Here is a 55,719-nt window from a genome sequence, read left to right on the forward strand (position 1 = left end):
ACGAGCAAGGGACCGAGCAGCAGGCAGCCACCCAGACCGGCGGTGAACTGGACGCAGAGCATCGAGCCTTCACCGGACAGGCGCCGGGTGACGACCAGATAGAGCGCGAACAGGAAGGCGGTGCCGAGCGGCAACAGGGCGGTGACGCCGAAGGTGGCAAAGCCGGGGCGGATGATGATCATCGCTCCCACCAGCCCGACCAGCACGGCGGCCCAGCGGCGAATGCCCACCGTCTCGCGCAGGAACAGCGCCGACAGGATGGTCAGGATCATCGGCTCGACGAAGAAAATGGCGATGGCATCGGCCACCGGCATGGTCTTCAGCGCGGAGAAGAACAGGGCGGAGGCGCCGGCCAGGAAGAAGCCGCGCAGCAGGTGCGGCCACAGCCGGGGCGCGCGCAGACTGGCGAGCCCGGGGCCGACCGCCGCCGTCAGCAGCGCAAACAGCATCTGGAAGGCAAAGCGACCGAAGGCGATCTGCAGGGGCGGCAGGGACGAGGAGAGATACTTGGCGCAGATGTCCATCATCGGCACCAGGAGCATTGCGCCCGACATCAGCATGATGCCGCGCATGGCCGAGGCGTCGGGCGCTCCCGCGTTTGCCGTCGAGGTCATGCCGGTCCGGCCCCATTGAGTGCAAGATCGAGCGGCCCGAGCGGCTGCAAGGAGGCCAGCACGGCACGCGCCTCGGCGCTGTCCCGGTCCATCTGCTCCACCAGAAGTTCGGCACTGTCGAAGGCAAGTTCGGGGCGCAGGTAGGCGGCAAAGCTCACCCGCAGGGTCTGGCCGTAGAGATCGCCGCTGAAGTCGAACAGATGCACTTCCAGCAGCGGCGCGCCATTGTCGAAGGTGGGGCGGCGGCCGAAACTGGCAACGCCGTCGATCCAGCGGTCGCCGACCAGCGCGCGTACTGCATAGATGCCGTGGGCCAGACGGGTTTCGGGGGGCAGGGCGATGTTCGCGGTCGGATAGCCGAGGTCGCGGCCGCGCTGGTCACCCTGGCGCACCTCGCCATCCACCTGCCAGCGATAGCCGAGCAGGGCATTGGCATGAACCACATCGCCTTCTTCGAGCGCGGCGCGGATGCGGCTGGAGGACACCGCCTCGCGCCCCTCGTCGGTTTCCGCCTCGACGATGGTCACGCCGAACCCGTCGGCGGCTCCTGCCTGACGGAGGAATTCCGGCGTGCCCCGGCGGGCACGGCCGAAATGAAAGTCATAGCCGGTCACCGCATGGACGATCCGCAACCGCTCCTGCAGGACATCGGCGACGAAGGCCTCCGGCTCGATGCCGGCAAACTCCCGGGTGAAGGGAACGGTCACGGCGCCGGCAAGTCCGGCGGCCGCCAGAATGCGCATCTTCATGGCCGGCGGCGTCAGGCGGAACACCGGCTTGCTGGGATTGAAGACGCTGCGCGGATGCGGCTCGAACGTCATCGCATAGGCGGGAACCCCGGCCTCTTCGGCGATGGTCATTGCCGTTTTCAACACGACCCGGTGACCGCGATGGACACCGTCGAAATTGCCGATGGCAACGACGCCGCCGCGCAGGCGCGCCGGCAGGGCGTCCAGATCCTCGACAATGTCGAACGGGGAGGCAACAGGCAAAGACGATTGATCGGGCATCGGCAAGGACCACTGGCCGGTCGAAGACGACCGGGGGAGGGAAAAGAAACGCGGGCGGACCCTGCCCATTCACCGGGAAAAGGTCAAGCATTGCCGTTCGGCCCAGTGGGGCCGGACGGGAGAATGCAAGGCCGGCAAAGGCCTCAGCTTCGGGGGTCGACGGGATCGGCCTCGGCGCGGGTGGGCACCTTGACCACGGCCTCGCCCTCCAGCACCACCGTGTCGCCGACGGAGCAGACACAGGCAAGGCGCGCTCGATTGCCCTTTTCCATCAGTTCCGCGACGGTGACGGTGACGGTGACCTCGTCGCCGATCCGCACCGGTGCGCGGAAATTCAGGGTCTGGGACAGATAGATCGCGCCCGGCCCCGGCAGCCGCGTCCCCAGGACGGCGGAAATCAGGCTGGCGGTATATAGACCATGGGCGATGCGGGTGCGGAACGGGGTGCGGGCGGCGAAATGCTCGGACAGGTGGATCGGATTGCGGTCGCCGGACACTTCGGCGAAGCCGATGACGTCGGAGGAATCCACGGTCTTGGTCAGCGTCTCGCTCAAACCCGGCTTGAGGTCTTCGAAATAGAGTGTCTGCAAGACGAGCATCGACGGTCCTTTCAGGTGTCGGGATGAATCTGGAGCCGGCGGAGGCTAGTGCTTTTTCGTGGAAAGGGGAAACCGGTTTCTGCCGGACTTCGACGGATTGCCAATGCATCGGCCGGCTTTCCGGCCACCGACAGGTTGCGCAGGTGGTGGGGACGGGCGTCAGGCGTGCAAAAGGCGCCGGGGGAAGAAACCCGGCTGTGCATTAACGGAGTTTTCAGGGGCTCGCCGCTAGGGTCTGCCGAAGTGGGGGGGCGGCGACACGGGGCCCGTGTCTTCCTCCTGAGATCACACAGCATCAAACGACCGGTCAGACGGGTCGGGCAAATTGACAGTATGGAGTAGACAATGGCCCTTGATGTTCAGATGCCGATCCTCGTGGTGGATGACTACAAGACGATGATCCGCATCATTCGGAACCTGCTCAAGCAGCTCGGTTTCGAGGATATCGACGATGCCGCCGATGGCACCGAAGCGCTGGAAAAGATGAAGCAGCGCCGCTATGGGCTGGTCATCTCCGACTGGAACATGGAGCCGATGACCGGCTACGAACTGTTGAAGCAGGTGCGTGCCGATGCGGGTCTCTGCAAGACGCCGTTCATCATGGTCACCGCCGAATCCAAGACGGAAAACGTGATCGCCGCCAAGAAGGCGGGCGTCAACAACTACATCGTCAAGCCGTTCAATGCGCAGACGCTGAAGGGCAAGATCGAGGCCGTGTTCGCCGACTAGGCGCGGGTACGCGTCCTGGTCGATGCGACGGCATGAAAGACGACCGGCGGTGGTCCCGCCGGCGAACGGGTCCGGTCTGTCCGAAGGGACAGGCCCTGGCGAGGACCTTGATGCGCGGGCTGAAAAGGAGAGTGACATGGGCGCTCTGAGAAAAGAAGACGTTGCCGGCCTGATTACTTTCCTTGAGAACAATCGTGAGCGCGACGGCAGTGTGACGCTGAACGACGTGATCCAGCTTGCCGAGGAAATGACCGGCTCGATGCGCGCGTTCCTGACCGCTGTCCAGCCGACGGTGACCAAGGAACTGACCGCGATCGCCGACGAGATCACCCGGCTGAAGGGGGAGATCCTGCAGCTTCGGCCGAACGACATGAAGGACAACCAGATCCCCGAAGCCGGGCGCGAACTGGATGCCATCGTCGATTCCACCGAGCGTGCGACCGAGACGATCATGGAAGCGGCCGAAACGATCATGGAGACCGGCGAGCAGGACCCCGATGCCTATCGGAACCTGGTCAACGACAAGATGATCGAGATCTTCGAGGCCTGCGCGTTCCAGGACATCACCGGCCAGCGCATTTCCAAGGTGGTGGCAACGCTGAACGCCATCGACGCGCGGGTTTCCGCCTTCGTCGAGCGGCTGCGGATCGCCGAGGGCGATGACGCGCCGGCGGAGGAAACCGATGCCGAACGACGCAAGCGCGAGTTGATCCTGCACGGCCCGCAGCACACGGGCGAGGGCGTCTCCCAGGACGATGTCGACAGCATGATGTCGTCCGGCGCCCAGGACGAAATCGACAAGCTGTTCGGCTGAGGGCGGCCGAACAGGGACTTTGGCGCCTGTCACCGGGCGCCTGACGAGCTGGCCAGCGTCCCCGCGAGAGTTGGCTGGTAACTGAAGGGCCGGGCACGTGATGTGCCCGGCCTTTTCTCATCTCATGCCCCCTGATCGGGGCCTTTGTCCGCTTCGCCTACCACCTCAGATAGGGGGTCGCCGCACGCGCGGTTAGACCTTCCTCGGCGAGACGGCGGCGGACCAGTGCTTCCTCCGGCGCATCGACCGGACCGAAGTCGGAGCTGTGAATGCCGCCGGTGATGAACAGCACGTCGAGCTCCTGCGCCACGGCGCCGCGAATGTCGGTCGGCAGGCCGTCGCCGATCGCCAGCACCTTGCCGCGCGGCACCGGCGAGCCGGCCATCTCGTCGAGCAGGGACAGGGCGGCCTCGTAGATCGGCGTGTGCGGTTTGCCGACGATGGTCAATTCGCCGCCGAGATCCTCATAGAGCCGGGCCAGCGCGCCGGCGCACCAGATCAGCCGGTTGCCGCGTTCCACCACGATGTCCGGATTGGCACAGAGGAACGGCAGTTTGCGCGCCACCAGCCGTTCCAGCATCGGCCGGTAGTCGTCCGGCGTTTCGGCTTCGTCCTCGATCAGCCCGGTGCAGACGATCAACTCCGCGTCTTTCTCGCTGGCGAGGCGGATATCGAGCCCGTCAAACAGCGGGCGGTCGCGCTCTGGGCCAATATGCAGGATCGCCTTGCCGCTGTTGGCCTCAAGCCGGGCGCGGGTGACATCACCGGAAGTGACCAGCCCGTCATAGGCGGCGCGCGGAACGCCCAGGCGTTCAAGCTGGGCATGGATCGGCGCGGAGGGGCGCGGCGCGTTGGTGATCAGCACGACCGTGCCGCCCGCCTCTTCGCGAAAGCGCTGCAAGGCGGCGCCGGCATCGGCGAAGGCATCGACCCCATTGTGCAGCACCCCCCAGACATCGCACAGCACCCCCTTGTAGGAGGGCGCGAGGTCGGCAAGGCCGGGGACGAGAAGCGGAGCGGAGGCGTTCATGCGGGAACTCTTGCTGGATGGGGCGGTCGATGATGTGGCCGGATGTCCGGCGCCGGCGGACCATAGACGATCCGCCGGGAAAAGGAAAAGCCGGGGGAGCAGACCTGACGCGAGCTTCCTGCATGGGCTATGGAAGGGCAGGGTGGCACGCAAGCAGGCACGATTCGGGATAGCATCACATCATGACGATCCGGCAACTCAGCGACAGGGCGATCAACCAGATCGCTGCGGGCGAGGTGATCGAGCGGCCGGCCAGCGTCGTCAAGGAGCTGGTCGAGAATGCGCTCGATGCGGGCGCGACGCGGATCGAGGTGGCCACCGCCGCCGGCGGCAAGACGCTGCTGCGCGTCAGCGACGACGGCTCCGGCATGACCCGCGCGGATCTGGCTCTGGCGGTCGAGCGCCATTGCACCTCCAAGCTTAGCGAAGACGATCTGTTCGATATCCGCAGCCTCGGCTTTCGCGGCGAAGCGCTGCCGTCGATCGGTGCGGTCTCGCGGCTGACCCTGACCTCGCGCCATGCAGATGAGCCGCATGCCTGGCAGATCGCGGTCGAGGGCGGGGCGAAAGAGGAGCCGCGCCCCGCCAGCCGCACCGCCGGTACCCAGGTTGAGGTGCGCGATCTCTTCTTCGCAACGCCTGCCCGGCTGAAGTTCCTGAAATCCGACCGGGCCGAGGCCGGGGCCATCGCCGATGTGGTCAAGCGGCTGGCGCTGGCCCATCCGCATGTGCGCTTCGAGCTTGGCGGTACCGACCGCCAGACCGTGACCTATGCGGCGGCAACCGGAGAGACGGCGCACAAGGCGCGGGTCGCTCAGGTGATCGGCGCGGAGTTCGTCGAAAACGCGCTGACCATCGACGCACTGCGCGAAGGGGTGCGCATGACTGGCCTCGCCAGCCTGCCGACCTTTCACCGGGCCAACACCCTGTCCCAGTATTTCTTCGTCAATGGCCGGCCGGTGCGCGACAAGCTGCTGATGTCGGCGCTGCGCGGTGCCTATGCGGATGTGCTCGCCCGCGATCGTCATCCGGTGGTGGTGCTGTTCATCGACCTCGATCCGCGCCTGGTCGATGTCAACGTCCACCCGGCCAAGGCCGATGTGCGCTTCCGCGATGCGCAGCTCGTGCGCGGTCTGGTGGTCGGCGGGCTGAAGCAGGCCTTCACCGCCGCCGGCTATCGGGCGTCGTCACACAATGCCTCCGCCGCCCTGTCGGTGCTGGGGCGGAGCGTTGCCGGTGGGCCGCAGCAGGAAGGCGCGGCTGCCCGGCCCTATCCGGCGGCAAGCGCGCCGGTGCAGCACGATTGGCGCGCTTCCGCCTTCCGTCCGCTGGACGCAGGGGCAATGCCGCCCGGCGCGCCGAGCGGACCGGAGGCCGGAGCGGCGGTTGTGGCACCCGCGGCTACCGGGCTTGCCGAGGAACAGGCGGTGATGGACCGGCTCGACGCCCCGTCCGCCGATGCCCGCGCCCATGAGGAGACGGTTCCCGATGACCGGGAGCGCCGCCCGCTCGGCGCCGCCCGGGCGCAGATCCACGAGACCTACATCATCGCCCAGACCGAGACCGGCCTTGTGATCGTCGACCAGCACGCCGCCCATGAACGGCTGGTCTATGAGCGGCTCAAGGAGGCGCTGGGCCGCCGCGAGGTGCCCCGGCAGGGATTGTTGATCCCCGAAGTGGTGGAACTGCCGGAAGAGGATGTGGCCCGGCTGACCGAGCGGGCCGAGGAACTGGAGGCGGTCGGTCTGGTGCTCGAAGCCTTCGGGCCCGGCGCGGTGGCCGTGCGCGAGACGCCGGCCCTGCTCGGACAGATCGACATCAAGGGGCTGGTGCGCGATCTCGCCGACGATCTCGCCGAATGGGACAAGGCGACCCGGGTGCGCGAGCGGCTCGATCATGTCGCCGCGACCATGGCTTGCCATGGCTCGGTGCGCGCCGGCCGGCGAATGCGCCCGGCGGAGATGGACGCCTTGCTCCGCGACATGGAGGCAACGCCCCTGTCCGGCCAGTGCAACCATGGCCGGCCGACCTGGATCGAGCTGAAACTGTCGGATATCGAGCGTCTGTTCGGGCGGAAGTAGCCAGCACTGCCATCACTGCCCGGGTGTGGGCGGCGCGTCAGTCCCCGGTCGTCAGAAACAGGATCTGGCTGTCGCCCACGGTGCGTTGGTCAAGGGTGGTCACGCCTTCGGGCAGCTCCACCTCCGCCCTGGCGTCTTCCTCCAGCACGGCGATGGCGCCGAGCGCCAGCCAGCCGCCGGCAATCGCGGAAGCCAGCGCGCGTTCTCCCAGACCCATGCGATAGGGCGGATCGAGGAACACCAGATCGAACGGCGTCATCGTTCCGCAAGGCCCGAGCCGGGTGGCATCGCGGCGGAAGATCTTGGTCGCGCCGGTCAGACCGAGCGTTTCCACATTGCGCCGGATGACGGCCCGGGCCCCGCTGGCCTCCTCGATGAAGACGGCCGCGCGGGCGCCCCGGCTCAGTGCTTCAAGGCCGAGCGCGCCGGTGCCGGCGAAAAGATCCAGCACCCGGGTATCGGTGAGCACCCGGTCATGGCCATGGGCGAGCACGTTGAAGATCGTCTCGCGCAACCGGTCGCTGGTCGGCCGGGTGGAGGCCCCCGCCGGTGCGGCGAGCGCCTTTCCCTTGAAGCGGCCGGCAACGATCCTCACCGTTTGCCACCCCGTGCGGGACCGCCGGGCTTGCCGCCACCCGGGCGACCACCACCGGGGCGACCACCACCGGGCTTGCCCCCGGAAGGCCGGCCACCGCCGCGCGGACCACCGCGTGCGGGACCTCCCGGCCTGCCGCCACCGGGCTTATCCCCGCGCGGGCCACTGGGCCTGTCGCCACGAGGAGCGCGGTCGGGTCTGTCGCCACGAGGAGCGCGATCGGGTCTGTCGCCACGCGGTGCGCGTTCGGGTCTGTCGCCACGGGGAGCGCGGTCAGGTCTGTCGCCACGCGGCGACCAAGCGGGCTTGTCGCCGCGCCCGCCACCCTTGCGGTCGTCCCGGTCGGTGTTTTCGTTTTGCCGCTTGTCGACGACCAGGCTGCCTTCCTCGTCCCAGATCCGGCGCGTACGGCCACTGCCCTGGGCGCCGCGTGCCGGTTGCGGCTTGGGTTTCAGGTCATCGGTAAAGCGGAACCGGGAGCGCGGCGAAATCTTGACCGGCTTCTCAGCGGGCGCAGCCTCTTCGCGCCGCTTCGCGCCGCGGGAGCGACCCTTGTCGGCCTTGTTGTCCCGTGCCGACACCCGCGCCCGGCCTTCGCTGGCGCTCAGATAACGGCCTTCCGTGCGTTTGCCGCCAGCCGGAGCGCTGGCGCGCTTGGCCGCCGGAGCGGGCGCCTTGTCCGCTTCCGGGGTCAGCAGCGGGGAATCGAAATCCACGCCGGCCTCGTCCGCCAGCCGCGATCCGAGCTGATCGCGCAGCACCCGGCCCCGGATTTCGCGCACCTCGCCCTCGGCGAGGTCGGCAAGCTGGAACGGCCCGAAGGAGATGCGGATCAGCCGGTTGACCGAGAGCCCGAGATGCTCGAGCACCTTCTTGATCTCGCGGTTCTTGCCTTCGCGCAGGGCGAAGGTCATCCAGACATTGTCGCCCTGTTCCTTGTCGATCTGCGCTTCGATGGCGCCATAAAGCACGCCGTCGATGGCGATGCCCTCGGCCAAGGTGTCGAGCTGCGCCTGGGTGATGCGGCCATAGGCGCGCACCCGGTAGCGGCGCAGCCAGCCGGTGGCCGGCAATTCCAGAACCCGCGCGAGACCGCCATCGTTGGTCAGGAGCAGCAGGCCCTCGGTGTTGATGTCGAGGCGGCCGATCGTCAGGACGCGCGGCAGATCCTTCGGCAGACGCTCGAACACCGTCGGCCGACCTTCCGGGTCGGAGTTTGTGGTCACGAGACCGCGCGACTTGTGGTAGAGCCACAGTCGGGTGCGTTCGCGCTCGGGCAGCGGCGCATCGTCGACCAGAATGGTGTCGGCAGGCGTCACGGTGACCGCCGGCGTCTTCAGGACGGTGCCGTTGACGGAAACCCGGCCGGCGATGATCCAGCTTTCCGCCATGCGGCGCGAGCACAGGCCCGCCCGGGCGATGACCTTGGCCACACGTTCGCCGGCATTCGCCTCCGGGGCGATGCGCGCCGGGGGCGGGGTCTTGTCGCGTTTGCCGCCGGCGGGGTCGGGACGGCGCTTGTGGCCGTCGCGCGGCCCGGGCTTGGCGCGGTCGCGGGAGAACGGTCGGGAGGGGCGTTTGTCTTTTGTCATGACGCGCGTCATACCAGAGCGCCGCGCGGCGCGGAAGGCAGGTTTTCGCCGATCCTGCCCGTTGTTTGCAGGATAAACACGGGGGGAACCTGCATTTCGTCTTTCCGGTATGGATTTCCTTTTCGTTCGCGCCGGTCTAGCTTGCCCGGCGATGACGCAAACCGGCTCTTTTCCCCGCGCCGAAAACGGCGGTTTCATGGATGCGGCCCTGGCTGAGGCCCGCGCCGCCGCCGCGCGCGGCGAGGTGCCCATCGGCGCGGTGGTGGTGTGCGATGGCGCGATCATCGCCGCCGACGGCAACCGCACGCTGGAATTGTCCGACCCCACCGCCCATGCGGAAATGCTGGCACTGCGTCAGGCCTGCGCCCATCTCGCCAGCCAGCGCCTGCCGGAGTGCGACCTTTACGTGACCCTCGAACCCTGCCCGATGTGCGCGGCGGCGATTTCCTTCGCACGGGTGCGGCGGCTTTATTTCGGCGCCGCCGATCCCAAGGGCGGGGCGGTGGAAAGCGGCGTGCGCCTGTTCCGCCAGCCGACCTGCCACCACGCGCCGGAGGTCTATTCCGGCCTTGCCGAACAGGACGCGGCGGAACTCTTGCGCGGCTTCTTCCTGGAGCGGCGCTAGGGGCACGCCTCAACCGGCTGGCGGCAGCACCCGGACGGTTGCCCGGGCCGGCAGCGTGCTCCGGCTGACGATCATCCCCGGCGTTTGTGACAGCTCCACCGGATAGCCCTCTTGCGCTGCGCGGGCGGTGAAGCCGTCGAGCGAGCCGAAGGTATAGGCATGCATCGGGATAATGATGCGAGGGGAGACCGCCGTCAGCACCGCCATCAGGCTGTCGAGCCGGAGCGTCGAGGCATTGTCGACCGGGGCGAAGACAATGTCGATCTGCCCCAATCGGGCAAGATCCTCGTCGGTGAGGCGATGGTGCAGGTGCCCCAGATGGGCGATGCACAGATCCGCTACCTCGAACACGAAGATCGAATTGCCGAGCTTGCGGGTCTCGCCGTCCCAGCCGCGCGTGTTGGTCTGGAGATTGCGGATGCGCACGTCTTCCACCATCAGGTCGTGGTTCATGGGGCCGCCCTGCGGGTTCCAGCCCAGCAAGACGTGCTCGATCTCCGGATCGGGGGAAAAGGTGAAATGGGTGGAATGGGCCCCGTTCATGGTGACGACGCGCGGCAGCCGCGCCGGCCGGTGGATGTTGTTGTAATCGGTGGCGATCCTGACCCCGCGCGGTGTCTCGATCTCGAAGGTGGAATGACCGATGTAGCGGATGGCGACCTCATCAGGGGCCAGCGCGGCGCGCAGGACGGGCAGGGACGTGGGGGCGCTGCCTCCGGCCAGAAGCTGGCAGGCGGCAAGCGCGGTGCCGGGCAGGAGGAACAAGGCGAGGAGCAGGGCCGCAAGGCGGGAGGCCAAATGGTGGGAGACCTCCCGGGGCGCCTGCGTTCGGGTGGGCGGCCGGACGGTGACCGGCGGCGATAGGCGGCAAGATGGCGGCATGGCGCTTCCTCCCGGACAAAGGCCCTGCGTGACCTTGACCCAAGGATAGCGCCGCCCGGCGCCGCTTCAAGGTCAGCCGGCGCGGCGGGCCTCGAAGGTCTCGATGGCGGCGGCGATCTCCCGCTTGACCATGTCGCGCATCGGCTCGGCGGCGGCGAGGATCTTGTCGGTCTTGAGGAAGTCGAGCACCCGATACCCGGCGATATCCGGCTTGACCAGAATGTCGGGTCGCCGGTTCTTGAGCTTTTCCAGATTGATCGATTGCATCAGGATCTGGGTGGCGCCGAAGGCCGCGTCGCTGGCACCGGGCACATTTCGCCCCTTTCGCGGGATCGGTGCGCCGATCACGTCCGAGGCGACGACGATATCGAGATCGTCCGGCAACGCATCGAAGGGCAGGGGGTTGACCAAGCCGCCATCGACCATCACCCGCCCGTCCAGCATCACCGGCTTGAACAGCGCCGGAATGGCCATCGACGCGGCGATTGCCGGATGCAGCGGGCCGCTGGTGAGCTTGGCTTCGCAGCAGCTGAAATAATCGGTGGCGATGATCGTCAGCGGGATCTTGAGATCGGCGAAGTCGGCCGGGAAATGCGGCCCGACGAAATGCTCCAGCACCTTCGCCGCGTCGAACTGCAAGGGACCGGGGCTGCCGAACAGATCGCCGATCCGCCGGGGGCGCAGCTTCCACAGGCGGGCAAGCACCGCGTTGCGGTCGCGGAAGGTCTCCTCCGAGACGGCGCGCAAATCCTCGCCGGACAGGCCGCCGGCATAGCCGGCGCCGAAGATCGCGCCGATGGAGGTGCCGGCAACCGCATGCGGGACCAGGCCGAGATCGTCAAAGGCCTCGATGACCGGCACATGCGCCAGGCCGCGCGCGCCGCCCCCGCCAAGCGCCAGTCCGATGCGTGGTGTCGACATATGTCCTCGCTGGTGATCCTGGATCCGAAAAGCTCTGCTTCGCCGTCTGGCGATGCGAGGGAACGTAGGCGCCTTGCCGCCCCCCTTCAAGCTTCGCCCAGAACGTGTGCCGCGATTGCCTTGTCTTGCGTTTCCCCGCCGGATGGGTCAGGAAGCAGGCGGTGCGTCTTGGCGCGGATCGGTTTTTCGGTAAGGTGCTGAAAAGCGGGCTGCATCCCAGATGCCCGCGCTTGCGCCGCGCGGTCCTTCAAACCGCCGTGCTGCCGCGCCAGAAGGAGAGATCGCATGAGTTCACTGACGCCGTTTCATCTCGCCTTTCCCGTCGACGATCTGGAAGCGGCCCGCGCCTTCTACAAGGACGTCCTGGGCTGCCGGCAGGGGCGGGAAGCTGCCTCCTGGATCGATTTCGACCTTTACGGCCACCAGATCGTCGCCCATTGCGATGGCGAGAGGAAGGCGAAGGGGCCGATCACCAATCCGGTCGATGGCGATGCGGTGCCGGTTCCCCATTTCGGCGTGGTGCTGACCATGGACGCCTGGAACGCCCTGGCCGAGCGCCTTTCCGCGCGCGACGACATCCGCTGGGTGATCAAGCCCAAGGTTCGGTTCAAGGGCGAGCCGGGCGAACAAGCGACACTGTTCATTCTCGATCCGGCCGGCAATGCGCTGGAATTCAAGGCGTTCGCCGACATGGAACAGTTGTTCGCGACCTGACGCCGGATCGTGCGAGCGACCTGTCGACCTTGACGGCGGGGGCGCATGGTGCCCCTCCGCCATTCACGATAAGGTCACCTGGTCAAGGACCTGCCGGGTGAAGACATGCCCGACAACGTGTGAGATGTAATGGCCAGCGAACTTGCCCCGCCGTTTTTTGTCGAATCGATCCTGTTCCTGTCCGCCACGGTGGTGGCCGTGCCGCTGGCCAAGCGCATCGGCCTTGGGTCGGTGGTCGGCTATCTGGCCGCCGGCATGGCCATCGGCCCGTTCGGGCTGGACTTCATCCAGTCGGCGGAGGAGATCCTCGGTGTCGCCGAACTGGGGGTGGTGCTGCTTCTGTTCGTGATCGGGCTGGAGCTGGAACCGGCCCGGCTCTGGCGCATGAAGGGCGATATCTTCGGTCTGGGTACCAGCCAGGTGCTGGCCTGCGGCGCCGCGCTCGTCGGTCTGTTCCTGCTGGCCGGGCAGCCGGTGGAAATCGCGGTGATCGCCGGTCTTGGCCTGGCCCTGTCCTCAACGGCCTTCGCCTTGCAGATCCTGCAGGAACGCGGCCAGTTGTCGACTTCCTACGGGCAGCGCGCCTTCGGCATCCTGCTCCTGCAGGACATGGCCATCGTGCCGCTGCTCGCCCTGATCCCGATCCTGTCGCCCGCCTCCGGCCCGTCGAGCGGCTCCGACATCCTGATCGAGGTGGCGACGACGGTGGCCGCCGTCGGCGGGGTGATCGTCACCGGCCGCTTTTTGCTGACGCCGTTCTTCGGCCTCTTGGCGGCGGTGCGCGCCCGCGAGGTGATGCTGGCGGCGGCACTGCTCGTTGCGCTGGGCAGTGGCGGCATCATGCACGCCGCCGGCCTGTCCATGGCGCTGGGCGCGTTTCTCGCTGGGGTGATGCTGGCCGAATCCAGCTTCCGGCACACGCTGGAGGCGGATATCGACCCCTTCCGCTCGCTGCTGATGGGGCTGTTCTTCATCTCCGTCGGCATGGCGCTGGATCTGGGGCTTGTGGCGGCCAACTGGCAGCTCATCGCCATCGGCGTCGCGGCGGTGATGTCGATCAAGGGCGGGCTCATCTGGGGGCTGTCGCGGCTGTTCGGCTCGACCAACTCCGATGCATTGAAGATCGCGGTGACCCTGCCGCAGGGCGGGGAGTTCGCCTTCGTGCTGTTCACCGCGGCGGCCTCGGCGAGCATTCTGCCTTACGACCAGCTCACCCTTTTGATCGCCATCGTCGTCCTGACCATGCTGATGACCCCGCTGGCCTGTCTCGCCCATGATGTCCTCGCCGGGCGCTTGCGCAACCGGGGTGTGGAAAGCCATGCCATCGAGGGGTTCGCCGCGGCGAAACCGACGGTGTTGGTGATCGGTTTCGGACGGTTCGGCATGATGGTGGCGCAGATGCTGACCTCCGAGGAGATCGAGATCACCGCGCTCGACATCCAGCCTGAACGCATGGCCTATGCCCGCAAGCTCGGCTACAAGGTCTATTATGGCGATGCCACCCGCCCGGATGTGTTGAAGGCGGCGGGCGCCGATGAGGCGGTGCTGATCGCCCTGTGCATCGAAAACGATCAGGTGATGGCGCGGGCGATCGACCTGATCCGCTCCCACTTTCCCCAGGCCAAGCTTTATTGCCGGGCGACGGACCGGGCCCATGCGCTCGACCTGACCCGGCGCGGTGTCGAATTCCAGATCCGCGAGACTTTCGAATCCAGCATCACCTTCGGGCGCGCGGCGCTGGAAGCGCTCGGCATCGCCGGCGAGCGGGTCAGCCAGATCGAGGACGACGTGCGGCGCCGCGATCATGAGCGGATGGAAATGCAACTGACCGATGGCCCGTTCGCCGGTGCGGACCGGTTGCACCAAGTGACCCCGCGCGAGGGGGACGGCAAGCCCACCGATGCCGGGCCGGCAGAGGACTAAGGGATGAGCGGCGACCTTCCGGCGACAGATCTTGGGGCGAGACGGGCACGGGGCTGGTCAAGCAGCCCTGCGGTGGCTATCTAGTGAACAATTCCCGGCGCCGCAGAACGAGACGAGGCAAGGCCATCATGAACCGATACGAATCCCCGCGCACGCCGGGTGAAGCCCGCATCCGCTATCTCGATGCGGATTTCCAGATCCTCGCGCCCGGCACCTTCGTGCGCTGCGCGGTGACCGGCGAGGCGATCCCGCTCGACGAGCTGAAATACTGGAGCGTGTCGCGGCAGGAAGCCTATGTGGATGCCGAAGCGTCGATGAAGCGCTACCGGGAATCGGGCAACCAGCCGTAACGCGTCAGGCCGGCCATTCGGCGCCCCGCGGCGGGCGCCGTCAGCTGGCGGCGTTCGCGCCCGCGTCGCGAAGGCTGGGCCGGAGGAAGCGCATCAGCGCCTGCGGCTCCTCCAGTCGCATATCCACCTCGAACACCCGGGCCTGGGTCGCCAACTCCCGAAGCGCCGGACTGGCGGCGCCCGACAGGCGGGCCATGTCCTTGGCCGTGGTCATCAGCGTGAGCCCCTGGCGCTCGGCCGCCTCCAGCAGTTGGCGGGCGTCCGCCTCCGTATAGGCGTGATGATCGCCGAAGGCGCGCTGCTCGACGATATCCGCCCCAAGCGCACGCAGGCTGTCGAAGGCCTTTTCCGGCCGGCCGATGCCGGCGAAGGCCAGGACCCGTCGGCCGGCCAACTCCGGCTGCGGGCAGGGTGTGAGCCGGGCCCGGAACACCGGGCGGGCAAGGCTGCGAGCCACCGCCTGAACCGGGTCGCTGGCGGTGCCCGCGCCGATCACCACCAGCGCATCGGCGTGCTGCAACTGCAGGCCAAGCGGCGCGCGCAAGGGCCCTGCCGGCAGGCACAGGCCGTTGCCGACCCCCGTTGTTCCATCCACCAGCACCAGACTGACGCTCTTGTGGAGGACGGGGTTCTGGAAACCGTCATCCATGACGATGACGTCGCCGAGGGTTTGCGCGAGCTGGGCGCCGGCGACCCGGTCGGCGGCAATGACCGTGGGGCCATGGGCCGCCAGCAGCAGCGCCTCGTCGCCCACCGCAAGGCTGTCATGCCGCGCCGGATCGACCCGGACCGGACCGGAAAGACGCCCGCCATAGCCGCGCAGCAGGAACACCGGGTGGCGCCCTTCCCTCGCAAGCAGTGCGGCCAGCGCCAGGCAAAACGGCGTCTTGCCGGCGCCGCCGGTCACGAAATTGCCGATACAGATCACCGGCACATCGGCCCGGCCACGCGGCCGCGTCTGCATCCGGTATCCGGCGATCTGTCCGTAGAGCCAGCCGGCCGGCGCCAGCAACCATGCGACCGCCGAGCGTGTGCGGCGCCACCAGAAGCCCGGGGCGGTCAGCCCGCCGCTCATCGTGCCGGTCCTTCGGGATGGGGGCCAAGATCGGGGTCGAGATAGGGGGCAAGGGCGGAAAGGGTCGCCGCCAGCGCGCCGCTCTGGGCGTCGACGAAGCGCGCCGCCCGCCGGGCCCGGTCCTGCCGCGCCTCCGGGCTGTTCAAAAGCGTTTCGACCGCATCCGCCAGCGCCATGTCATCGGCGATGATTTCCATGCCGCCGGCTTCGATCAGTGGGTGGTAGATATCTTCGAGGACCCCGAAATTGGGTCCCGCCAGCAGGGCCGTGTCGAGCCGTGCCGCTTCCAGCGGATTCTGGCCACCGCCGCCGGGGATGAGGGTCTTGCCGATGAAGGCAACCGGCGCGAGCCGGTAGTAGAGGCCCATCTCGCCGATGGTATCGCCGATGTAGATGTCCTGCGCCTCGGTGAGGGCGTCGCCGGCCGAGCGCAGCGCGACGCTCAGCCCCTTGGCGCGCAGCATCTCGGCGATGGCCGGACCGCGCTCCGGGTGGCGCGGCACGAGGATTGAGAGTAGGCCGGGCAGCCGATGGCGGAGGGCAATATGCACCGCACCGATGATCGCCTCTTCGCCGTCATGGGTGCTTGCCGCCAGCCACGTGGGCCGGGTACCGATCGCCAGGCGCATCGATGCCAGCGCCTGCGGATCGGCGGCAAGGGTGGCGCTGTCGATCTTCAGGTTGCCGGTGACCTCCACCTGGGCGACGCCAAGCGCCCGCAGCCGGTCGGCGTCCTCCGGCGTTTGCGCCAGGGACAAGGCGATGCGGGGGAAGAGCTGGGCCGCCAGCGGGCGCAGTCTTCGCCAGCCGCGCGCCGAGCGCGGCGACATGGTGGCGCTGGCGGAGATGAGCGGAATGCCGCGCGCGTCGAGCGCGGTGATGGTGGCGGGCCAGATCTCCGATTCCATGACGATGGCAAGGTCCGGCCGCCAGTGGTTCAGGAACCGGTCGAGATTGGGCGGCGTGTCATAGGGCACATATTGATGGAACGCGCCGGCGGGCAGGTTGGCGGCGGCGATCCGCGCCGAGGTGACGGTGCCGGTGGTCACCAGCACCGGGCCATGGGTCGTGGCGATGGCGTCGATCAGGGCGCGTGCGGCATTGAGTTCGCCGACGCTGGCCGCATGAAGCCAGACAAGGCGTCCTTCCGGTCGGGGCAGGGAGGGGTGGCCGAAGCGCTCGCCGCGCCGCGCCGGATCCTCCTTGCCGTGCTCCACCCGCCGGGCATGAATCCGCCGCAGCCCCGGGCCGGCGAGGGTGCCGAACAGCCGGTAGCCGGCCAGGAGGGTCTTGCCGATGAGTTGCGACAGCCAGCCGGCCTTGGCCGGCGGCAACGCCGGCGCGTTCGCCGTGCCGGGGGCTGCCGGCTCGGTCGCTGGAGGGTCTGGTGTCGGTGCGGTCATTTTTGTCGGGCCAACTGCCACGCCCGCTCGGTCGCGGCGTTCATATTGTCTTCGAGCTGTCGCCGCAGATCTTCGCACAGCGCGTCGTCCGCGTCTTTTGGAACCGTCACCGGCTCGCCGGCGGCAATGATCATGCGGCTGAACGGCAGATTGATCGTCGCCCGGTCCCAGGTGCCAAGGGTGATGTGCCGGCTGGTGGCGATGGCGATCGGAAAGATCGGCCGGCCCGAATGGCGCGCCAGGGTGATGATGCCGGCCCCGGCGATCCGCGAGACCTTCGGCACATCGGCGGACATGGCAACGAATCCGCCAGCCTTCAGCAGATTGAGGGCTTCGATGAAACCGCGCAGCCCGCCACGCTTGGAGATCTGATGTGCCTTGTGCGCACCGGACGCGCGAATCGTGCCAAGGCCGAGCTTGCGCGCGGCGATGGCGTTGATCTCGCCATCGGCGGAGCGCGAGATCATCACCCTGACGTCCCAGCCCTCGGGCCGGGCGAAGGGCATCAGGAAGTGTTGTCCGTGCCAGCTGGTGACGATCGCGGGGCGATTGTCGCCCATGATCTCATGAAAGTTCGGTGGATCGAAGCGCAGCTTGCTGGTCCGGCGCACCAGGCGCAGGTAGCCAGCCAGGAGAGCGCCGCCGGCATTGACGACAAGCGGATGCCGGCCGATGCGTTTCAGCATGGCCGGCCTCTCTGCCGTACTGCGGTCTGTGCCGGGGAAAACATGCCGTTCGGCTTATTCGCCGACCGTCTCGGGGTCGAGCAGCCGATGCATGTGAACGATGAAATACCGCATATGCGCATTGTCGACGGACATCTGCGCCTTCTCTTTCCAGACTTTGTGGGCGCTGGCGTAGTTGGGGTAGATTCCGACGATATCGAGGTCCTGGAGGTCGCGGAACGTCAGGCCGTCGACGGATTCCAGCTCGCCGCCAAAGACGAGGTGCAGGAGCTGCTTCGGGGTTTCTTCGCGGGTCATTCTTCAGTCTCCGAGGGACATCTGCAGTGGAGCGCCGCGCACTAAGTCAGGTCGGCCAGGATCGGGCGCAGCGGGGTTACGAGCGCCTCCGGGCCGGCCAGCAAGGCCGGATGGCGGACATTGGCACGGTTGTACAGAACCGGACCGCCGCGCATGTTCTCAAGACGCCCGCCCGCTTCCTGCACCAAAAGATCGGCCGCCGCAAGGTCCCAGTCGCAGGCGCGCTCCCGCGCCGCAGCAAGGTCGATCCGCCCGGCGGCAACCAGGGCGATGCGCAGCGCCAGCGAGGGCACGTAGCCGCCGTAGACGACACCGGCGCGGCGCACCGCCTCTTGCGTAACCATCGGCTTGGGGCCGGCAAGACGCGCCCCCTCCAAGGACGGCATCGTGGAAACGCGCAAGGGCTCGCCATTCAGCGCCGCGCCGCCACCCACCGTCGCGGTGTACATCTCGTCGCTGGCCGGCCGGTAGACGGCGGCGGCGACCGGCCGCCCGGCCTCCACCACGGCAACGGCAACCGTCCAGTCCGGCGAGCCTGCGAGGAAGGCGCGGGTGCCGTCGATCGGATCGACGATAAAGGTGCGGGCCATGCCGAGACGGGCGGGGTCGTCCGCCGTTTCCTCCGACAGCCAGCCATAGCCGGTGCGCGCGCCGCGCAAAAGCTCGGCCAGATACCGGTCGACGGCGATATCGGCCTCCGAGACCGGGGAATCATTGTCCTTGGTCCAGCGCTTCGGATCGTTCCGGAAATAGCCGAGCGCCATCTGCCCGCCCCGGCGGGCCGCATCCACCAGAAGGGTCAGATCGTCGAGATTGGCGGCGGTGGCCGCCTTGGCGGTGTCGTCACTGGCCGGCAATGGTCATGTCCTTCACCAGAATGCTGGGGGTGGCAAAGGCCGAGCGGGTATCGAGGTCGCTGGCCGGGACGAGGCCGGCGAACATCTCCTTGAGATTGCCGGCCAGGGTGATCTCGCTCACCGGATAGGCGATGGCCCCGTCTTCGATCCAGAAGCCGGAGGCGCCGCGCGAATAGTCGCCAGTGATGCCGTTGACACCGTGCCCGATCAGGTCGGTGACCAAAAGGCCGGTGCCGATCTCAGCCAGCATCTCTTCCTGAGACAGGGCGCCGGGGGCAAGGGTCAGATTGGTGGCGCCGGGCGCGGGGCCGGCGCCGCCGCGCGTTGCCCGTCCGTTCGGCGCAAGGCCCAGTTCGCGGGCACTGGCGGTGTCCAGCAGCCAGTCGAGCAGTCGTCCGTCTTCCACCAGCGTCATGGCGAGGGCGGGGCAGCCTTCGCCGTCGAACGGCCGGCTGGCGGCGCCCCGGGGCAGGGTCGGATCGTCGGTGATGCGGATGCCTTTGCCAAACACCTTTTCGCCGCGACAGGATTTCAGGAAGCTGGTGCCACGGGCAATCGCCGCGCCGTTGATCGCCGAGGTGAAGTGACCGAGCAGGGAGCGTGCGGCGCGCGGCTCGTAGACCACCGGCGCGGTGCGGGTGGACAATTGCCGGGGATTGAGCCGGGCGACGGCGCGCTCTCCGGCACGCCGGCCGATCTCCTCGCTGGCATCCAGCTCGCCGAGATAGGTGCGGCTGTCGAAGTCGTAGTCCCGCTCCATGTTCGTGCCTTCGCCGGCGATGGCGGTCACCGAGACCCCGTGCCGGGAGACCAGATAGCCGCCGCGAAACCCGTGGCTGGTGACAAGGACGAGCCCGCCGAGCCGCCAGGAGGCGCTGGCGCCGCCGGATTTGGTAACGCCCGAGACCGCAAGAGCGGCGGCCTCGGCGGCGCGGGCGCGCTCGCTCAGCGCCGCGGCGTCCGCAGTGGTCTCGTCAAGAAGATCAAGCGCGGGGATCTCGGACGCCAGCGCGTCGGCATCGGCAAGACCGGCGTAGGGGTCTTCCGGCGCGACCCGGGCCATCGCCACCGCCCGCTCGGCGAGCGCATCCGGATCGTTGAAGGAATTGGCGGAGACGCTGGCCACCCGGCGGCCGCTGAACACCCGCAAGGTGACATCATCGCCTTCCGAGCGGTCGCTTTCCTCGGTCCGGCCATCGCGCACGTCGAGGGACAGGGACACACCCGTCACGGCGACGACATCGGCGGCATCGGCCCCGGCGCGTTTGGCGGCGGCAACGAGGCGTTCCGCATCGGCCATCAGTTTCGACTGGTCAATCTGCTGAGGCATGGTTCGGTCCTTGCGGGAGGAAAGAGACTGTCCGGCGCGCCGGCGACCCTATTGCCCGGTGGCGGCGCCCGCAAGGCGGTGCGAGCGGTTCGGTGAGGATTTGTTGATCCTGTTCGGTGACCTTTCCCTAACCCTCTTGGAAGAGGGAAAAAGTTAACCGTGCTTGTTAAGCCGATCGCGAGCCGTGGTTGCTAGCTTACCTCCATCAGAGACCTGGAAAATAATAGGTCCGATGGAGAGCGAATTGAGCCGTCAAACAGCCACTCAGGAAGTCACTGCCAAAGGATCGGGCCGCCCCTCGCGGCTCGATCCGGCGCAGATGCCGCACCGCTTCGCCGCACGCGGCGAACCGCTTCGCACCGGCGCGGAGGCGCCCTCGGTCGACGTCTATATCGATCGTGACATGGTCATCGTCAAACGCCGGCTTGCCGGCCTGCCGCTGACCCTCGTTCAGCCGGTCTCGATGTTCCTCGGGGTCTTCGCCGAGGTACTGCCCGGTGCCCTGCCGGGCGGGCTGAAGGTCCGTATCGGCCTGAAGCACCGCGATCCGGCGCTGTCGATCGAACTGGCCACCAGCGACAGCATCGAAGGGGTCGCCGACGACTGGTGTGCCTGGGGGCGGGCGCTGTCGCTGCCGCTCCTGATGGTCGAGCCGGATGGAAGCTGTCAGGACCTTGGCGCCGCCACCGGCGATCTGGCCGGCCGCGCGCCCTTGCCCCGCCGCCGGGTGGCGGCCCTCACCGGGCATCGTCCGCGCTTCCTGGTGCGGCGCAAGCCCGGCTCCGGCGCCAACCTTCTGCGGGTTCACCGGGGCGAGCGCGAGATCATCGCCCGCACCTGAGGGCACGCGAACAGCGCCCATGCGGGCAGGGGCTCAGAGCAGCCCCTGCACCAGGGCATCAGCGACAAGGCCGAGAAACAGGACCCAGCCATAGCGGCCGTTGGAGCGGAACAGCTTCAGGCACTGGTCCGGATCGTCGATATCCAGCGTCACGATCTGCCACAGAAGGTGCAGGAGCCCGAGTGCCAGCCCGGCGAAGGCGGCCGGGCCTGCATCGGCGAGCGAAAACGCCAACGCGAACAGCACGGTGGCGCCGCCATAAAGCAGCGCCAGCGCCGGCTTGGTCCAGTCGCCGAACAGGCGGGCCGTCGAGTGCACCCCCACCAGCGCGTCGTCTTCCTTGTCCTGATGGGCGTAGATCGTGTCATAGCCGATGGTCCAGAGGATGCCGCCGGCATAAAGCAGGATCGGCGACCAGGCGAGCGAGCCGAATTCCGCCGCCCAGCCCATCAGCGCACCCCAGGAAAAGGCGAAGCCGAGGAACAGCTGCGGCCAGCTGGTCACCCGCTTCATGAACGGATAGACCGCCACCACGGCGAGGGAAGCAAAGCCCAGCATGATGGTGAAGCTGTTGAATTGCACCAGCACCAGAAGCCCGGTCAGCGCCTGGGCGATCATGAACAGCTTGGCTTGCAGCGGCGAGACCTGGCCGGAGGGCAGCGGCCGGGAGCGGGTGCGCGCGACCTTGGCGTCGATGTCCTGGTCGACGAGGTCGTTGTAGGTGCAGCCGGCACCGCGCATCGCCACCGCGCCGATCAGAAACAAGAGCAGATGCCAGGGGTTGGGCCAGGGGGCGCCGGCGGCAATCGCCGCAAGGGCCGAGGACCACAGGCAGGGCCACAGCAGCAGCCACCAGCCGATCGGCCGCTCCCATCTGGCAAGGCGGGCATAGGGGCGCAGCCATGCCGGGGCGCGCCTGTCGACCCAGTGTCCCTTGACCGCATCGGCGACCTGCCCGCCGTTCATGTCCTGCTGCATCTTCGGTTCCCGTCAGCCTGTCGCGCGCGTCCGCGCCGCCGCCCGAACGTCGCGCGTTCGAGGGGCATGGAAGGGGCGAGCCTGCCTGCGGCACTGGCCTTGCGCAAGATCGATCCCGTTGCCCGGGTGATACGGCGTTTGCGCGGCAAGGGGAAGGGCTGGGTCGGGCGCGCCGCCCCCCTGCCGCTCCCGCCGGAGCGTTCTGAAGGCGAAAACCCGGCGCGAATAGGCGTGCGGGGGCTTGTGAAGCGGCGGCGCTGGGATTAGGCAGACCGGGAACGGCGGGCCGGCGGGAAGCCGGCCCGATGCCTTGCGATGATGACAGCCACACGATCAAACGCCATTTGATCGGCAACTGCCGGGGACAGGATGAACATACTCTTGATCGGGTCGGGCGGCCGCGAACACGCCCTTGCCTGGGCCATCGCCCGCTCGCCCCTGACCTCCACCCTTTATGCCGCGCCGGGCAATGCCGGGATCGCCGAACACGCGACCTGCGTGGCGCTTGACCCGGCCGATCATGGCGCCGTGCTGGCCTTCTGCCGCGACATGCAGGTGTCGCTGGTGGTGGTCGGGCCGGAAGCGCCGCTCGTCGCCGGGCTGGTGGACGATCTGGCCGCCGCCGGCATCGCCGCCTTCGGTCCGAGCCGGGCGGCCGCCGCGCTGGAAGGGTCAAAGGGCTTCACCAAGGACCTGTGCGCCCGCGCCGGGATCCCCACGGCCGCCTATGGCCGCTTCTCCGAGGCCGCCGCCGCCCGCGACTACGTGACCCGGCAAGGCGCGCCGATTGTCGTTAAGGCCGATGGCCTGGCCGCCGGCAAGGGTGTCGTCGTCGCCGAAACCGTGGAAGCGGCGCTGGCGGCGGTCGATGCCTGTTTTGACGGGGCCTTCGGCGAGGCCGGCGTCGAGGTGGTGGTGGAGGAATGCCTGGTCGGCGAGGAGGCGAGCTTCTTCGTTCTGTCCGACGGCACCAACGTGCTGCCGCTGGCCACCGCCCAGGATCACAAGCGGGTCGCCGACGGCGACACCGGTCCCAACACCGGCGGCATGGGCGCCTATTCCCCGGCCCCGGTGATGACGCCGGAGGTGGTCGAGCGCACCATGCGCGAGATCATCGAGCCGACCATTCGCACCATGGCGGCGGAGGGCACCCCGTTCCAGGGCGTCTTGTTCGCCGGGCTGATGATCACCGCCGAGGGGCCGAAGCTGATCGAGTACAACACCCGGTTCGGCGATCCGGAATGTCAGGTGCTGATGATGCGGCTCGTCGATGACATCGTGCCGCTGATGATGGCCTCCATCGAGGGCGGGCTCGACAAGGCCACCGCGCGCTGGCGCGAGGAAGCCGCGCTCTGCGTGGTGATGGCGGCCAACGGCTATCCGGGCAGCTATGAAAAGGGCACGCCGATCAACGGGCTCGATGCGCTGGGCGAGATGGTGGACGTGAAGGTGTTCCACGCCGGCACCCGCCGTGACGGCGAGCAGCTTCTGGCCAATGGTGGCCGGGTACTCAACGTCACCGCTCTGGGGGCAAGCGTCGGTGCCGCCCGCGACCGCGCCTATGAGGCGGTCGGCCGGATCGACTGGCCCGGCGGCTTCTGCCGCTCCGACATCGGCTGGCGCGCGGTGGCCCGGGAGACGGAACCCGGCGCGGCGGAAAGCTGACGCGACAAAAAAAGAGGCGGGCTCCCGGCCCGCCTCGAACAAAAAAATCTCGCCCCAAAAGACGTTGATCTGGCGGAGCCGCTCAGGTGGCGGTGCCGCCAATCGTCATCTTGTTGATGCGCAATGTCGGCTGGCCGACGCCGACCGGCACGCCCTGGCCCTGCTTGCCGCAGGTGCCGATACCCGGATCGAGCGCCATGTCGTTGCCGATCGCCTCGATGCGGGTCAGCGCGTCCGGCCCGTTGCCGATCAGCATGGCGCCCTTGATCGGTGCGCCAATCTTGCCGTTTTCCACCCGGTACGCTTCGGTGCAGGAAAAGACGAACTTGCCGGAGGTGATGTCCACCTGACCGCCGCCAAAGGACACGGCGTAAATGCCGTCCTTGACCCCTTCGAGGATCTCCGCCGGATCGCGGTCGCCGGCCAGCATCACCGTGTTGGTCATGCGCGGCATGGGAATATGGGCGAAGGACTGGCGCCGGCCGTTGCCGGTGGAGCCGGTGCCCATCAACCGGCCGTTCTGCCGGTCCTGCATGTAGCCGGTGAGAATGCCGTCCTCGATCAGCACGGTGCGGTTCGTTGGCGTTCCCTCGTCATCGACCGTGAGGGAGCCGCGCCGCGCGTGCAAGGTGCCGTCATCGACGATGGTCACGCCCTTGGACGCGACCCGTTGCCCCATCAGCCCGGCGAAGGCGGAGGTCTTCTTGCGGTTGAAGTCGCCTTCCAGCCCGTGGCCGACGGCCTCATGCAGCAGGATGCCGGGCCAGCCATTGCCCAGAACCACGTCGAAGCTGCCGGCCGGGGCGGGAATTGCCTCCAGATTGACCAGCGCTTGCCGCAGGGCTTCATCGACGCCCGCCTTCCAGCGCTCCGGCGTGAGGAACCCTTCCAGCGCCGATCGGCCGCCGAAGCCATGAGAGCCGGCTTCCTGACGGTCGCCCGAGCCGGCGACCACGGAGACGTTGAAGCGCACCAGCGGGCGAATGTCGCGCACCCGATAGCCGTCGGCGCGCAGGATATCGACCACCTGCCAGGAGGCCGCGAGCGAGACGGTGACCTGCCGCACCTTCGGGTCCCGGGCGCGGGCGTAGGCGTCGACCTCCTGCAACAGGGCGACCTTTTCGGCAAAGCTCATCGTCCCGAGCGGATTGTCGTCGGTGTAAAGGTGGCGGTTGGTGCGCACCGGCGGTTCGGCATAGACACCCGAATGGCCACGGGCGATGGCTCCGGCCGCCTCGGCAGCGCGGGTTAGGGCGGCGGCGGAAATTTCGCCGGAATGGGCATAGCCGGCAGCCTCACCGGCAACGGCCCTCAGGCCGAAGCCCTGAGTGGTGTCGTAGTTGGCCGCGCGCAGTCGCCCGTTGTCGAAGACAAGGCTTTCCGACTGGCGGTATTCCAGGAACAGCTCACCATCGTCGGCGTGTCCCAGAGCGGTGTCCATGATGGTGCGGGCGTTCGCTTCGCCAAGCCCGCCCAGTTCCAGAAGATCGGTGACGGGTTCACGCATGCGCGGACCTCTCTGTGTGGACCTCGGGCAAGGGAGCCCAGGGTCGGTTGTCGGCGCGGCAGGCGCCATGCGCCCTGTGCCAGCGCGGGGCCGTCGATGATATCCGACCGCCCCGGCGAATGGCGAGAAGCTGAAAGGCTCAGGGGAGGGCGGCAAAGCCGTCGGAAAAGCCCTTCAGGGAGATCGGGATGCCAATGCCTTCTTCCGGTGTCTGGAAGATGACGAAGGTGGCGGCCTGTCCCTTGCGCATCTTGTCGATGAGATCGTCTTCCATGACCACCTCGACGATGCAGCCATTCGGCAGGCAGCGGACGAAGCCGACCCGGCCGACATCGGCATCATCGACGCGCATGCCAAGCCCCATCGGCAGAAGTACCCCGAGCGGTGCGAGCACGCGCAGCAGCCGGGATTTCTTGTCGGCGGTCTTCAGCACGATCACCGACAGGCCGACATTTTCCCGGTCATCGGCGGTGACATTCTGAATCAGCGCGCATTGCTCGCTCTGGGCTCCGGCCGGCGTGTCGCATCGCATCTGCCAGTCGCCATGCACGGAGCGGACCGCGCCTTGCGCGAAGGCGGAGCTGGTGCCGGACACCGCATGGGCGAGAACAAGGACAGCGACCAGGGCGGGGCGCATCATCGACAAAAGGCGGCTGGGCACTGGCAGGGCTCCGTTCTTTCCCGTGACGAGACTTTACAAGGCGTGGCGATCGCAGTTTGATTCGCGGGCGCTCGCCTCCTGTCTGGTTTTCAACCCTTGAAAGGTCGATTTCAAGGCGAAAGGCCGCCCCAAGGCTTTTCTGTGGGGGGTGATTGGCGATCCGGCTGGCTTCTGCGCGCATTTGACACCTTCACAGAGCGATTTGGCGCAGATTCCGGACATTCCGGATGGGAGGCCTTGCGCGGGCGGGCCGCTTGTGGTTTTTCATCCCGGCTTTGATTTCGGTCAATCGAGGGTGCGGCGTTTTGACGCTCCTCCGGTGGGCCGCTCGCACGGTGCGTGGGAATATGCGTAAATTGCCGGATCAGGGTGCGACATCGTGACCGGGGGCTGAACGGCCCACCGTCAGGAGGCCCCGGCCATCGGCCGGGTGACACGGTGACACCGGCAGGATTTTTTATTTGGACCCGGGGAGCAGGAGTGCGCGGGTCAGACAGGGGGAGCACGGACGTGACACAGTTGGTCAGGCGTCTGAGGACGTTTGCGGCATCGGGCGCCGCGGCGATGACGGGTCTTGCGGCGGCCGCCGGAGAGGCATGGGCAGCCCAGCCGGAGCCGTGGCAGATGGGGCTGCAGCCCGCCGCGTCCGGTGTCATGAGCGATATCCGCTGGTTCAACGATTTCACGCTTGTCATCATCACGGTGATCACGCTGTTCGTGCTGGCGCTGCTGCTGTGGTGCGTGTTCCGCTTCAACGCGAAGGCAAACCCCACCCCGTCGCGTACCTCGCACAACACCATGATCGAGGTGGTCTGGACGCTGGTGCCGATCCTGGTGCTGGTGATGATCTCGATCCCGTCCTTCCGGCTGCTGTACAAGCAGGTCGACGTCCCCGAATACGACATGACCATCAAGGCCACCGGTTATCAGTGGTACTGGGGCTACGAGTATTCCGACGAGGGCATGGAGGAGCTGGCCTTCGATTCGTACATGCTGCGCGGTGAGGACCGTCTGGCGCGGGCCGCCGAACTCAAGCGTCCGGTCGAGGAATATCCGCGTCTTCTGGCCGTCGACAACGAGTTGATCGTACCGGTCGGCAAGGTGGTGCGCATGCAGGTCACCGCCGCCGATGTGCTGCATTCCTTCGCCCTGCCGGCGTTCGGCGTGAAGATCGACGCGGTGCCGGGACGTCTCAACGAGACCTGGTTCAAGGCGGAGCAGACCGGCATCTACTACGGCCAGTGCTCGGAGCTGTGCGGCAAGGACCATGCCTTCATGCCGATCGCGATCCGCGTGGTTGAGGAGGAGCAATTCGCGGCCTGGGCGGAGGCGGCCAAGTCGGACGTGGACGCGGCGACCAAGGCGCTGATGGCCTCCCTGGCGGACGCCAAGACCACGGCGGACGCAGGTGCATCCGATGCGGTTGAAGTGGCGGCCCGCTAAGGTCCGGATTGAGGAATAGCCAGGGCGCGGGGCCTCGCGGTCTCCGCCGCCGATGGAAACAGACGTATCAAAGGGAGCTGGATGATGGCCTATGCAGCGCAGGCGCAGGGCGACCACGACCATCCGACAGGGTGGACGCGCTGGGTCTATTCGACCAACCACAAGGATATCGGTATCCTTTATCTGATCTTCGCGATCATTGCCGGCATCATCGGCGGCGCGCTCAGCGTCGGCATCCGCATGGAGCTGCACGAGCCGGGCATGCAGATCTTCTCCGATCCGCATATGTTCAACGTGTTCACCACCTCCCACGGCCTGATCATGATCTTCTTCATGGTCATGCCGGCCCTGATCGGCGGCTTTGCGAATTTCTTCGTGCCGATCATGATCGGTGCGCCGGACATGGCGTTCCCGCGCATGAACAACATCTCCTTCTGGCTGTTGCCGCCGGCCTTCCTCTTGCTCCTGCTGTCGCTCTTCGTCGATGGCCCGGCAGGTGGCACCGGCGTTGGCGGTGGCTGGACGCTTTACCCGCCGCTGTCGACCTCCGGCCAGCCCGGACCGGCAGTGGACATGGCGATTCTGGCGCTGCATGTCGCCGGCGCCTCGTCGATCCTCGGCGCCATCAACTTCATCACCACCATCTTCAACATGCGCGCCCCGGGCATGACGCTGCACAAGATGCCGCTGTTCGCCTGGTCCGTGCTGGTCACCGCCTTCCTGCTGGTCCTGTCCCTGCCGGTGCTGGCCGGCGGCATCACCATGCTGCTGACCGACCGCAACTTCGGCACGACCTTCTTCGATCCGGCCGGCGGTGGTGACCCGATCCTGTTCCAGCATCTGTTCTGGTTCTTCGGTCACCCGGAAGTGTACATTCTGATCCTGCCGGCCTTCGGCATCGTCAGCCACATCATCTCCACCTTCGCCCGCAAGCCGATCTTCGGCTATCTCGGCATGGCCTACGCCATGGTGGCGATCGGCGTGGTCGGCTTCATCGTCTGGGCCCACCACATGTACACGGTCGGTCTCGACGTCGACACCCAGGCCTATTTCGTCGCGGCGACCATGGTGATCGCGGTGCCGACCGGCGTGAAGATCTTCTCCTGGATCGCCACCATGTGGCAGGGGTCGATCACCTTCAAGACGCCGATGCTGTGGGCGACCGGCTTCATCTTCCTGTTCACCGTCGGCGGCGTCACCGGCGTCCAGCTCGCCAATGCGGGCCTCGACCGGGCGATGCATGACACCTACTACGTGGTGGCGCACTTCCACTACGTGCTGTCGCTGGGTGCGGTGTTCGGCATCTTCGGTGCCTGGTACTACTGGTTCCCGAAGATGTTCGGCTACATGTACAATGAGACCATCGGCAAGGTGCACTTCTGGATCACCTTCATCGGTGTGAACCTGGTGTTCTTCCCGCAGCACTTCCTCGGTCTCGCCGGCATGCCGCGTCGCTATGTCGACTATCCGGATGCGCTGGCCGGCTGGAATGCGGTCTCTTCCTGGGGCTCCTACATCTCCGCCTTCGCCGTTCTTGTGTTCCTGGCGGGTGTTGCCGAGGCCTTCTCCAAGAAGCGGGTCGCTGCGGACAATCCCTGGGGCGAGGGGGCAACGACGCTGGAGTGGACCCTGTCCTCGCCGCCGCCGTACCACCAGTTCGAGACGCTGCCGCGCATTCGCTAGGCGGCTCGGCGGGCGGCCTTCCACCACGGAGAGATCGCCCGCTTCCGAACCAGGCAGCGCCGGATATCTGGCGCGGCCGCAGGCAGGTGAGCATCCTGCCGCCAGGATCGAAACACCGGCACCGCCGGGAAACCGAGAGCAGCCCTCATGTCGCTGGCCGAAATTCGCGAGACATCATTTGAGGAAACCGCCGGTTTCGGCGGCCAGGGCGCCGTCGGCGACTATATCGCGCTGCTGAAGCCGCGGGTGATGTCGCTGGTGATCTTCACCGCGCTGGTTGGTGTGCTGATCGCCCCGGGCAGCCTGCATCCGGTGCTGGCCGCGGTCGCTGTCCTGTGCATCGCGGTGGGTGCCGGCGCCTCCGGTGCGCTCAACATGTGGTACGATGCGGATATCGACCGGGTGATGTCGCGCACCCGCTCCCGCCCCATTCCCGCTGGCCGGATCGAGCCGGGCGAGGCCCTTGCCTTCGGCCTGACGCTCTCCGCCTTTTCCGTCGCCGTGCTGGGCCTTGCGGTCAACTGGCTGGCGGCGGGCCTGCTGGCCTTCACCATCTTCTTCTATGCGGTGGTCTACACCATGTGGCTGAAGCGGGCGACGCCGCACAACATCGTTATTGGCGGTGCGGCCGGTGCCTTTCCGCCGATGATCGGCTGGGCGGCGGTGACCGGTACGGTCACCCTTGAGAGTGTTATTCTGTTCCTGATCATCTTCATGTGGACGCCGCCGCATTTCTGGGCGCTGTCGCTGTTCAAGCGCGGCGACTACGAGGCGGCGCGCATTCCGATGCTGCCGGTGGTCGCCGGCGAGGATGTGACCCGCACCCAGATCCTGGCCTATTCGGTGGCGCTGGCCCCCATCGGCGTGTTGCCGGCGGTGCTTGGCTTCGCCTCGCTGGTCTACGGGATCGCCGCCACGGTGCTGGGCATCGCGTTTGTCTTCTACGCACTGCGGGTCTATCGCCGCCGCGAGGGCGAGGCCGCACGCAAGGCGGCCGTGAGCCTCTTCTCCTTCTCGCTGCTCTATCTGTTCCTGATCTTCTCCTTGCTGTTGGGCGACACGCTGGTGCCCGCCGTCATCGGAGCGATCTGGTCATGACCGGGCAGAACCTTCACGAGGACGGCATTCGCCTGACCGAGGAACAGAAGCGGCGCCAGCGCAGTCGCTCCGTTGCCATTGGTCTGGCGCTCGCCGGGCTCGTCGTGCTGTTTTTCGTCATCACGCTGGTGAAGATGGGGCCCGGTGTTTTCAACCGGCCCTTGTAAGGGGCAGTGATGGTCATGGGTGACAGAAAGCCTTCCGAAGAGCCGGTGGATACCTCCACCCGCATGGCGCGCGCCAATCGGCGGATCGCCATGGCGGTCTGCGGCGGCGTGATGCTGATGGTCGGCGCGGCCTATGCGGCGGTGCCCCTTTACGAGGTCTTCTGCAAGGTGACCGGCTATGGCGGGACCACCCAGCGCGCCGACACGGCAACGGGAGAGATCATCGACCGCAAGATCACCGTGCGGTTCGACGGCAACGTCAACGCGGCGCTGCCCTGGGGCTTCAAGCCGAAGGTGCATGCGGTGACGCTCAGGATGGGCGAGACCGCGCAGATGGCCTATCTGGCCACCAACAAGGGGCCGGCCGCCACCGTGGGCACCTCGGTGTTCAACGTGACGCCCTTTGCCGCCGGGGCCTATTTCAACAAGATCGAATGCTTCTGTTTCACCGAGCAGCCGCTGAAGGCGGGCGAGACGGTGGAGATGCCGGTGCTGTTCTTCATCGATCCGGACATGGACAAGGACGAGCACCTGAAGGACATCAAGGAGATCACCCTCTCCTACACTTTCTTCCCGGCGGAAACGCCGGAAACGCCGGTCGCCGCGCGCGGCACGGCGGAGGGAACACAAAACCAATTGTAGTTGCGCAGCCCGTTTGAACCGGGCTCAACTGATCGGGGGAGACTGCCCATGGCACATGCCAAGAACCACGACTACCATCTCGTCGAGCCGAGCCCCTGGCCGTTTCTCGGCGGCATCGGTGCTTTCATCATGGCCATCGGCGCGGTCGGTCTGTTCCGCTACACCCAGGACCTCGATTTCACCCTCTTCGGCATCGACCTTGCCGGTTGGGGTATCTTCGCCGTCGGCACGCTGGTCGTGCTTTATGTGATGTTCGGCTGGTGGCGCGACACGGTGCGCGAATCCCTTGCCGGCGATCACACACCGGTGGTCCAGCTGCACCTGCGCTACGGCATGTTGCTGTTCATCGCATCGGAAGTGATGTTCTTCGTCGCCTGGTTCTGGGCGTTCTTCGACGCTTCGCTGTTCACCAATGAGGCGCAGCAATTCGCGCGGGTCGAGGTGACCGGCGGTGTCTGGCCACCCGAGGGCATCCAGACCTTCGACCCCTGGCACCTGCCGCTCCTGAACACGCTGATCCTTCTGACCTCGGGCACGACCGTGACCTGGGCGCATCATTCGCTGCTGCACAACGACCGCGACGGTCTGAAGTGGGGTCTGGCGCTGACGGTGCTGCTCGGCGTGCTGTTCTCGCTGCTGCAGGCCTACGAATACAGCCACGCGGCCTTCAGCTTCTCCGGCAGCATCTACGGTTCGACCTTCTTCATGGCCACCGGGTTCCACGGCTTCCATGTGATCGTCGGCACCATCTTCCTGGCCGTTTGCCTGATCCGCGCCATGGCCGGCCAGTTCACGCCGGAAAAGCACTTCGGCTTCGAGGCCGCTGCCTGGTACTGGCATTTCGTCGACGTGGTGTGGCTGTTCCTGTTTGCCTCGATCTACGTCTGGGGTGCCGGAACCCCGGCACACTGACAAGGGAAAGCGGTCCGGCCGCCGTAACGTGGCCGGAAACCTTGGAACCTATCGGGGCCGCGGATCATCCGCGGCCCTTTGCGCGCGCGGCGTCCGGTGGAGCCGCGCATGTGGGGGAGAAGGCAGGAGCGCATGACGCAGGACACAGGCAAACGCGATAAGGCGCACTATCCGCCTCAGGATCCCTTGCGGGTTGGCGTAAAGGGGCGCTGCCCCCGCTGCGGGCAGGGGCGCCTGTTCAAGGGGTTTCTGTCCACCGCCGAGCGCTGCTCCAATTGCGGTCTTGATTTTGACTTCGCCGATTCCGGCGACGGTCCGGCCGTCTTCATCATCATGGCCGTGGGCTTCATCGTCGTTGCCCTGATGCTGGTGGTGGAGATCAGCTTTCGCCCGCCAATCTGGCTGCACATGCTTCTGTGGTTGCCGCTGACGGTGATCCTGGGTCTGGGGCTCTTGCGCCCGCTCAAGGGGGTGATGATCGCTCAGCAATACAAGCACAGCGCCCGGGAGGGGAAGGTTGACGACTGATCCTGTGCCGTCCGCCGCGCCGGGCGCCCTGCGCCGTCTGCTCTGGCCGTTGATCGCCGCGCTTCTGGTGCTGGCGGTGTTGCTGGCGCTGGGAAGCTGGCAGGTGGCGCGGCTGAACTGGAAGCTCGACCTGATCGAGCGGGTGGAGCAGCGGGTGGATGATGCGCCTGTTGCGGCTCCCGGTCCGGCGGAGTGGCCGGCGCTAACCGACGACGGCTGGGACTACCGCCCGGTAAAGGTCACCGGGCGCTTTCTCCCCGGCGAGCTTTACTATTACATCGCGTTGGCCGATCCGAAAGGGCCTCTCGGCGGCCCCGGCTATCTGGTCTATGCGCCGTTTGCCGCGCGCGAGGGCTATGTGGTTCTGGTCAATCGCGGCTTCGTGCCCGACCGGCAGCGCTTGCCGGAAGCTCGGCCCGGCAGTGCCGCGCCGGAAGGGGAACTCACCATCGAAGGGCTGTGGCGGCGCAACGAGCGCGGCAATTTCGCCACCGTCGAGGCGGATGAAAAGTCCGGCATCTGGTTCGTGCGCGAACCTGCGAAGATGGCCGCAAGCCTCGGGGTGGACCGCACCATGCCGGTCGCGCCCTATACAATCGACGCGCGCGCGGCGCTGACGCCGCCGTCCGGACTGCCGCAGGCCGGCGAAACCCTCGTGAGCTTCACCAACAACCACCTACAATACGCGGTGACCTGGTTCGGTCTCGCCGCCGTTCTGGTGGTGATCTTCGTGGTGTTCGCGCGCGGTCAGTTGCGCAAACCCTGAGCGCCTGGACCGGAGCCTGTCCGTCCGGATTCATGAGCGAGCTCGGGAGACCGCGCCAGCGCCCTCCCGAACCGCGAAAAGCCGCCTCAGAGCGCGCTGAGGATTGCCGCAGCGCCGGAGACGGTGGCCTCGCCCGGGGCGTCTTCCACGTTCAGCGCGGTCACCTTGCCGTCCTTGACGATCATGGCATAGCGCTTCGAGCGCAGGCCCATGCCGAAGCCCGAGGCGTCCAGCTCCATGCCGATTGCCTTGGTGAAATCGGCGCTGCCATCGGCGAGGAACAGGATCTTGTCGCCGGCGCCGCTCGCTTTCTGCCAGGCCTCCATGACGAAGACATCGTTGACCGAGACGACGGCGATCTGATCGACGCCCTTGGCGCGGATGGTCTGCGCATGCTCCACGAAGCCCGGCAGGTGGTTGAGGTGGCAGGTCGGGGTGAAGGCGCCGGGCACGGCGAACAGCACCACTGTCTTGCCGGCGAACAGCTCGCCGCTCTTCACCTCGGCCGGGCCGTCGGCACTCATGGTCTTGAAGCTTGCCTCGGGAAGCGTGTCGCCAACCTTGATGGTCATGGGAAAATCTCCGCTATCGGGAAGGGTAGGATCGGGGATAGTCCCCGGGGCCACGAGGTTTGCCGCGCGGCTCTGAGGAGATAGGCATGCGGCCGCCCGCCGTCGAGGTGAAAATTTCATGGACGGCGGATGAAAGCTCAGGGACCGGGAAGGCGGGCGACATCGATCCGGTGCTCCACCGCCGTGCCGCCCGTAACAAGCACCAGCGACAGGGGCTGGCGGCCGCCGGTCTCGGCAAGGCCCCGCGTGGAGAGCGTGAAGCGTACCTGCCCGTCTTCCGTCAGCCCCTCCCGCTTCGGAACGCCATTGTACGAACCGGTCGCGCCATGGGCGAAAAGGTCGGCCTCGACTGCATTGGCCGGCAGTTCGGCGGTGATTGTCAGGGGCGCCGCGCCCTCGCCGCCGGGGCGCCCGCGCACCACCTTGAGAATGCGCGGTGGCATGTCCGTCTGCGGGTGCGGCAGGGCGAGCCGGGCGCGCGCCAGCATCATCCGGTGACCGATATCCGAAGCCGCCAGTGTCTCCTCGGAGACATCGAGCTCAAGGGAGGCTTCGACCGGCACGCAGATATCGCTGCACATGCCGAGCCGGACCAGGGCGTGCAGGGTCGCGGGGGAGGCGGAGGGGACGGGCAGGTCGATGGGCAGAACCACCTGGCGCCTGTAGACAATCGAGGTGGCAAAGCCGTCGTCATACCGCTCCGGGGCCGGAAACCGCAGCCGTGCCCGCGTCGGGTCGAGGCCGGAAGAGGCGGAAAAATCCACCTCGGTCGGGATGCCCGAATCCCCGGGGTACTTCCAGTAGGTGTGCCAACCCGGATCAAGGTGAATTTCCAGGCCGATATCGGCGGTTCCGGCGCCGGCATCCACACCGGCTGAGATCAGCCTGAGCTTGCCGCCGGTGACCTCCTGCCAGGGGCTCTCGCCGGCAAGCGCGCCCATGGGCCCCCAAAGGGCGCACAGGGCGAGAAAAAAGCTGCGGATCATCATCCGGACGGGCATGGCGATTTGGTCTTTCGTGTCGGGCAGGCGCTGGCCCGGATCGTAGGGGGATCGGGTGGCGGGCGCCAAGAAAAAGCTTCGTGATCGCGCCGCCGCCGCGCGCGGTGACAGGGCGGTGACGGGATTGTGTCCCGACCCTGCGGTTCACAAGTGCCCGCGAGAAGCGTAATCTGGAATGAATTCAGATCTGTGGCTTGAGCGCGCAAGGCGCTGGAAAGGCGGGAACGAAGGATCATGCAGAGCGGGCAACCGGACGACACCTCCCTGACGGGGCAATTGCTGATCGCCATGCCGCAGATGGAAGACGAACGCTTTGCCCATGCCGTCATCTATCTGTGCGCGCATTCGCCGGAAGGGGCGATGGGCATCATCCTCAACCAGCAGGCATCGAGCCTCTCCTTCCCCGATCTGTTGCGGCAGCTGGACATCATTCCTGAAGAAGGGGATATCGTGTTGCCGGAGCCAGCCGACCGGATGCAGGTGCATCGCGGCGGGCCGGTGGAGACCGGACGCGGCTTCGTGCTGCATACCGGCGATTTCTTCATCGACAACTCGACCCTGGCGATCCAGGACGGCATCTGCCTCACCGCGACCCTCGATATCCTGCGGGCGATTGCCGAAGGGCGCGGCCCCAGACAGGCGATGCTGGCACTTGGTTACGCCGGCTGGGGTGCCGGACAGTTGGAGACCGAAATTCAGGCCAATGGCTGGATCACCGGCCCGGCGGACAGCGCCATCATCTTTGATGAGACGATCGACAACAAATGGGATCGGGCGCTTGCCAAGATGGGCATCTCCTCGGGGATGCTGTCGCGTGAGGCGGGGCACGCCTGAGCCGGTCATCCGGCCGTCCGCGTCCGATCGCCGCAAATGCACGGCGCGCGCATGGGAAATGCGGCTGCCGCCGATGCCGGCGCGTCGCATCTCGCTTGCCCGCCTATTCCCGGACCGTTAGGGTGCGCAATGGGATGCGCTTCGGTCAGGCAGGGGCCGCGCTTGGATTTCGGCGTTGATGATGCTCATGCCAGGGGCAGACCCGCTTGGTAAATTCTGGCGGATGGATTTCCGCGCCGATGAACGTCGGACGTGCGTCCAAGCCTGCTGTCTCATGTGCGGATGGCTATGCCGCAAGCTTGCGAAACGGGCGGGAGACGCCTCGGGCCGTGGGGTCCGGCAAAAAGATCACGTGGCTTGCCGGAGCGCCGGCAGGACACGAAACACAACGCATTAAAGGAAGTCCTCACGTGAAATATGTCAGTACGAGAGGCGAGGCTCCGGTTCTCGGATTTTCAGATGTTCTCCTGACCGGGCTGGCCGCCGATGGCGGGCTTTACGTGCCCCAGTCCTGGCCCCGGCTTGAGCCTGAGACGATTGCCGGGTTCGCCGGGCAGTCCTATGCCGAGGTCGCCGAGACCGTGATTGCCCCCTTCGTTGGCGCTGACATCGAACGCGGCGCGCTGCGGTCGATGATCCGCGAGGCCTATGCCGGCTTCCGGCATCCGGCGGTGACGCCGCTGGTGCAGATCGCACCCCAGCGCTTCGTGCTTGAGCTGTTTCATGGGCCGACGCTGGCCTTCAAGGATGTGGCCATGCAGTTGCTCGGGCGGCTGATGGATCACGTTCTGGCCGAGCGCGGTGGCCGGGCGACCATCGTCGGGGCAACCTCGGGGGATACCGGCGGCGCGGCAATCGAGGCGTTTCGCGGGCGTGAGCGGACCGATGTCTTCATCCTCTTCCCCGACGGCCGGGTCTCCGATGTGCAGCGCCGGCAGATGACGACGCCGGCCGAGGCGAATGTTCATACGCTGGCCCTGACCGGCACTTTCGATGACTGCCAGACGATCCTCAAGGAGATGTTCGGCAACACCGCCTTCCGCGACAAGGTGCATCTGGCCGGGGTCAACTCCATCAACTGGGCGCGGATCGTCGCGCAGGTTGTCTATTATTTTGTCGCCGGCGCCGCGCTCGGTGCGCCGCACCGGCCGATCTCCTTCACCGTGCCGACCGGCAATTTCGGCGATATCTTCGCCGCCTATGTGGCCAAGCGCATGGGGCTGCCGATCGAGCGGCTGGTGATTGCCACCAATGCCAATGACATTCTGGTGCGCACCCTGGAGGAAGGGCGGTACGAGACCCGGGGCGTTTCGCCGACCATCTCGCCGTCGATGGATATTCAGATCTCCTCCAATTTCGAACGCCTGCTGTTCGAGGTTCACGACCGGGATGGCGCTAGCGTGCGCCAGCTCATGGGGCGGCTCTCCCAGTCCGGCGGCTTCACCCTCGATGGGCCGGCCTTGGAGCGGATCCGCGCCGAGTTCGATGCCGGGCGCTGCGACGAGGCGGCGACGGCGAAGACCATCGAGCGAACGCTGGCGGAAGCCGGCTACCTCCTGGATCCGCATACGGCGACCGGCGTCAAGGTGGCCGAGGAGCACGGCGAGACGGCAACGCCGATGGTGATCCTGGGCACGGCCCATCCGGCCAAGTTCCCCGATGCCGTCGAGGCCGCCTGCGGCCGGCGGCCGGAGCTGCCGCCCAGGCTGCAGCCGATGATGAGCGCGCCGGAGCGGTTCAAGCCGCTGCCCGCCGACCGCGCGGCCGTCGAGGCGCATATTCTCGATCAGGCCCGCGCCGCCCACGCTGAGGAGGTGTCCTGATGGAGGCACGCGTCACCCGGCTTGCCAATGGAATGACGGTTGTCACCGACCGGATGCCACATTTGCGCACCGCCGCGCTCGGGGTCTGGGTCGGTACCGGGTCACGCTCGGAACTGCCGGAGCAGAACGGTATCACCCATCTGCTCGAACATATGGCGTTCAAGGGTACCCACAGCCGGTCGGCCCGGCAGATCGCCGAGGAGATCGAGGCGGTCGGTGGTGAGTTGAACGCCTCCACCAGTGTCGAGCACACCAACTACCACGCCCGGGTGCTGGCCGAGGATGTGCCGCTGGCGGTGGAGCTGATCGCCGACATCTTGCAGAATTCGGTGTTCGACCCGGAGGAATTGGCGCGCGAGAAGCACGTGATCCTGCAGGAGATCGGCGCCGCCCACGACACGCCGGACGACAAGGTGTTCGACCTGTTCCAGGAAACCGCCTGGTCCAATCAGGCAATCGGCCGGCCGATCCTGGGGACGCCGGAAACCGTGCTGTCGTTCCGCCCCGAGGACCTGCGAACCTATCTGTCGGAGCGCTATTCCGCACCGGAACTGGTGCTGTCGGCGGCCGGCGCAGTGGAGCATGAGGCCATCGTTGCTCTGGCCGAACAGCACTTCTCCGGCCTGCCCGACCGCCCGGCGTCGCAGGCCAGCGGTGCGGTTTACACCGGCGGCACCAGCCATGTTGAGCGCGACCTTCTTGAGGTGCAGCTCGTGCTCGGCTTCGAAGGCAAGCCCTATCGCGCGCCGGATTATTACGCGGTGCAGGTTCTTGCCTCGGTGATGGGCGGGGGCATGTCCTCACGCCTGTTCCAGGAAATCCGCGAGCGGCGCGGCCTGTGCTACGCGATCTACGCCTTCCACTGGGCATTTCAGGATTCGGGCCTGTTCGGGGTCCACGCGGCCACCGGCGAGGAGGACATCGACGAGCTGTTCCCGGTTCTGGTCGATGAACTCGGCCAGGCGGCGCAGACCATCGAGCAGGCGGATGTGGACCGGTCCAAGGCGCAGATTCGCGCCGGCCTGATGATGTCGCTGGAAAGCCCGGCCGCGCGAGCGGGGCAGATCGCCCGCCAGTTGATGATCCATGGCCATGTGCTGACGCCTGAGGAAATCCAGGCACGCATCGACAAGGTGACGCTTGAGCGGTTGCGGTCGGTGGCGGCGGAGACCTTCGCCGGTGCGCCGACCATTTCGGTCGTCGGGCCGCCCAGCGTCAAGCTGCAGGCCTCGCAGGTGTCCGCCCGGCTCAACGGTGAGGCCGCACAGGCGGTGGGGGGCTGAACGGCCGGTCGGTGGCATCTTGGCGCCGATGTGACAGAGTAGGTGGGTTCCCCGGCATTTGCCGGGCGCGGACAGCGGTCCGGCGACGGCAGGCGGATCGGGGGCGAGGCGGGGATCGCGATGGTCTTCTTGCGTGGTTTCGGCGGTGGGGAAGACGGACGGCGATTGTTCGCTGACGGGGTCTGGCTGCGCGCGCCCCAGCCGGGAGACTTTCCCGAATGGTCGGGCTTGCGGGAGCAGAGCCGGAACTTTCTCCAGCCCTGGGAGCCGCTCTGGCCGCGCGATGAACTGACGCGGGGCTCGTTCCGCCGGCGGCTGCGTCGTCATGCTCGGGAAATGCGCGAGGACCGGTCCTTTCCCTTCTTCATTTTTCGCAGCGGCGACGACCGGTTGCTCGGCGGGGCGACCCTGTCCAACATCCGCCGCGGCGTGGCGCAGACCTGTTCGCTGGGCTATTGGATGGGCGAACCCTATGCCGGTCAGGGCTACATGAGCCGGGCGGTGACCGCGCTGTTGGCCTTCGCCTATTCGGATCTGAACCTGCACCGGGTCGAGGCGGCCTGTCTGCCGCACAACGGCCCATCGATCCGTCTCCTCCAAAAAGCCGGATTTGAGAGAGAAGGCTACGCGCGCGGGTATCTGCGCATCGCCGGCGAGTGGCAGGATCACCTGCTGTTCGCGAAACTGGCCGGTGATCCGGAAGCCTCCGGGAGCCGTCTGGAGGAGCCCGCGGAGCTCAATGCCTCCATATGTTCCGCGGCCACGATGACGTGGCGCGGCCAGAAAGAAACCTTGTGAGATGGTGCCGATGCCGATATGTCTCCGGCACGTCTTGAAAGCCGAAATTGAGTGGGTCGTGCGGTTGCGTGTTCTGAGTCTGCTGTTTGTTACCCTCCTGACTTGGCTCACCTTTGTCGCGCCGGGCGCGGCGCTGGAGGCGGTGGAGGTGCCGGCCGCAGCCGATGCGATCGACCTGACCGGAGCGGTCGAACTCTACCCGGGCGCGGGACCGCAGCTTCAGGTGTCCACGGCGCCGGGCGCCGACGGCATCGTGCGGCGGATCGAGGTCAATTCCCGCGACAGCGCCAACACCAGCTGGGCCGTCTTCGCTCTGTCCAATCCGGGCGATGAACAGATCGACCGGCTGATCGTCGCGCCGTTTTTCCAGCTTGTCGGCTCTCACCTGATCTGGCCGGATCTCGGTTCCTCGCGCATCGCCTCGATCACCCCGAGCCAGGGCATCGCGCCGGAGCGTCAGTCGAGCCAGGAGGCGGATGTCTTCCTGGTGACGCTCGATCCCGGGGCGGTGGTCACCTACGTGGTGGAAATGCGCAGCGATGCGCTGCCGCAGATCCGCCTGTGGGAGCCGGATGTCTACAAGGACACGGTCAACGCCTACACCCTCTACCGGGGCATCATCCTTGGCATTTCCGGCCTTCTGGCGCTGTTTCTGACCATCCTGTTCGTGGTCAAGGGAACGATCATGTTCCCGGCGACCGCCGTTCTGGCCTGGTCGGTCCTGTCCTACCTGACCATCGACTTCGGCTTCTGGAACAAGGTGTTGCAGATCACGCCGGGCGAGGAACAGCTCTACCGGGCCTGCGCCGAGGTGGCGCTGGCCGCCAGCCTGATCATCTTCCTTTACGCCTATCTCAATCTCAACCGCTGGCACATCCGCTACAGCCATTTGGCGCTGGTGACCCTGATCCTGGTGCTCGGCCTGCTCGGCGTTGCCGTCTGGGACCCGTCGGTCGCCGCCGGCATCGCGCGGATTTCGCTGGGCATCATCGGCATTCTCGGCTTCGCGGTGATCGCCGCCCTGGCCGTTCAGGGCTATGACCGGGCGATCATGCTGGTGCCGACCTGGATCCTGCTGCTGGCCTGGGAGGTCGGCGCGGTGATGACCGTGACCGGGGCGCTGGCCAATGACATCGTCCAGCCGGCGCTGGCCGGCGGGCTCGTGCTGATCGTGCTGTTGATCGGTTTCACGGTGATGCAGCACGCCTTTGCCGGCGGCGCCATCGCCCAGGGGCTGATTTCCGATGTGGAGCGCCGGGCGCTGGCCCAGACCGGATCTGGCGACATCATCTGGGACTGGGACATCGACCGGGACCGGATTTCCACCGGCAACGAGGTGGAGGACCTGCTCGGCCTGAAGCACGGCGTCCTGGAAGGACCGGCCCGCGACTGGCTCGACATCCTGCATCCGCAGGACCGGGATACCTTCCGCGGCACCCTGGATGCGGTGATCGACCAGCGCCGGGGCCGGATCTCGCAAGCCTTCCGCCTGCGCTCCGAGGACGGGCATTTCCGCTGGTTCCGTCTGCGCGCCCGGCCGATCGTCGGCTCGGATGGCGAGGTGATCCGCTGCGTCGGCACGCTGCTCGATATCACCGATCAGAAGGTGACCGAGGAACGTTTGCTGCATGACGCGGTGCATGACAATCTCACCGGCCTGCCGAACCGCGAATTGTTCATGGATCGGCTGTCGGCGGCGCTGGCCCGTGCCAGGGCCGAGGGCCTCGGCCGTCCTTCGGTGCTGTTGATCGACCTTGATCGGTTCAAGCAGGTCAATGATTCCATCGGACTGTCCGCCGGCGACAGCATTCTTCTGACCATTGCCCGGCGCCTGTCGCGGCAGTTGAAGCCGCAGGACGCCCTGTCACGGATTGGCGGTGACACCTACGCGCTGCTGCTTCTGTCGGAACAATCGGCGGATCGGGTCGCGACCTTCGCCGATGCGGTGCGACGGGCCGTGCGCTCGCCGATCACCTTCGGCGACCAGGAAGTGTTCCTGACCGCCTCGGTGGGCGTGGCGATCTATGAGGACGAGGGGGTCTCCGCCGCCGATCAGGTTCGCGAGGCCGACATGGCGATGAACCACGCCAAGCGGATGGGCGGCGACCGGGTCGAGGTGTTCCGCCCGACCCTGCAGGGCGAGGGGGCCAATCGGCTGGAGCTTGAGGCCGACCTGCGCAAGGCGCTGAAGACCGACGGCATCTCCGTCTTCTACCAGCCGATCGTTCGCCTGGCGGACCGTTCGATCGCCGGCTTCGAGGTGTTGGCCCGCTGGAACCACCCGAGCCGTGGCGCGATCTCCCCTCTGGAGTTCATCCCGGTGGCCGAGCAATCCGGCCTGATCAACGAGCTGGGGATGTTCGTGCTTGACCGGGGCGCGCGCCAGCTCTCCGACTGGCAGTCGAATTTCCGCTTGCCGGTGCCGCTGTTCGTCAGCGTCAATATTTCCTCGCGGCAACTGCTGCGGCACGATCTGATCAACGACGTCAAGGCGGTGCTGTCCCGCTCGGCGCTGGCGCCGGGGACGCTCAAGCTGGAGCTGACCGAATCCGTGGTGATGGCCAATCCGGAGTATTCGGCGAAGATGCTGGAACGGCTGCGCGCGTTGGGCGCGGGCCTCTCCCTCGACGACTTCGGTACGGGCTATTCCTCGCTCAGCTATCTGCAGCGCTTCCGCTTCGACACCATCAAGGTCGATCAGTCCTTCGTGCGGCCGAACGGGCGCAGCGCCCGCCCGGTGATCCTGCGCTCCATCATTGCCCTTGGTCACGATCTGGGCATGCAGGTGGTGGCCGAAGGGGCGGAGAGCGAATCCGACTCGCTCGAGCTGCATCAACTCGGCTGCGAATACGCGCAAGGCTTCCTGTTCGGCCAGCCGATGGAGGCGGCCCAGGCAACCAAGCTGCTGGAAGCGGAAATGGCCAGCCTGCACGGCTGAAGCTGACAAAGCGGCGGGATCGGCGAGGGCACCGTTGCCGGTGCCTCGCGGTCGGGGAACGCGTCGGGTTGGGGCCTTGCTAGGTCAGGCCGCGCCGGAGCGTCCCGCGCCGGTGGATTTTCCGGACTTGTAGGGCGCCATGCCCTCACGGGCGAGCGCGTCGGCCCGTTCGTTTTCCTCGTGGCCGGCGTGGCCCTTCACCCAGTGCCAGGAGACGTCGTGGCGACCGCGCGCCGCGTCGAGCCGCTGCCACAGATCCGCGTTCTTCACCGGCTTCTTGTCAGAGGTGCGCCAGTCGCGGCGCTTCCAGTTGGCCAGCCACTGGGTGATGCCGTTGCGCACATAGGTGCTGTCGGTGTGGAGCTCGACCGTGCACGGGCGTTTCAGCGCCTCCAGTGCCTCAATGGCGGCGGTCAGTTCCATCCGGTTGTTGGTGGTCTCGCGCGCGCCGCCGCAAAGCTCCCGCTCATGTTCGCCGAAACGCAGCAAGGCGCCCCAGCCGCCGGGGCCGGGATTGCCCGAGCACGCGCCGTCGGTGTGGATGATGACCTTGCTCATGCTGTCCCTTGTAAAAATGCGAGAGGGGCCGTGTTGGCTCCCATCGAGCTGTCTGGTGCGGATGTCAGTGATCGAGACCGTAGTCGCTCGATGAGCCGACGCTCTGGTGAAACCGCAGTTTCTTCAGATATTCGCGCGGATCCTTCGGCGTGACCAGCGCTCCTTCCGGCACCCGCAGCCAATCGTGCAGCCGGGTCAGCAGGAAGCGCAGCGCCGCGCCGCGTGCCAAGAGCGGCAGGCTGTCGAACTCGGCCGGGGTGAAGGGGCGGACAGTGGTGTAGCCGTCCAGCAGGGCCCGTGCCTTGGTGACGTTGAACGACAGGTCCGGCTCGAAGCACCAGGCATTGAGGCAGATCGCCACGTCATAGGCGAAGGCATCATTGCAGGCGAAGTAGAAGTCGATCAGCCCCGACAGCCGGTCGCCGATGAAGAACACATTGTCCGGGAAGAGATCCGCATGGATGACCCCGGAAGGCAGCCCCTTCGGCCAATGGGCCTCCAGATGATCGAGCTCGGCGACAAGCTCCGCGCCAAGCCCTTCGGCGATGCTGTCCGCCTCGTCCAGAGATCCGGCAGCCAGCGGCCGCCAGCTTTCGACGGACAGGGCATTCGGGCGGCACATGGTGAAGTCGCTGCCGGCGAGATGGAAATGGGCAAGTGCCTCGCCGAGCGCGGCACAATGCACGCGCTTCGGCCGGCGCACCCACATGCCATCGAGAAAGCCGATGATCGCCGCCGGTCGGCCCGCCAACTCGCCCAGCATGGCGCCCTCGCGGCTGGCCACCGGGGTCGGGCAGGAGATGCCGCGCGCGGCAAGATGCTTCATCAGCTCCAGGAAGAACGGCAGATCGGACCGCTCCACCCGCTTCTCATAGAGCGTGAGGATGAAATAGCCCTTCTGGGTGTGCAGCAGGAAGTTGGAGTTCTCGACCCCTTCCGCGATCCCCTTGCAGGCCAGGACGCCGCCAATGTCGTATTGCGCGACGAAGGCGGCGAGCTCCTCGTCGGAAACGTCGGTATAGACTGCCATGATGCTTATTCGGCCGCCATGTCACGCAAGGCGCGCGGCAGGTTGAAGGAGATGGTCTCCTCCGCCGTGCGCACACTGTCCACCTTTACCTCATAGCGCTCGGCGAAGGCGGCGATGATCTCTTCCACCAGCACTTCCGGGGCCGAGGCGCCGGCGGTGATGCCCAGCCGGCCAAGCGGCGGCAGGGCGTGCCAGGGAATATCGCTGGCCCGCTGCACCAGGATCGAGACCGGACAGCCGGCCCGCTCGGCCACTTCCCGCAAACGCTGCGAATTGGAGGAGTTCGGCGCGCCGACCACCAGCATGGCATCGACCATGGGGGCCACCGCCTTGACCGCTTCCTGGCGGTTGGTGGTGGCGTAGCAGATATCGTCCTTGTGCGGGGCGACGATGTCGGGGAAGCGCTCGGTCAACACTTCGACGATGGCACGGGTGTCGTCGACCGAAAGGGTTGTCTGGGTGATCCAGGCCAGCGGCTTTTCCCCGCCGGGGACGAAAGTCCGCGCGTCCTCCACCGTTTCCACCAGGCGCACGGCGCCTTCGGGCAACTGGCCCATGGTGCCGATCACCTCCGGATGGCCGGCATGGCCGATGAGAATGATCTCCCGGCCGCGGCGGTGGTGCAGCTCGGCTTCCTTGTGCACCTTGGAGACCAGCGGGCAGGTCGCGTCGAGGTAGAACATGGCGCGCGAACGGGCCGCCTCGGGCACGGACTTGGGCACCCCATGGGCGGAGAACACCACCGGCCGGTCGATGTCCGTTTCCGGGATCTCGTCCAGTTCCTCGATGAACACCGCGCCCTTGGCCTTCAGGCTTTCCACCACGAACTTGTTGTGCACGATCTCGTGGCGGACGTAGACCGGCGCGCCGAAGCGCTCCAGCGCCAGTTCCACGATCTGCACGGCGCGGTCGACGCCGGCGCAAAAGCCGCGCGGCGCGCACAGGAGCACGTTGAGGGGAGGGCGCGGTGCCCCCGTGTGCTGCGGTGTCGAAGCCAAGACCGGATCCCCTTGCGTATCGTTCCGCCGGTGTCGAAGTTTCCGGCAATAGAGATTTGCCCGCCCGCCCTGTCAAGGGCGGACACCGCTCGCCAAGTGCTCATGTGCCTGATATAGACGGGCGCTGTCGATACATGGGCAATGTGAACGAATTGGGAAACGATCGAATGCGACAGGCCGCGATGGTTCGCCTTGGCTCCTCCATGGCAGTGCTCTCCCTCACGCTGGCGCTGGCCGCTTGCGGCGGTGATGGGCTGTCGCTGGGCGGCGATGTCTCCAAGACCATCGTGTCCGGCAATGCCGCCGGAAAAGGGGTGGTCGACGTCGATCCGGCGATCTTTGCCAAGGAAGTGCCCTGTCCGCCGCTGGAGGTGGAGGCGGGCAACTACCTGACCGCGAACTACGCGCGCGGCAAGGACAACGACCCGCGCGGGCTGCGTTATCAGGCAAGCCTTGAGAAATGGGCGCGCAAATGCCGCCGCGAGGGCGGCGAGGTGAAGATGACCCTTGGCGTTTCCGGCCGTGTCACGCCGGGGCCGGCGTGGAAGGGCGGGGAGATCCTGCTGCCCATTCGGGTGACCTATGCACCGCTCTCCGATGAGGGCGGCAAGTCGGAGGTGAAGATGTTCACCGTCCCGGTCACCGTGGGTGAGGGGGCGCCGGCCGAGCAATGGGCGCTGGTCGAACAGGGGCTGGTGATTCCCCAGGATCGCTCGATCAAGGTGCAGATCGCGCTGACCGACAAGAAGCGCCGCCGCTGAGGACAGGCGCCGGCCGGGAGCGAAACCGGCCGGAATCGGCGGGCTTTCCTGGCCCCGGTCGCCAGTGTCGATGGAGGCCAGCCAGGGCGATTGACACTTCCTGCCGGTCCGGCGAGAGTGTATGGAGATTGAAGGCGGCGTTTTCGTTGTGCGCCGCTTTTTCATTTTCCTGCGGCAGAGCCTCGGCGGCGATGCGGTGAGAAGATGAAATCATGTTCTGCGGGAGAGACCGGGGCGACAAGCTCCGGCGCCGAAGGAGCAACCGCCCCGGAAACTCTCAGGCCAAAGGACCGCAGGCCAAGCAACGCTCTGGAAAGCAGTGCGACCGGGACATTGGACCGGCCGGGCTCACCGAAGGAGTAACCGCCGGACGGCATCGCGCAGCGCGCGATCCAGCCGCAGGGCGGGAAATCTCTCAGGTTGTCGGGACAGAGGGGGCGCGTGAGCACGGATGTGTTCGCGTCGCCGCACTCGTGAGCCAGGACGCCTGACATGACCCTTGAGACCGACGCTCCCCTTCTGTCGACACCGCTGACCGACCTGCATCGGGAGCTGGGCGCGCGCCTCGTTCCCTTCGCCGGCTACGAGATGCCGGTACAGTTTCCCGCCGGCATCATCGCCGAGCATACCCACACCCGCGAAGCCGCCGGTCTGTTCGATGTCTCGCACATGGGTCAGGCCTATCTGGTCGGCCCCGATCACGAGACCACCGCCCGGGCGCTGGAGCGGATCGTCCCCTCCGACATCTTGAACCTGAAGCACGGCCGGCAGCGCTATTCGGTGCTTCTGAACGACGAAGGCGGCATCATCGACGATCTGATGGTGACCCGGCCTGTCTCGGAGGCCGCGGACGGCCGGCTGTTCCTGGTGGTCAATGCCTCGCGCAAGGCGGTGGATTACGACTTCATCCGCGCTGCCCTGCCGGACAATGTCCGGCTGGAGCCGATCGAGGACCGCGCACTGATCGCCGTTCAGGGACCGCAGGCCGCCGCCGTGGTCGCTGCCCATGCGCCTCAGGCGGCGGAACTGGCTTTCATGGCCGCCGCGCCGATGGAGTTCGACGGCATCGCCTGTCACGTCTCGCGCTGCGGCTACACCGGCGAGGATGGCTATGAGCTGTCCGTTCCCGCCGGAGCAGCCGAGGCGATCGCCCGGGCACTGCTCGCTGATGAGCGGGTCCAGCCGATCGGTCTCGGCGCCCGCGATTCGCTGCGCCTTGAGGCCGGGCTCTGCCTTTACGGTCATGACATCGACGAGACGACCTCGCCGGTCGAGGGCGCCATCACCTTCGTCTTGCAGAAGCGGCGCAAGGAAGCGGGAGACTTCCCCGGCGCGGACCGGATCCTGTCGGAGCTGGAAGCAGGCCCGAAGCGTGTGCGTGTCGGCCTGCGGCCGGAAGGCCGGGCACCGGCGCGCGAGGGCGCGGAAATCCGCGACGCCAGCGGCACGGTCGTCGGCACCGTCACCTCCGGCGGCTTCGCGCCGACGCTCGGGGCGCCGATTGCCATGGGGTATGTCGATGCCGCCCATGCGGCGCCGGGCACTGCCCTCGTTCTGGTGGTGCGCGGGCGTGAATTGCCCGCTACCGTTGCCGACATGCCCTTCGTGCCGCAGCGCTACTACCGCAAACCGAAATCCTGACACCTTAACCGGGACGGCGCGCCCGTCCGGAGCATCTGGGAGATTGCCATGACCACCCGTTACACCGAAGACCACGAATGGATCACCGTCGAGGGCGATGTCGCCACCGTCGGCATCACCAACTACGCCCAGGAACAGCTTGGCGATGTGGTGTTCGTCGAACTGCCCGATGCCGGCAAGACCGTCGCCAAGGGCGATGAAGCCGCCGTGGTGGAAAGCGTCAAGGCCGCGTCCGAGGTCTTCGCCCCGCTCGATGGCGAGATCGTCGAGGCCAACACCGCCCTTGCCGATGAGCCGGGCAAGGTCAACGAGGATCCGGAAGGCGCCGCCTGGTTCGTCAAGATCCGCATGAGCGACAAGAGCCAGCTCGACGGCATGATGGACGCGGACGCCTACAAAGCTCACCTGGAAGGTCTTTAAAGACCATGGCCCGGCACCTCTATCAGGCGGAGATCACCTGGACCTGCGAGGGCGACTTCGCGGCCAATGCCTATTCGCGTGGGCACCACTGGTCGTTCGATGGCGGAGTGCAGGTGCTTGCCTCCTCCTCGCCGTCAATGGTGCCGCTGCCCCAGTCCATTGAAGCCGCCGTCGATCCGGAAGAAGGCTTCGTCGCGGCGCTGTCGAGCTGCCACATGCTGTGGTTCCTCGATCTGGCCCGCCGCGACGGTCTGGACGTCAAGGCCTATCGGGATGAAGCCGAAGGGGTGATGGAGCGAATTGCCCCCGGCAAGATGGCGGTCACCCGCGTCATCCTGCGGCCCGAGGTTACCTTTGGCGGCACCGAATTGCCGGAGGCTGCGCGGGTCGCGCATCTCCACCACCGGGCCCATGAGGCGTGTTTCATCGCCAATTCCGTGACGAGCGAGATCGAACTGGCCGCGCGCCCGTCGATCCTCGCCTGAGATCACAAAGGAGCACAGGATGCGGTATCTGCCGCTTTCCGATACCGACCGCGCCGATATGCGCGCCCGTGTCGGTGTTTCGGACATCAACGAGATTTTTGCCGATATTCCCGAAAGTGCCCGGCTGGACGGTCTGCTCGACCTGCCGCTGCACCAGAGCGAATTCGCGGTCGAACGCGACATGGCGCGCATGGCCGCGAAGAACGTGGCGGCTTCCTCGGTGCCGTTCTTCGTCGGCGCCGGCGCCTACAAGCATCACGTGCCGGCCAGCGTCGATCACCTGATCCAGCGCTCCGAGTTTCTCACCTCCTATACGCCGTATCAGCCGGAGGTGACGCAAGGCACGCTGCAGTACCTGTTCGAGTTCCAGACCCAGGTCGCCGCCCTGACCGGCATGGAGGTGGCCAATGCCTCCATGTATGACGGCTCGACGGCCACCGCCGAGGCGGTGCTGATGGCCCACCGGGTCACCCGGCGCAACAAGGCGGTGTTGTCCGGCGGCCTGCACCCGCAGTACCGTGCTGTGACCGAGGGGCTCAGCGAGATGGCCGGCGACCGGGTGGTCAGCCTTGCGGCCGATCCGACCGGGACGGAGGATATCCTCGCCGCAATCGATGACGAGACCTCCTGCGTCGTCGTCCAGTCGCCCAATTTCTACGGCCAGTTGGTCGACCTCAAGCCGATTGCCGAGAAGGCCCATGCCCATGGGGCGCTGCTGATCGCCGTCTGCACCGAGGTGGTGTCGCTCGGCCTGATCGAGCCGCCGGGCGCGCAAGGCGCCGATATCGTCGTCGGCGAGGGCCAGTCCATCGGCAACGGCCTCAATTTCGGCGGTCCCTATGTGGGGCTGTTCGCCACGCGGCAGAAGTTCATCCGGCAGATGCCGGGCCGGCTCTGCGGTGAGACCGTCGATGCCAATGGCAAGCGCGGCTATGTGCTGACGCTCTCCACCCGCGAGCAGCATATCCGCCGCGACAAGGCGACGTCGAACATCTGCACCAACTCCGGGCTGTGCTGCCTGGCCTTCACCATTCACATGACGCTTTTGGGCGGAAATGGTCTGGCGACGCTGGCGCGCATCAACCACGCCAGCGCGGTGAAGCTGAAGGCGGCGCTGGAAGAGGTGCCGGGGGTGTCGGTGCTGAACGACACGTTCTTCAACGAATTCACGGTGAAGCTGCCCAAGCCCGCGGCCGAGGTGGTCGAGGAACTGGCCAAGCGCGGCGTGCTCGGCGGTGTGCCGGTGTCGCGGCTGGAGCCCGGCCAGGCGGAGCTTGAGCCCCTGCTTCTGGTGGCCGCGAGCGAGGTCAACAGCGACGAGGACCGGGCGGCCTTCGTTACGGCGCTGAAGGAGGTGCTGTGATGGTTGACGGTTTGACGGCGGCGGTCGCAGGAGTTTCTAGTGCTCTGAGAATTGCAAAGCACATATTTGAAATAAATGCGGAACTCCAAAAAAGTGACCTCAAACTCAAGATGGCGGAAGTGATAGCGGCTTTGTCAGATGCCAAGGTTGCACTCAGCGAAGCCAAATCTGAATTATATGAAAAATCTCAAGAAATTGAGAGGCTAAGAAACTCTTCTATCAGAATAGATGGGCTGACGAAGCAGGGTGAGCTTTTCTATGATGGCGAGGTTTTAAAAGCCAATGCTAAGTGTCCAAGGTGTGTTGAGCATGATAGGCGGGTAATTAGTATTGTTGAGGATGTCGAGTTTGGCGGGCATAGATTGAAGTGTCATGCGTGCGGAAGTGTTTACAAAAATCCATTCCACCAGAATTCTAGTGATTTTGGGCACGGTCGCGTCATTCAAGACTACGATCCCCTGGAAGGAATCTGAGGTGCTGGCATGAGCATGAACACGCAAGGACGGCCGTCCGCGCCGACAGAGGCCGGCGGCACTGCGGCGCATGAGACCTTCACCGGCAACAAGGCGCTGCAGATGGAAGAGGCGCTGATCTTCGAGATCGGCCGCAACGACGTCTGCGGTGTGGACCTTGAGGAGCCGGAGGACTTCGTTCCGGCGCTTGGCGGCCATGCCCGCCGCGCCGAACTGGACCTGCCGGCCCTGACCGAGCCGGAGGCGATGCGCCACTATGTGCGCCTGTCGTCGAAGAACTACGCCATCGACGCCGGGCTCTATCCGCTCGGCTCCTGCACCATGAAGCACAATCCGCGTCTTAACGAGAAGATGGCGCGGCTTCCGGGCTTTGCTGACGTTCACCCGCTGCAGCCGCGCTCCACGGTAACCGGCGCGGTGGAGATGATCGCCGAACTGGCCCATTGGCTGGTGACCCTGACCGGCATGGAAGCGGTGGCGATGAGCCCCAAGGCCGGCGCCCATGGCGAGCTGTGCGGCATGATGGCGATCAAGGCGGCACACACCGCCGCCGGCCGTGATCCCAAGGTGGTGCTGGTGCCGGAATCGGCCCATGGCACCAACCCGGCGACGGCGGCGCTGCTCGGTTACAAGGTGGTGTCCATCGAGGCGCGTGAGGATGGCACGGTCGACACCCAGGCGGTGCAGGACCGGATCGCTGAACACGCGGGAAATGTCGCCGGCATCATGCTGACCAACCCGAACACCTGCGGGCTGTTCGAGCGGGACATCATCGCCATTGCCGAGGCGATCCATGCGGCGGATGGCTACTTCTACTGCGATGGCGCCAATTTCAACGCCATCGTCGGCAAGGCCCGGCCCGGGGATCTCGGCGTCGATGCCATGCATATCAACCTGCACAAGACCTTCTCCACGCCTCATGGCGGTGGCGGTCCGGGCTCTGGCCCAGTGGTGTTGTCGGAGCGTCTGGCGCCCTTCGCGCCGCTGCCGTTCCTGCGCAAAGGGCCGGACGGGCCGGAGTGGATCGAGAGCGAGGCGGAGCTCCAGGACGGCGAGCAGCCGTTCGGCCGGATGACCGCCTTCCACGGCCAGATGGGCATGTATGTGCGGGCGCTCGCCTACATGAAGAGCCACGGTGCCGACGGCCTGCGCCAGGCGTCGGAAGACGCGGTGCTCAACGCCAATTATGTGCGTGTCGGCCTTGAGGACCTGATGAGCCTGCCGTTCGGCTCGCGCTGGTGCATGCATGAGGTGCTGTTCGACGACAGTTTCCTCAAGGATACCGGTGTGACCACCCTCGATTTCGCCAAGGCGATGATCGACGAGGGCTACCATCCGATGACCATGTACTTCCCGCTGGTCGTCCATGGCGCGATGCTGATCGAGCCGACGGAATCGGAAAGCCGCGCCGCGCTCGATCTGTTCATCGCCACCATGCGCGATCTGGTGATGAGCGCGCAGCGGGGCGAGACCGGTCGCTTCAAGGGAGCGCCGTTCCATGCGCCGCGGGCCCGCCTCGACGAAACCCGGGCGGCGCGCAAGCCGGTGCTGAAGTGGCAGCGTCCGGCCGCCAGCGAGGTGCAGCCGCAAGCGGCCGAGTAGGTCGGCGGACTGAGCCGGTCACGTGAGACAGGACACCCGGTGTGGTTGCTGCGCCGGGTGTCTTTTTATGTGCAGGTAAGGGGGCTGGCGAAACGGCTTGGGCCGGGGCACGCCCACGCGAAACCGCCCCCGTCCGGTTTGTCCGGACGGAGGCGGGAACGATGCGCGGGGAACGCTTTGAAAAACTCGCAGGTCAGGCGGCGGGACGGCGCAGCCGGAAGATCTGCCGCAGCGCGTCGATCGGTACCTTGGCACCATTTTGTTCAATGTGCCAGTAGGTCCAGCCGTTGCAGGCATCCTGGCCCTGCAGCAGCGCGCCGACCTTATGGATCGAGCCGGTGTGCTCGCCGCTGGCCAGCGACCCGTCGGCCCGTACCGAGGCCTTGAACTTACCCTTCGGACAGGTGAGCGTCGCACCGGGATGCAACAGGCCGGCTTCCAGCAGGTTGCCGAACGGCACACGCGGGGCGGCGCGCTTGCCCTTGGTCACGCTGAGGGAGGCCGGGGCCGCCGGTTCGACCTCAGCGATGCGCGCCGTGGCGGCATCGATATAGGCCTGCTCGCGCTCCACCCCGACGAAATGCCGCCCGAGCTTCTTTGCCACCGCACCGGTGGTTCCCGTTCCGAAGAAGGGATCGAGCACCACGTCTCCCGGCTTGGAGGAGGACAGCAGCACCCGATAGAGCAGGGACTCCGGCTTCTGCGTCGGATGGACCTTCTGTCCCTCCGCGTCCTTCAGCCGTTCAGCGCCCGTGCACAGTGGCAGATGCCAGTCCGACCGCATTTGCAGGTCGTCGTTGAACGTCTTCAACGCTTCATAGTTGAAGGTGTATTTGGCGTCCTTCGACGGTGAGGCCCAGATCAGGGTCTCATGGGCGTTGGTGAACCGCTTGCCGCGAAAATTCGGCATCGGGTTCGACTTCAGCCACACAACATCGTTGAGGATCCAGAAGCCGAGATCCTGAAGGATGCTGCCGACCCGGAAGATGTTGTGATAGGAGCCGATCACCCAGATGCCGCCATCGGGCTTCAGCACCCGGCGCACGGCCATCAGCCACGCCCTTGTGAAGGCGTCATAGGCCTCGAAGCTGGCGAACTGGTCCCAGTGATCGTCGCAGGCGTCCACCTTCGACTGATCGGGCCGCAGCAGGTCGCCGCCGAGCTGCAGGTTGTAGGGCGGGTCGGCAAAGACGAGGTCGACCGAGTTCTTGGGCAGCCGCTCAAGCGCGGCCACGCAATCCCCCTTGAGGATCGAGTCCATCCATGCCGGCTGATCGCCAGCGAGATCTGAGAAGCGGGGTGCCACCGCGGGCACCCCTTTACGCTGTACACTCATTGCGACGCATTACCTCACGCAATTACGAGCATCATGGTTACCGGGCTTGGTAAATCAGGAGTTAAGCGCCTGAAGAAAAAACCTTTTGAGAATCAAGGTATTGTTTACCATGTCGCGACCCGGAGGGCGCCGCTGCTTCGCTTCGTTAACGCGCGTTACAACCGGCGTTCACGGCAAAACCTGCCTAACGGGCTGTGCCCCATCGACTTTTCTCAGCCGGCCGAGGCGCGCAGTTGCGAATTGCAAGACCTGCCGCGCACAAGTGTTAACGGTCTTCGCCGGGCGCTCGCTCGCAGGCCGGTTCGATAAAAAACGTCTCGCGGCTTGAAAAAAATTTCAAACTGCAGGTGAATGGTCACCATGTCGCCCATTCGTGCGACGAGGCTGGTGGACGAGACGCGACAAGGACCAGAGAAAAGCCAGGAAAGGTGAGTGCATGACAGGTGTAGCAGAGAGCCGGATCGACGAGGGACCAATCACCGAATTCACGCCGCCTCACCGGCCGCATCTGTCGTTCCGCGACGCGGATCTCGCCGTGGCCCATCTGCGCAAGCTGTTCGAGGAAAACACCGCTTTCCTGCGCGAGGCCTTCCAGCGCTTCGTCAATGGTGAGCTGCCGGAGGGGCGGGTGCGCGCCTGCTATCCGGAGGTGCGGCTGGAAACGGCCACCCATGCCCGGCTCGACAGCCGGCTGGCCTATGGCTTTGTCTCCGGTCCGGGGGTGCATTCGACCTCGATCACCCGGCCGGATCTGTTCACCGACTATCTGCACGAGCAGATCGAACTGTTGATCCGCAATCACGACGTGTCCGTTGAGGTCGGCGTCGGCGATCTGCCGATCCCGCTGCATTTCGCCTTCTACGACGGCACCCATGTGGAGGGCGTCGCCGACACCCTGCAACGGCCCTTGGCCGATGTGTTCGACCTGCCGGACCTGTCGGTGCTGGACGACGCCATCGTCAACGGCACCTTCGAGGCGCCGGCGGGGACGCCGCGCCCGCTGGCCCCCTTCACCGCGCCGCGCGTCGACTATTCGCTGCACCGGCTGCAGCATTACACCGCCACCGCCGCCGAGCATTTCCAGAACTACGTGATCCTGACCAACTACCAGTTCTACATGGATGAGTTCTGCCGGTTGGCGAAGGACCTGCTCGCCGACCCGGAGAGCGGCTATTGCCGTTTTGTCGAGCCGGGCAACGTTATCACCCATGCCGGGGAGGCGGGGCCGGCGGAAGGCGAGCGGCCGGCGCGGCTGCCGCAGATGCCGGCTTATCATCTGGTCCGTGCGGACCAGTCCGGCATCACCATGATCAACATCGGTGTCGGGCCATCCAACGCCAAGACCATCACCGATCATGTGGCGGTGCTGCGGCCCCATGCCTGGCTGATGCTTGGCCACTGCGCGGGCCTGCGCAACAGCCAGCAACTGGGTGACTATGTGCTGGCCCATGGCTATGTGCGCGAGGACCATGTGCTCGATGCCGACCTGCCGGCCTGGGTGCCGATCCCGCCACTGGCGGAAATTCAGGTGGCGCTGGAAAAGGCGGTGGAGGAGGTCACCGGCTATGCCGGCTACGAGTTGAAGCGGGTGATGCGCACCGGCACCGTCGCCTCGATCGACAATCGCAACTGGGAACTGCGCGATCACCGCGAGCCGGTACAGCGGTTCTCACAGTCGCGGGCGATCGCGCTCGACATGGAATCGGCCACCATCGCCGCCAATGGCTTCCGCTTCCGGGTGCCCTACGGAACGCTTTTGTGCGTCTCCGACAAGCCGCTGCACGGAGAGTTGAAGCTGCCGGGCATGGCGACCGAGTTCTACAAGCGGCAGGTGGCGCAGCACCTTCGGATCGGCATCCTCAGCATGGAAAAGCTGAGGGCGATGCCGCGCGAACGGCTGCATTCGCGCAAATTGCGCAGCTTCGCCGAGACCGCGTTCCAGTAGAGGCGGCCTTTAGCGGAACGCCGGCCCGTGGCACCAGCAGGTGAGCGAATGGCGGGTGCCATGGGTCACCGGCGTGACCCGGTGCAGCATGAAGGAGGCAAAAAGCGTTGCGTCGCCGATGCCGCGCGCTGCGGTGACGGTGGTCCCACCGGGATTGATCTCCAACGCGCCGCCGCGATAGCTCTGCGGATCGCTCAACTGCACGACGATGGTCAGCTTGCGCCAGCGCGCGATCGGGCCGTCGCCGATGTCCGAATGCCAGTCGTAGTGGCCGGCGACGCTTTCGTCATAGGCCGCGACCTGAAGCCGTTCGCGAAAATCGCTGATGTCGAAATCGAAGACATCGCGGTTGGCACGCGCCACGCCCGAGACGATGCGCTCCATCACCCAGGCAGCGGAGCCGGTATCATCGAGCCAGGCGATGTCCGCGCGGCGAATGTTGTGATTGTGCAAGCCGCCGACGAGCCCGCCGGAGGTTGCCTGAACATCGACGGCAAGGCGAATGACCTCCGCAGCTTCCGCAGCGGAGAAGAGGGCAGGAACAGCATGCATGAACATGGGCCGAAGTCTCCACAACGGCATAAGAAAGCGTGTCATGCGTCAGAAAGAAAAACAAGGCAAAAGAATTCGATAGACTTGCCTTCCCCCTCGGTAGGGGGTGATCGTCATGTCTACCATGCAGGGTGGAGGAGCGCGGTCCTGCACAATCGGTGCCGATTTTCGCCGGTAGCCGTTGGTTCGGGCGTTTCAGGGAATGATTGCAGCAGTGGCGTCCTCGAGCGTCAAGTTACTCGCCCAACCCGGCCGTCACCGCCTTTTTCATCACCGTTGGCAGGGCTT

The 55,719-nt window shown here is 66.4% G+C and carries 55 protein-coding genes and 1 riboswitch (2 of these 56 running past the window's edge); of the genes, 30 read left to right on the forward strand and 25 right to left on the reverse strand.

The genetic code is table 11. From position 1 onward, the window contains the following. The 3 genes from IEV83_RS09455 to IEV83_RS09465 form a co-directional block, all read right to left on the reverse strand. Positions 1-614 carry the 5' portion of a DMT family transporter gene (locus IEV83_RS09455; RefSeq protein ID WP_181760236.1) on the reverse strand. 343 nt of this gene lie to the left of the window's left edge, so the window shows 614 of its 957 coding nt (coding positions 1-614); it begins with the start codon at positions 612-614; its stop codon lies beyond the left edge, outside the window. Next, positions 611-1,606: a bifunctional riboflavin kinase/FAD synthetase gene (locus tag IEV83_RS09460; RefSeq protein ID WP_244628126.1), complete on the reverse strand. Its 996-nt coding sequence runs from the start codon at positions 1,604-1,606 to the stop codon at positions 611-613. Before IEV83_RS09460 ends, IEV83_RS09455 begins: the two co-directional genes overlap by 4 nt. A gap of 161 nt (positions 1,607-1,767) precedes the next feature. Further along, a complete protein-coding gene (locus IEV83_RS09465; protein ID WP_181760234.1) occupies positions 1,768-2,223 on the reverse strand; it encodes a MaoC family dehydratase in 456 nt (151 codons plus the stop codon). 345 nt (positions 2,224-2,568) lie between these two features. Between IEV83_RS09465 and IEV83_RS09470 the strand changes: the two genes are divergently transcribed. Both IEV83_RS09470 and IEV83_RS09475 read left to right on the forward strand, forming a co-directional pair. Continuing rightward, on the forward strand, positions 2,569-2,952 hold the full coding sequence (locus tag IEV83_RS09470; RefSeq protein WP_181760233.1) for a response regulator: 384 nt from the start codon (positions 2,569-2,571) through the stop codon (positions 2,950-2,952). 136 nt (positions 2,953-3,088) lie between these two features. Beyond that, a complete protein-coding gene (locus IEV83_RS09475) occupies positions 3,089-3,766 on the forward strand; it encodes a protein phosphatase CheZ (protein WP_181760232.1) in 678 nt (225 codons plus the stop codon). Positions 3,767-3,923: 157 nt separating this feature from the next. Here IEV83_RS09475 and IEV83_RS09480 read toward each other — a convergent pair whose 3' ends face one another. Continuing rightward, entirely contained in the window at positions 3,924-4,796 is an 873-nt protein-coding gene (locus IEV83_RS09480) for a TIGR01459 family HAD-type hydrolase (protein WP_181760231.1), read from the reverse strand. A 182-nt stretch (positions 4,797-4,978) separates the two neighbouring features. Here IEV83_RS09480 and mutL point away from each other — a divergent pair, with 182 nt between their 5' ends. After that, positions 4,979-6,877 (forward strand): DNA mismatch repair endonuclease MutL, encoded by a 1,899-nt coding sequence (mutL, locus tag IEV83_RS09485; protein WP_181760230.1) that lies wholly within the window; start codon positions 4,979-4,981, stop codon positions 6,875-6,877. Positions 6,878-6,914: 37 nt separating this feature from the next. Here mutL and rsmD read toward each other — a convergent pair whose 3' ends face one another. Together rsmD and IEV83_RS09495 are read right to left on the reverse strand one after the other, a co-directional pair. Continuing rightward, positions 6,915-7,472, reverse strand: a complete 558-nt coding sequence (rsmD, locus tag IEV83_RS09490) for a 16S rRNA (guanine(966)-N(2))-methyltransferase RsmD (RefSeq protein WP_181760229.1) — start codon at positions 7,470-7,472, stop codon at positions 6,915-6,917. After that, positions 7,469-9,064, reverse strand: coding sequence for a pseudouridine synthase (locus IEV83_RS09495; protein WP_181760228.1), 1,596 nt, complete (start codon positions 9,062-9,064; stop codon positions 7,469-7,471). The genes rsmD and IEV83_RS09495 overlap by 4 nt, the downstream gene beginning before the upstream one ends. Positions 9,065-9,260: 196 nt before the next feature. On the opposite strand from IEV83_RS09495, the gene IEV83_RS09500 reads away from it, so the two are divergent. Further along, entirely contained in the window at positions 9,261-9,689 is a 429-nt protein-coding gene (locus IEV83_RS09500; RefSeq protein ID WP_181760227.1) for a nucleoside deaminase, read from the forward strand. A gap of 9 nt (positions 9,690-9,698) precedes the next feature. On the opposite strand, the gene IEV83_RS09505 is transcribed toward IEV83_RS09500, so the two are convergent. Both IEV83_RS09505 and IEV83_RS09510 read right to left on the reverse strand, forming a co-directional pair. Further along, positions 9,699-10,487: an MBL fold metallo-hydrolase gene (locus tag IEV83_RS09505; protein ID WP_209003067.1), complete on the reverse strand. Its 789-nt coding sequence runs from the start codon at positions 10,485-10,487 to the stop codon at positions 9,699-9,701. Positions 10,488-10,643: 156 nt separating this feature from the next. Next, positions 10,644-11,492 (reverse strand): patatin-like phospholipase family protein, encoded by an 849-nt coding sequence (locus IEV83_RS09510; RefSeq protein WP_181760225.1) that lies wholly within the window; start codon positions 11,490-11,492, stop codon positions 10,644-10,646. A gap of 285 nt (positions 11,493-11,777) precedes the next feature. Between IEV83_RS09510 and IEV83_RS09515 the strand changes: the two genes are divergently transcribed. The 3 genes from IEV83_RS09515 (at position 11,778) to IEV83_RS09525 (ending at position 14,479) form a co-directional block, all read left to right on the forward strand. Further along, on the forward strand, positions 11,778-12,206 hold the full coding sequence (locus tag IEV83_RS09515) for a VOC family protein (RefSeq protein WP_181760224.1): 429 nt from the start codon (positions 11,778-11,780) through the stop codon (positions 12,204-12,206). A gap of 129 nt (positions 12,207-12,335) precedes the next feature. Then, the gene (locus IEV83_RS09520; RefSeq protein ID WP_181760223.1) at positions 12,336-14,129 is read left to right on the forward strand and encodes a monovalent cation:proton antiporter-2 (CPA2) family protein; all 1,794 of its coding nucleotides are present in this window, start codon (positions 12,336-12,338) and stop codon (positions 14,127-14,129) included. A 128-nt stretch (positions 14,130-14,257) separates the two neighbouring features. Continuing rightward, positions 14,258-14,479 (forward strand): DUF2093 domain-containing protein, encoded by a 222-nt coding sequence (locus tag IEV83_RS09525; protein WP_181760222.1) that lies wholly within the window; start codon positions 14,258-14,260, stop codon positions 14,477-14,479. A gap of 40 nt (positions 14,480-14,519) precedes the next feature. On the opposite strand, the gene lpxK is transcribed toward IEV83_RS09525, so the two are convergent. Genes lpxK through IEV83_RS09555 form a run of 6 tightly spaced genes read right to left on the reverse strand, consistent with a single transcriptional unit; the run spans position 14,520 to position 20,127 of the window. Further along, positions 14,520-15,554, reverse strand: a complete 1,035-nt coding sequence (lpxK, locus tag IEV83_RS09530) for a tetraacyldisaccharide 4'-kinase (protein ID WP_181760221.1) — start codon at positions 15,552-15,554, stop codon at positions 14,520-14,522. Next, complete coding sequence (locus IEV83_RS09535; protein WP_181760220.1) at positions 15,551-16,957, reverse strand: 3-deoxy-D-manno-octulosonic acid transferase; 1,407 nt, start codon at positions 16,955-16,957, stop codon at positions 15,551-15,553. The genes lpxK and IEV83_RS09535 overlap by 4 nt, the downstream gene beginning before the upstream one ends. Then, entirely contained in the window at positions 16,954-17,643 is a 690-nt protein-coding gene (locus tag IEV83_RS09540; RefSeq protein ID WP_181760219.1) for a lysophospholipid acyltransferase family protein, read from the reverse strand. The genes IEV83_RS09535 and IEV83_RS09540 overlap by 4 nt, the downstream gene beginning before the upstream one ends. Positions 17,644-17,697: 54 nt before the next feature. Beyond that, positions 17,698-17,940, reverse strand: coding sequence for a DUF4170 domain-containing protein (locus IEV83_RS09545; protein WP_181760218.1), 243 nt, complete (start codon positions 17,938-17,940; stop codon positions 17,698-17,700). A 41-nt stretch (positions 17,941-17,981) separates the two neighbouring features. Continuing rightward, on the reverse strand, positions 17,982-18,797 hold the full coding sequence (locus tag IEV83_RS09550; protein WP_244628127.1) for a 3'(2'),5'-bisphosphate nucleotidase CysQ: 816 nt from the start codon (positions 18,795-18,797) through the stop codon (positions 17,982-17,984). Next, complete coding sequence (locus tag IEV83_RS09555) at positions 18,784-20,127, reverse strand: TldD/PmbA family protein (RefSeq protein ID WP_181760217.1); 1,344 nt, start codon at positions 20,125-20,127, stop codon at positions 18,784-18,786. The genes IEV83_RS09550 and IEV83_RS09555 overlap by 14 nt, the downstream gene beginning before the upstream one ends. A 244-nt stretch (positions 20,128-20,371) precedes the next feature. Here IEV83_RS09555 and IEV83_RS09560 point away from each other — a divergent pair, with 244 nt between their 5' ends. Beyond that, positions 20,372-20,968 carry a DUF6101 family protein gene (locus IEV83_RS09560; RefSeq protein WP_209003068.1) on the forward strand — a complete coding sequence of 199 codons (597 nt, stop codon included), beginning with the start codon at positions 20,372-20,374 and terminating at the stop codon, positions 20,966-20,968. A gap of 33 nt (positions 20,969-21,001) precedes the next feature. Here the strand turns inward: IEV83_RS09560 and ubiA are convergent, their stop codons facing one another. Next, positions 21,002-21,946, reverse strand: coding sequence for a 4-hydroxybenzoate octaprenyltransferase (ubiA, locus tag IEV83_RS09565; RefSeq protein ID WP_181760216.1), 945 nt, complete (start codon positions 21,944-21,946; stop codon positions 21,002-21,004). Between the two features lie 369 nt (positions 21,947-22,315). Between ubiA and purD the strand changes: the two genes are divergently transcribed. After that, entirely contained in the window at positions 22,316-23,611 is a 1,296-nt protein-coding gene (purD, locus tag IEV83_RS09570; RefSeq protein ID WP_181760215.1) for a phosphoribosylamine--glycine ligase, read from the forward strand. Between the two features lie 82 nt (positions 23,612-23,693). Here purD and tldD read toward each other — a convergent pair whose 3' ends face one another. Together tldD and IEV83_RS09580 are read right to left on the reverse strand one after the other, a co-directional pair. Continuing rightward, the gene (gene tldD, locus IEV83_RS09575) at positions 23,694-25,118 is read right to left on the reverse strand and encodes a metalloprotease TldD (protein WP_181760214.1); all 1,425 of its coding nucleotides are present in this window, start codon (positions 25,116-25,118) and stop codon (positions 23,694-23,696) included. A gap of 139 nt (positions 25,119-25,257) precedes the next feature. Then, positions 25,258-25,755: an invasion associated locus B family protein gene (locus IEV83_RS09580; RefSeq protein WP_181760311.1), complete on the reverse strand. Its 498-nt coding sequence runs from the start codon at positions 25,753-25,755 to the stop codon at positions 25,258-25,260. A 588-nt stretch (positions 25,756-26,343) separates the two neighbouring features. On the opposite strand from IEV83_RS09580, the gene coxB reads away from it, so the two are divergent. From coxB to IEV83_RS09620, 8 genes are all read left to right on the forward strand, one after another. After that, entirely contained in the window at positions 26,344-27,222 is an 879-nt protein-coding gene (gene coxB, locus IEV83_RS09585; protein WP_181760213.1) for a cytochrome c oxidase subunit II, read from the forward strand. An 84-nt stretch (positions 27,223-27,306) separates the two neighbouring features. Continuing rightward, positions 27,307-28,905, forward strand: coding sequence for a cytochrome c oxidase subunit I (gene ctaD, locus IEV83_RS09590; RefSeq protein WP_181760212.1), 1,599 nt, complete (start codon positions 27,307-27,309; stop codon positions 28,903-28,905). A 147-nt stretch (positions 28,906-29,052) separates the two neighbouring features. Next, entirely contained in the window at positions 29,053-30,003 is a 951-nt protein-coding gene (locus IEV83_RS09595) for a heme o synthase (protein ID WP_181760211.1), read from the forward strand. Beyond that, the gene (locus IEV83_RS09600; RefSeq protein WP_181760210.1) at positions 30,000-30,170 is read left to right on the forward strand and encodes a cytochrome c oxidase system small membrane protein; all 171 of its coding nucleotides are present in this window, start codon (positions 30,000-30,002) and stop codon (positions 30,168-30,170) included. Before IEV83_RS09595 ends, IEV83_RS09600 begins: the two co-directional genes overlap by 4 nt. Before the next feature lie 15 nt (positions 30,171-30,185). Continuing rightward, a complete protein-coding gene (locus tag IEV83_RS09605; RefSeq protein ID WP_209003069.1) occupies positions 30,186-30,812 on the forward strand; it encodes a cytochrome c oxidase assembly protein in 627 nt (208 codons plus the stop codon). Between the two features lie 48 nt (positions 30,813-30,860). Next, on the forward strand, positions 30,861-31,724 hold the full coding sequence (locus IEV83_RS09610) for a cytochrome c oxidase subunit 3 (RefSeq protein WP_371873427.1): 864 nt from the start codon (positions 30,861-30,863) through the stop codon (positions 31,722-31,724). Between the two features lie 132 nt (positions 31,725-31,856). Further along, positions 31,857-32,252: a DUF983 domain-containing protein gene (locus IEV83_RS09615; RefSeq protein WP_181760209.1), complete on the forward strand. Its 396-nt coding sequence runs from the start codon at positions 31,857-31,859 to the stop codon at positions 32,250-32,252. Then, the gene (locus IEV83_RS09620; RefSeq protein WP_181760208.1) at positions 32,242-33,018 is read left to right on the forward strand and encodes an SURF1 family protein; all 777 of its coding nucleotides are present in this window, start codon (positions 32,242-32,244) and stop codon (positions 33,016-33,018) included. The genes IEV83_RS09615 and IEV83_RS09620 overlap by 11 nt, the downstream gene beginning before the upstream one ends. An 86-nt stretch (positions 33,019-33,104) precedes the next feature. Here the strand turns inward: IEV83_RS09620 and IEV83_RS09625 are convergent, their stop codons facing one another. Together IEV83_RS09625 and IEV83_RS09630 are read right to left on the reverse strand one after the other, a co-directional pair. After that, positions 33,105-33,590: a peroxiredoxin gene (locus IEV83_RS09625; protein ID WP_181760207.1), complete on the reverse strand. Its 486-nt coding sequence runs from the start codon at positions 33,588-33,590 to the stop codon at positions 33,105-33,107. 137 nt (positions 33,591-33,727) lie between these two features. Further along, complete coding sequence (locus IEV83_RS09630) at positions 33,728-34,660, reverse strand: protein-disulfide reductase DsbD domain-containing protein (RefSeq protein ID WP_181760206.1); 933 nt, start codon at positions 34,658-34,660, stop codon at positions 33,728-33,730. A 165-nt stretch (positions 34,661-34,825) separates the two neighbouring features. Between IEV83_RS09630 and IEV83_RS09635 the strand changes: the two genes are divergently transcribed. The 5 genes from IEV83_RS09635 to IEV83_RS09655 all read left to right on the forward strand — a co-directional run bounded on the left by IEV83_RS09635 (position 34,826) and on the right by IEV83_RS09655 (position 42,267). Further along, positions 34,826-35,425: a YqgE/AlgH family protein gene (locus IEV83_RS09635; RefSeq protein ID WP_181760205.1), complete on the forward strand. Its 600-nt coding sequence runs from the start codon at positions 34,826-34,828 to the stop codon at positions 35,423-35,425. Positions 35,426-35,835: 410 nt separating this feature from the next. Next, complete coding sequence (gene thrC / locus IEV83_RS09640; protein WP_181760204.1) at positions 35,836-37,248, forward strand: threonine synthase; 1,413 nt, start codon at positions 35,836-35,838, stop codon at positions 37,246-37,248. Continuing rightward, complete coding sequence (locus IEV83_RS09645) at positions 37,248-38,531, forward strand: M16 family metallopeptidase (protein WP_181760203.1); 1,284 nt, start codon at positions 37,248-37,250, stop codon at positions 38,529-38,531. The genes thrC and IEV83_RS09645 overlap by 1 nt, the downstream gene beginning before the upstream one ends. 120 nt (positions 38,532-38,651) lie before the next feature. Further along, positions 38,652-39,329, forward strand: a complete 678-nt coding sequence (locus IEV83_RS09650; protein WP_181760202.1) for a GNAT family N-acetyltransferase — start codon at positions 38,652-38,654, stop codon at positions 39,327-39,329. Between the two features lie 10 nt (positions 39,330-39,339). Beyond that, positions 39,340-42,267: an EAL domain-containing protein gene (locus IEV83_RS09655; RefSeq protein WP_209003342.1), complete on the forward strand. Its 2,928-nt coding sequence runs from the start codon at positions 39,340-39,342 to the stop codon at positions 42,265-42,267. A gap of 84 nt (positions 42,268-42,351) precedes the next feature. Here IEV83_RS09655 and rnhA read toward each other — a convergent pair whose 3' ends face one another. The 3 genes from rnhA to ispH all read right to left on the reverse strand — a co-directional run bounded on the left by rnhA (position 42,352) and on the right by ispH (position 44,853). Continuing rightward, the gene (rnhA, locus tag IEV83_RS09660; protein ID WP_181760200.1) at positions 42,352-42,825 is read right to left on the reverse strand and encodes a ribonuclease HI; all 474 of its coding nucleotides are present in this window, start codon (positions 42,823-42,825) and stop codon (positions 42,352-42,354) included. Between the two features lie 64 nt (positions 42,826-42,889). Continuing rightward, positions 42,890-43,855: a homoserine kinase gene (locus tag IEV83_RS09665; RefSeq protein ID WP_181760199.1), complete on the reverse strand. Its 966-nt coding sequence runs from the start codon at positions 43,853-43,855 to the stop codon at positions 42,890-42,892. A gap of 5 nt (positions 43,856-43,860) precedes the next feature. After that, positions 43,861-44,853: a 4-hydroxy-3-methylbut-2-enyl diphosphate reductase gene (ispH, locus tag IEV83_RS09670; protein ID WP_181760198.1), complete on the reverse strand. Its 993-nt coding sequence runs from the start codon at positions 44,851-44,853 to the stop codon at positions 43,861-43,863. Positions 44,854-45,020: 167 nt separating this feature from the next. Here ispH and IEV83_RS09675 point away from each other — a divergent pair, with 167 nt between their 5' ends. The 7 genes from IEV83_RS09675 to gcvPB all read left to right on the forward strand — a co-directional run bounded on the left by IEV83_RS09675 (position 45,021) and on the right by gcvPB (position 51,598). Further along, positions 45,021-45,614, forward strand: a complete 594-nt coding sequence (locus IEV83_RS09675) for a hypothetical protein (protein ID WP_181760197.1) — start codon at positions 45,021-45,023, stop codon at positions 45,612-45,614. Positions 45,615-45,824: 210 nt separating this feature from the next. After that, positions 45,825-45,917, forward strand: a riboswitch (glycine riboswitch). 189 nt (positions 45,918-46,106) lie between these two features. Next, complete coding sequence (gene gcvT / locus IEV83_RS09680) at positions 46,107-47,255, forward strand: glycine cleavage system aminomethyltransferase GcvT (RefSeq protein ID WP_181760196.1); 1,149 nt, start codon at positions 46,107-46,109, stop codon at positions 47,253-47,255. A gap of 48 nt (positions 47,256-47,303) precedes the next feature. Further along, a complete protein-coding gene (gcvH, locus tag IEV83_RS09685; protein WP_181760195.1) occupies positions 47,304-47,675 on the forward strand; it encodes a glycine cleavage system protein GcvH in 372 nt (123 codons plus the stop codon). Between the two features lie 5 nt (positions 47,676-47,680). Beyond that, positions 47,681-48,160 carry an OsmC family protein gene (locus IEV83_RS09690; RefSeq protein WP_181760194.1) on the forward strand — a complete coding sequence of 160 codons (480 nt, stop codon included), beginning with the start codon at positions 47,681-47,683 and terminating at the stop codon, positions 48,158-48,160. A 19-nt stretch (positions 48,161-48,179) separates the two neighbouring features. Next, a complete protein-coding gene (gene gcvPA / locus IEV83_RS09695; RefSeq protein WP_181760193.1) occupies positions 48,180-49,523 on the forward strand; it encodes an aminomethyl-transferring glycine dehydrogenase subunit GcvPA in 1,344 nt (447 codons plus the stop codon). Beyond that, positions 49,523-49,996: a hypothetical protein gene (locus tag IEV83_RS09700; RefSeq protein WP_181760192.1), complete on the forward strand. Its 474-nt coding sequence runs from the start codon at positions 49,523-49,525 to the stop codon at positions 49,994-49,996. The genes gcvPA and IEV83_RS09700 overlap by 1 nt, the downstream gene beginning before the upstream one ends. Positions 49,997-50,005: 9 nt before the next feature. Beyond that, positions 50,006-51,598: an aminomethyl-transferring glycine dehydrogenase subunit GcvPB gene (gene gcvPB / locus IEV83_RS09705; RefSeq protein ID WP_181760191.1), complete on the forward strand. Its 1,593-nt coding sequence runs from the start codon at positions 50,006-50,008 to the stop codon at positions 51,596-51,598. A gap of 193 nt (positions 51,599-51,791) precedes the next feature. On the opposite strand, the gene IEV83_RS09710 is transcribed toward gcvPB, so the two are convergent. Next, positions 51,792-52,934, reverse strand: a complete 1,143-nt coding sequence (locus tag IEV83_RS09710; protein WP_181760190.1) for a site-specific DNA-methyltransferase — start codon at positions 52,932-52,934, stop codon at positions 51,792-51,794. 436 nt (positions 52,935-53,370) lie between these two features. Here IEV83_RS09710 and IEV83_RS09715 point away from each other — a divergent pair, with 436 nt between their 5' ends. Next, positions 53,371-54,879, forward strand: a complete 1,509-nt coding sequence (locus IEV83_RS09715; RefSeq protein ID WP_181760189.1) for an AMP nucleosidase — start codon at positions 53,371-53,373, stop codon at positions 54,877-54,879. A gap of 9 nt (positions 54,880-54,888) precedes the next feature. Here IEV83_RS09715 and IEV83_RS09720 read toward each other — a convergent pair whose 3' ends face one another. Together IEV83_RS09720 and mutY are read right to left on the reverse strand one after the other, a co-directional pair. Next, the gene (locus IEV83_RS09720; RefSeq protein ID WP_181760188.1) at positions 54,889-55,437 is read right to left on the reverse strand and encodes a 2OG-Fe(II) oxygenase; all 549 of its coding nucleotides are present in this window, start codon (positions 55,435-55,437) and stop codon (positions 54,889-54,891) included. 229 nt (positions 55,438-55,666) lie between these two features. Further along, on the reverse strand, positions 55,667-55,719 hold the final stretch of the coding sequence (mutY, locus tag IEV83_RS09725) for an A/G-specific adenine glycosylase (protein WP_181760187.1). The gene runs 1,012 nt beyond the window's last position; the window shows 53 of its 1,065 coding nt (coding positions 1,013-1,065); its start codon lies off the right edge, out of view; its stop codon occupies positions 55,667-55,669.

The organism is Stappia taiwanensis (assembly GCF_014635285.1).
In the GTDB taxonomy this organism is placed as follows: domain Bacteria; phylum Pseudomonadota; class Alphaproteobacteria; order Rhizobiales; family Stappiaceae; genus Stappia; species Stappia taiwanensis.

Coding starts and splice junctions, on each gene's coding strand:
- IEV83_RS09465 (WP_181760234.1), bottom strand. CDS start 2,223: ATGCTCGTCTTGCAGACACTCTATTTCGAAGACCTCAAGCCGGGTTTG.
- IEV83_RS09470 (WP_181760233.1), top strand. CDS start 2,569: ATGGCCCTTGATGTTCAGATGCCGATCCTCGTGGTGGATGACTACAAG.
- IEV83_RS09475 (WP_181760232.1), top strand. CDS start 3,089: ATGGGCGCTCTGAGAAAAGAAGACGTTGCCGGCCTGATTACTTTCCTT.
- IEV83_RS09480 (WP_181760231.1), bottom strand. CDS start 4,796: ATGAACGCCTCCGCTCCGCTTCTCGTCCCCGGCCTTGCCGACCTCGCG.
- mutL (WP_181760230.1), top strand. CDS start 4,979: ATGACGATCCGGCAACTCAGCGACAGGGCGATCAACCAGATCGCTGCG.
- IEV83_RS09495 (WP_181760228.1), bottom strand. CDS start 9,064: ATGACAAAAGACAAACGCCCCTCCCGACCGTTCTCCCGCGACCGCGCC.
- IEV83_RS09500 (WP_181760227.1), top strand. CDS start 9,261: ATGGATGCGGCCCTGGCTGAGGCCCGCGCCGCCGCCGCGCGCGGCGAG.
- IEV83_RS09510 (WP_181760225.1), bottom strand. CDS start 11,492: ATGTCGACACCACGCATCGGACTGGCGCTTGGCGGGGGCGGCGCGCGC.
- IEV83_RS09515 (WP_181760224.1), top strand. CDS start 11,778: ATGAGTTCACTGACGCCGTTTCATCTCGCCTTTCCCGTCGACGATCTG.
- IEV83_RS09520 (WP_181760223.1), top strand. CDS start 12,336: ATGGCCAGCGAACTTGCCCCGCCGTTTTTTGTCGAATCGATCCTGTTC.
- IEV83_RS09525 (WP_181760222.1), top strand. CDS start 14,258: ATGAACCGATACGAATCCCCGCGCACGCCGGGTGAAGCCCGCATCCGC.
- lpxK (WP_181760221.1), bottom strand. CDS start 15,554: ATGAGCGGCGGGCTGACCGCCCCGGGCTTCTGGTGGCGCCGCACACGC.
- IEV83_RS09535 (WP_181760220.1), bottom strand. CDS start 16,957: ATGACCGCACCGACACCAGACCCTCCAGCGACCGAGCCGGCAGCCCCC.
- IEV83_RS09540 (WP_181760219.1), bottom strand. CDS start 17,643: ATGCTGAAACGCATCGGCCGGCATCCGCTTGTCGTCAATGCCGGCGGC.
- IEV83_RS09545 (WP_181760218.1), bottom strand. CDS start 17,940: ATGACCCGCGAAGAAACCCCGAAGCAGCTCCTGCACCTCGTCTTTGGC.
- IEV83_RS09555 (WP_181760217.1), bottom strand. CDS start 20,127: ATGCCTCAGCAGATTGACCAGTCGAAACTGATGGCCGATGCGGAACGC.
- ubiA (WP_181760216.1), bottom strand. CDS start 21,946: ATGCAGCAGGACATGAACGGCGGGCAGGTCGCCGATGCGGTCAAGGGA.
- purD (WP_181760215.1), top strand. CDS start 22,316: ATGAACATACTCTTGATCGGGTCGGGCGGCCGCGAACACGCCCTTGCC.
- tldD (WP_181760214.1), bottom strand. CDS start 25,118: ATGCGTGAACCCGTCACCGATCTTCTGGAACTGGGCGGGCTTGGCGAA.
- IEV83_RS09580 (WP_181760311.1), bottom strand. CDS start 25,755: ATGCGCCCCGCCCTGGTCGCTGTCCTTGTTCTCGCCCATGCGGTGTCC.
- coxB (WP_181760213.1), top strand. CDS start 26,344: ATGACGGGTCTTGCGGCGGCCGCCGGAGAGGCATGGGCAGCCCAGCCG.
- ctaD (WP_181760212.1), top strand. CDS start 27,307: ATGGCCTATGCAGCGCAGGCGCAGGGCGACCACGACCATCCGACAGGG.
- IEV83_RS09595 (WP_181760211.1), top strand. CDS start 29,053: ATGTCGCTGGCCGAAATTCGCGAGACATCATTTGAGGAAACCGCCGGT.
- IEV83_RS09600 (WP_181760210.1), top strand. CDS start 30,000: ATGACCGGGCAGAACCTTCACGAGGACGGCATTCGCCTGACCGAGGAA.
- IEV83_RS09605 (WP_209003069.1), top strand. CDS start 30,186: ATGGGTGACAGAAAGCCTTCCGAAGAGCCGGTGGATACCTCCACCCGC.
- IEV83_RS09610 (WP_371873427.1), top strand. CDS start 30,861: ATGGCACATGCCAAGAACCACGACTACCATCTCGTCGAGCCGAGCCCC.
- IEV83_RS09615 (WP_181760209.1), top strand. CDS start 31,857: ATGACGCAGGACACAGGCAAACGCGATAAGGCGCACTATCCGCCTCAG.
- IEV83_RS09625 (WP_181760207.1), bottom strand. CDS start 33,590: ATGACCATCAAGGTTGGCGACACGCTTCCCGAGGCAAGCTTCAAGACC.
- IEV83_RS09635 (WP_181760205.1), top strand. CDS start 34,826: ATGCAGAGCGGGCAACCGGACGACACCTCCCTGACGGGGCAATTGCTG.
- IEV83_RS09645 (WP_181760203.1), top strand. CDS start 37,248: ATGGAGGCACGCGTCACCCGGCTTGCCAATGGAATGACGGTTGTCACC.
- IEV83_RS09650 (WP_181760202.1), top strand. CDS start 38,652: ATGGTCTTCTTGCGTGGTTTCGGCGGTGGGGAAGACGGACGGCGATTG.
- IEV83_RS09655 (WP_209003342.1), top strand. CDS start 39,340: ATGCCGATATGTCTCCGGCACGTCTTGAAAGCCGAAATTGAGTGGGTC.
- rnhA (WP_181760200.1), bottom strand. CDS start 42,825: ATGAGCAAGGTCATCATCCACACCGACGGCGCGTGCTCGGGCAATCCC.
- IEV83_RS09665 (WP_181760199.1), bottom strand. CDS start 43,855: ATGGCAGTCTATACCGACGTTTCCGACGAGGAGCTCGCCGCCTTCGTC.
- IEV83_RS09675 (WP_181760197.1), top strand. CDS start 45,021: ATGCGACAGGCCGCGATGGTTCGCCTTGGCTCCTCCATGGCAGTGCTC.
- gcvT (WP_181760196.1), top strand. CDS start 46,107: ATGACCCTTGAGACCGACGCTCCCCTTCTGTCGACACCGCTGACCGAC.
- gcvH (WP_181760195.1), top strand. CDS start 47,304: ATGACCACCCGTTACACCGAAGACCACGAATGGATCACCGTCGAGGGC.
- IEV83_RS09690 (WP_181760194.1), top strand. CDS start 47,681: ATGGCCCGGCACCTCTATCAGGCGGAGATCACCTGGACCTGCGAGGGC.
- gcvPA (WP_181760193.1), top strand. CDS start 48,180: ATGCGGTATCTGCCGCTTTCCGATACCGACCGCGCCGATATGCGCGCC.
- IEV83_RS09700 (WP_181760192.1), top strand. CDS start 49,523: ATGGTTGACGGTTTGACGGCGGCGGTCGCAGGAGTTTCTAGTGCTCTG.
- gcvPB (WP_181760191.1), top strand. CDS start 50,006: ATGAGCATGAACACGCAAGGACGGCCGTCCGCGCCGACAGAGGCCGGC.
- IEV83_RS09710 (WP_181760190.1), bottom strand. CDS start 52,934: ATGAGTGTACAGCGTAAAGGGGTGCCCGCGGTGGCACCCCGCTTCTCA.
- IEV83_RS09715 (WP_181760189.1), top strand. CDS start 53,371: ATGACAGGTGTAGCAGAGAGCCGGATCGACGAGGGACCAATCACCGAA.
- IEV83_RS09720 (WP_181760188.1), bottom strand. CDS start 55,437: ATGTTCATGCATGCTGTTCCTGCCCTCTTCTCCGCTGCGGAAGCTGCG.